The 57,671-nt window shown below is 35.8% G+C and carries 49 protein-coding genes, 5 tRNA genes and 3 pseudogenes (2 of these 57 cut by a window edge); 22 read left to right on the forward strand and 35 right to left on the reverse strand.

The window, feature by feature from the left end; translation table 11 throughout:
- The 3 genes from AAGD66_RS06615 to AAGD66_RS06625 form a co-directional block, all read right to left on the reverse strand.
- On the reverse strand, nt 1-1,102 hold the 5' portion of the coding sequence (locus AAGD66_RS06615) for a DNA modification methylase (protein WP_264724220.1). It extends 137 nt beyond the left edge of the window; 1,102 of the gene's 1,239 nt are visible here — the first part of the coding sequence; its start codon is at nt 1,100-1,102; its stop codon lies beyond the left edge, outside the window.
- Nucleotides 1,103-1,233: 131 nt separating this feature from the next.
- A complete protein-coding gene (locus AAGD66_RS06620) occupies nt 1,234-1,710 on the reverse strand; it encodes a Holliday junction resolvase (RefSeq protein ID WP_341814462.1) in 477 nt (158 codons plus the stop codon).
- Between the two features lie 37 nt (nt 1,711-1,747).
- Entirely contained in the window at nt 1,748-2,767 is a 1,020-nt protein-coding gene (locus AAGD66_RS06625) for a virulence RhuM family protein (RefSeq protein ID WP_265024618.1), read from the reverse strand.
- A 287-nt stretch (nt 2,768-3,054) separates the two neighbouring features.
- On the opposite strand from AAGD66_RS06625, the gene AAGD66_RS06630 reads away from it, so the two are divergent.
- Together AAGD66_RS06630 and AAGD66_RS06635 are read left to right on the forward strand one after the other, a co-directional pair.
- Nucleotides 3,055-4,287, forward strand: coding sequence for a hypothetical protein (locus AAGD66_RS06630; RefSeq protein ID WP_264724223.1), 1,233 nt, complete (start codon nt 3,055-3,057; stop codon nt 4,285-4,287).
- A complete protein-coding gene (locus AAGD66_RS06635; RefSeq protein ID WP_264724224.1) occupies nt 4,253-5,359 on the forward strand; it encodes a hypothetical protein in 1,107 nt (368 codons plus the stop codon). The genes AAGD66_RS06630 and AAGD66_RS06635 overlap by 35 nt, the downstream gene beginning before the upstream one ends.
- Nucleotides 5,360-5,880: 521 nt before the next feature.
- Here the strand turns inward: AAGD66_RS06635 and AAGD66_RS06640 are convergent.
- Complete coding sequence (locus AAGD66_RS06640; protein WP_213862822.1) at nt 5,881-6,732, reverse strand: Bro-N domain-containing protein; 852 nt, start codon at nt 6,730-6,732, stop codon at nt 5,881-5,883.
- A gap of 1,439 nt (nt 6,733-8,171) precedes the next feature.
- Complete coding sequence (locus AAGD66_RS06645; RefSeq protein WP_410529791.1) at nt 8,172-9,959, reverse strand: AAA family ATPase; 1,788 nt, start codon at nt 9,957-9,959, stop codon at nt 8,172-8,174.
- Between the two features lie 166 nt (nt 9,960-10,125).
- Between AAGD66_RS06645 and AAGD66_RS06650 the strand changes: the two genes are divergently transcribed.
- Nucleotides 10,126-11,451 carry an IS4 family transposase gene (locus AAGD66_RS06650; protein WP_264339118.1) on the forward strand — a complete coding sequence of 442 codons (1,326 nt, stop codon included), beginning with the start codon at nt 10,126-10,128 and terminating at the stop codon, nt 11,449-11,451.
- A gap of 676 nt (nt 11,452-12,127) precedes the next feature.
- Here AAGD66_RS06650 and AAGD66_RS06655 read toward each other — a convergent pair.
- The 3 genes from AAGD66_RS06655 to mnmE all read right to left on the reverse strand — a co-directional run bounded on the left by AAGD66_RS06655 (nt 12,128) and on the right by mnmE (nt 14,776).
- Nucleotides 12,128-13,144: an NAD(P)/FAD-dependent oxidoreductase gene (locus AAGD66_RS06655; protein WP_341814463.1), complete on the reverse strand. Its 1,017-nt coding sequence runs from the start codon at nt 13,142-13,144 to the stop codon at nt 12,128-12,130.
- A gap of 168 nt (nt 13,145-13,312) precedes the next feature.
- Nucleotides 13,313-13,400: transfer RNA gene (locus tag AAGD66_RS06660), tRNA-Ser, on the reverse strand.
- 47 nt (nt 13,401-13,447) lie between these two features.
- Entirely contained in the window at nt 13,448-14,776 is a 1,329-nt protein-coding gene (mnmE, locus tag AAGD66_RS06665) for a tRNA uridine-5-carboxymethylaminomethyl(34) synthesis GTPase MnmE (RefSeq protein ID WP_155969046.1), read from the reverse strand.
- A gap of 131 nt (nt 14,777-14,907) precedes the next feature.
- Here mnmE and nuoI point away from each other — a divergent pair, with 131 nt between their 5' ends.
- From nuoI to infC, 4 genes are all read left to right on the forward strand, one after another.
- Nucleotides 14,908-15,390 (forward strand): NADH-quinone oxidoreductase subunit NuoI, encoded by a 483-nt coding sequence (nuoI, locus tag AAGD66_RS06670; protein ID WP_174515692.1) that lies wholly within the window; start codon nt 14,908-14,910, stop codon nt 15,388-15,390.
- Nucleotides 15,391-15,505: 115 nt separating this feature from the next.
- Nucleotides 15,506-15,793, forward strand: coding sequence for a hypothetical protein (locus AAGD66_RS06675; RefSeq protein WP_264723880.1), 288 nt, complete (start codon nt 15,506-15,508; stop codon nt 15,791-15,793).
- Nucleotides 15,786-17,687 carry a threonine--tRNA ligase gene (gene thrS, locus AAGD66_RS06680; protein WP_265024481.1) on the forward strand — a complete coding sequence of 634 codons (1,902 nt, stop codon included), beginning with the start codon at nt 15,786-15,788 and terminating at the stop codon, nt 17,685-17,687. The genes AAGD66_RS06675 and thrS overlap by 8 nt, the downstream gene beginning before the upstream one ends.
- 12 nt (nt 17,688-17,699) lie before the next feature.
- On the forward strand, nt 17,700-18,218 hold the full coding sequence (infC, locus tag AAGD66_RS06685; protein ID WP_065094376.1) for a translation initiation factor IF-3: 519 nt from the start codon (nt 17,700-17,702) through the stop codon (nt 18,216-18,218).
- Nucleotides 18,219-18,246: 28 nt separating this feature from the next.
- On the opposite strand, the gene nuoF is transcribed toward infC, so the two are convergent.
- Both nuoF and AAGD66_RS06695 read right to left on the reverse strand, forming a co-directional pair.
- The gene (gene nuoF, locus AAGD66_RS06690; protein ID WP_155969053.1) at nt 18,247-19,500 is read right to left on the reverse strand and encodes an NADH-quinone oxidoreductase subunit NuoF; all 1,254 of its coding nucleotides are present in this window, start codon (nt 19,498-19,500) and stop codon (nt 18,247-18,249) included.
- Nucleotides 19,501-19,519: 19 nt separating this feature from the next.
- Nucleotides 19,520-19,592, reverse strand: a tRNA-Lys gene (locus tag AAGD66_RS06695).
- A gap of 320 nt (nt 19,593-19,912) precedes the next feature.
- Between AAGD66_RS06695 and AAGD66_RS06700 the strand changes: the two genes are divergently transcribed.
- A tRNA-Ala gene (locus AAGD66_RS06700) sits at nt 19,913-19,988 on the forward strand.
- 424 nt (nt 19,989-20,412) lie between these two features.
- Here AAGD66_RS06700 and AAGD66_RS06705 read toward each other — a convergent pair.
- The 5 genes and pseudogenes from AAGD66_RS06705 to rpmF all read right to left on the reverse strand — a co-directional run bounded on the left by AAGD66_RS06705 (nt 20,413) and on the right by rpmF (nt 24,908).
- Nucleotides 20,413-21,139 (reverse strand): annotated as a pseudogene (locus AAGD66_RS06705) (IS5 family transposase).
- 15 nt (nt 21,140-21,154) lie between these two features.
- Nucleotides 21,155-22,480, reverse strand: a complete 1,326-nt coding sequence (locus AAGD66_RS06710; RefSeq protein WP_264339118.1) for an IS4 family transposase — start codon at nt 22,478-22,480, stop codon at nt 21,155-21,157.
- Nucleotides 22,481-22,674: 194 nt separating this feature from the next.
- The gene (locus AAGD66_RS06715; RefSeq protein WP_182321005.1) at nt 22,675-23,685 is read right to left on the reverse strand and encodes a beta-ketoacyl-ACP synthase III; all 1,011 of its coding nucleotides are present in this window, start codon (nt 23,683-23,685) and stop codon (nt 22,675-22,677) included.
- Nucleotides 23,678-24,715 carry a phosphate acyltransferase PlsX gene (plsX, locus tag AAGD66_RS06720; protein WP_182367437.1) on the reverse strand — a complete coding sequence of 346 codons (1,038 nt, stop codon included), beginning with the start codon at nt 24,713-24,715 and terminating at the stop codon, nt 23,678-23,680. Before plsX ends, AAGD66_RS06715 begins: the two co-directional genes overlap by 8 nt.
- A gap of 10 nt (nt 24,716-24,725) precedes the next feature.
- On the reverse strand, nt 24,726-24,908 hold the full coding sequence (rpmF, locus tag AAGD66_RS06725; protein ID WP_041573607.1) for a 50S ribosomal protein L32: 183 nt from the start codon (nt 24,906-24,908) through the stop codon (nt 24,726-24,728).
- Nucleotides 24,909-25,240: 332 nt separating this feature from the next.
- Between rpmF and AAGD66_RS06730 the strand changes: the two genes are divergently transcribed.
- From AAGD66_RS06730 to AAGD66_RS06750, 5 genes are all read left to right on the forward strand, one after another.
- Nucleotides 25,241-26,023, forward strand: coding sequence for an MlaE family ABC transporter permease (locus AAGD66_RS06730; RefSeq protein ID WP_015589313.1), 783 nt, complete (start codon nt 25,241-25,243; stop codon nt 26,021-26,023).
- The gene (locus AAGD66_RS06735) at nt 26,016-26,717 is read left to right on the forward strand and encodes an ABC transporter ATP-binding protein (protein ID WP_264723889.1); all 702 of its coding nucleotides are present in this window, start codon (nt 26,016-26,018) and stop codon (nt 26,715-26,717) included. The genes AAGD66_RS06730 and AAGD66_RS06735 overlap by 8 nt, the downstream gene beginning before the upstream one ends.
- A gap of 320 nt (nt 26,718-27,037) precedes the next feature.
- Nucleotides 27,038-27,535: a hypothetical protein gene (locus tag AAGD66_RS06740; RefSeq protein WP_007548965.1), complete on the forward strand. Its 498-nt coding sequence runs from the start codon at nt 27,038-27,040 to the stop codon at nt 27,533-27,535.
- An 82-nt stretch (nt 27,536-27,617) separates the two neighbouring features.
- Nucleotides 27,618-28,781, forward strand: coding sequence for a 1-deoxy-D-xylulose-5-phosphate reductoisomerase (gene dxr / locus AAGD66_RS06745; RefSeq protein WP_264723891.1), 1,164 nt, complete (start codon nt 27,618-27,620; stop codon nt 28,779-28,781).
- Between the two features lie 262 nt (nt 28,782-29,043).
- Complete coding sequence (locus tag AAGD66_RS06750) at nt 29,044-29,955, forward strand: Rpn family recombination-promoting nuclease/putative transposase (protein WP_264723892.1); 912 nt, start codon at nt 29,044-29,046, stop codon at nt 29,953-29,955.
- Nucleotides 29,956-29,989: 34 nt separating this feature from the next.
- Here the strand turns inward: AAGD66_RS06750 and AAGD66_RS06755 are convergent, their stop codons facing one another.
- The 3 genes from AAGD66_RS06755 to tldD all read right to left on the reverse strand — a co-directional run bounded on the left by AAGD66_RS06755 (nt 29,990) and on the right by tldD (nt 32,942).
- Nucleotides 29,990-31,237 (reverse strand): IscS subfamily cysteine desulfurase, encoded by a 1,248-nt coding sequence (locus tag AAGD66_RS06755; RefSeq protein ID WP_151807811.1) that lies wholly within the window; start codon nt 31,235-31,237, stop codon nt 29,990-29,992.
- A gap of 90 nt (nt 31,238-31,327) precedes the next feature.
- Nucleotides 31,328-31,468 carry a hypothetical protein gene (locus AAGD66_RS06760; protein ID WP_153296798.1) on the reverse strand — a complete coding sequence of 47 codons (141 nt, stop codon included), beginning with the start codon at nt 31,466-31,468 and terminating at the stop codon, nt 31,328-31,330.
- A 55-nt stretch (nt 31,469-31,523) separates the two neighbouring features.
- On the reverse strand, nt 31,524-32,942 hold the full coding sequence (gene tldD / locus AAGD66_RS06765) for a metalloprotease TldD (protein WP_265024478.1): 1,419 nt from the start codon (nt 32,940-32,942) through the stop codon (nt 31,524-31,526).
- A 62-nt stretch (nt 32,943-33,004) separates the two neighbouring features.
- Between tldD and AAGD66_RS06770 the strand changes: the two genes are divergently transcribed.
- The 4 genes from AAGD66_RS06770 (at nt 33,005) to AAGD66_RS06785 (ending at nt 35,397) form a co-directional block, all read left to right on the forward strand.
- Nucleotides 33,005-33,089, forward strand: a tRNA-Leu gene (locus AAGD66_RS06770).
- Between the two features lie 70 nt (nt 33,090-33,159).
- The gene (locus tag AAGD66_RS06775) at nt 33,160-33,657 is read left to right on the forward strand and encodes a hypothetical protein (RefSeq protein ID WP_010962975.1); all 498 of its coding nucleotides are present in this window, start codon (nt 33,160-33,162) and stop codon (nt 33,655-33,657) included.
- A gap of 253 nt (nt 33,658-33,910) precedes the next feature.
- On the forward strand, nt 33,911-34,618 hold the full coding sequence (locus tag AAGD66_RS06780) for a uroporphyrinogen-III synthase (protein WP_264723894.1): 708 nt from the start codon (nt 33,911-33,913) through the stop codon (nt 34,616-34,618).
- Nucleotides 34,618-35,397 (forward strand): exodeoxyribonuclease III, encoded by a 780-nt coding sequence (locus AAGD66_RS06785; protein WP_264339010.1) that lies wholly within the window; start codon nt 34,618-34,620, stop codon nt 35,395-35,397. The genes AAGD66_RS06780 and AAGD66_RS06785 overlap by 1 nt, the downstream gene beginning before the upstream one ends.
- Before the next feature lie 35 nt (nt 35,398-35,432).
- On the opposite strand, the gene AAGD66_RS06790 is transcribed toward AAGD66_RS06785, so the two are convergent.
- The 8 genes from AAGD66_RS06790 to AAGD66_RS06825 all read right to left on the reverse strand — a co-directional run bounded on the left by AAGD66_RS06790 (nt 35,433) and on the right by AAGD66_RS06825 (nt 42,161).
- Complete coding sequence (locus AAGD66_RS06790) at nt 35,433-36,464, reverse strand: hypothetical protein (RefSeq protein ID WP_264723895.1); 1,032 nt, start codon at nt 36,462-36,464, stop codon at nt 35,433-35,435.
- Nucleotides 36,465-36,513: 49 nt separating this feature from the next.
- Nucleotides 36,514-39,090 (reverse strand): DNA polymerase I, encoded by a 2,577-nt coding sequence (gene polA / locus AAGD66_RS06795; RefSeq protein ID WP_341814465.1) that lies wholly within the window; start codon nt 39,088-39,090, stop codon nt 36,514-36,516.
- Nucleotides 39,091-39,333: 243 nt separating this feature from the next.
- Nucleotides 39,334-39,498 carry an IS3 family transposase gene (locus AAGD66_RS06800; protein WP_141456809.1) on the reverse strand — a complete coding sequence of 55 codons (165 nt, stop codon included), beginning with the start codon at nt 39,496-39,498 and terminating at the stop codon, nt 39,334-39,336.
- Entirely contained in the window at nt 39,491-39,652 is a 162-nt protein-coding gene (locus tag AAGD66_RS06805; RefSeq protein ID WP_010082071.1) for a DDE-type integrase/transposase/recombinase, read from the reverse strand. The genes AAGD66_RS06800 and AAGD66_RS06805 overlap by 8 nt, the downstream gene beginning before the upstream one ends.
- Before the next feature lie 3 nt (nt 39,653-39,655).
- Nucleotides 39,656-40,090 carry an IS3 family transposase gene (locus tag AAGD66_RS06810; RefSeq protein WP_319606382.1) on the reverse strand — a complete coding sequence of 145 codons (435 nt, stop codon included), beginning with the start codon at nt 40,088-40,090 and terminating at the stop codon, nt 39,656-39,658.
- Nucleotides 40,075-40,368, reverse strand: coding sequence for a transposase (locus AAGD66_RS06815; RefSeq protein ID WP_007548709.1), 294 nt, complete (start codon nt 40,366-40,368; stop codon nt 40,075-40,077). Before AAGD66_RS06815 ends, AAGD66_RS06810 begins: the two co-directional genes overlap by 16 nt.
- 336 nt (nt 40,369-40,704) lie before the next feature.
- The gene (locus AAGD66_RS06820) at nt 40,705-41,511 is read right to left on the reverse strand and encodes an SDR family oxidoreductase (protein ID WP_174515871.1); all 807 of its coding nucleotides are present in this window, start codon (nt 41,509-41,511) and stop codon (nt 40,705-40,707) included.
- A gap of 5 nt (nt 41,512-41,516) precedes the next feature.
- Complete coding sequence (locus tag AAGD66_RS06825; RefSeq protein WP_174515870.1) at nt 41,517-42,161, reverse strand: alpha/beta hydrolase; 645 nt, start codon at nt 42,159-42,161, stop codon at nt 41,517-41,519.
- Nucleotides 42,162-42,371: 210 nt separating this feature from the next.
- Here AAGD66_RS06825 and AAGD66_RS06830 point away from each other — a divergent pair, with 210 nt between their 5' ends.
- Complete coding sequence (locus tag AAGD66_RS06830; protein WP_264723899.1) at nt 42,372-42,533, forward strand: hypothetical protein; 162 nt, start codon at nt 42,372-42,374, stop codon at nt 42,531-42,533.
- 37 nt (nt 42,534-42,570) lie between these two features.
- Here the strand turns inward: AAGD66_RS06830 and AAGD66_RS06835 are convergent, their stop codons facing one another.
- The 4 genes from AAGD66_RS06835 to AAGD66_RS06850 all read right to left on the reverse strand — a co-directional run bounded on the left by AAGD66_RS06835 (nt 42,571) and on the right by AAGD66_RS06850 (nt 46,919).
- On the reverse strand, nt 42,571-42,936 hold the full coding sequence (locus AAGD66_RS06835) for a hypothetical protein (protein ID WP_064125381.1): 366 nt from the start codon (nt 42,934-42,936) through the stop codon (nt 42,571-42,573).
- Between the two features lie 121 nt (nt 42,937-43,057).
- Complete coding sequence (locus AAGD66_RS06840) at nt 43,058-44,725, reverse strand: aminopeptidase P family protein (RefSeq protein ID WP_264723900.1); 1,668 nt, start codon at nt 44,723-44,725, stop codon at nt 43,058-43,060.
- Between the two features lie 8 nt (nt 44,726-44,733).
- Nucleotides 44,734-46,656 carry a tRNA uridine-5-carboxymethylaminomethyl(34) synthesis enzyme MnmG gene (gene mnmG / locus AAGD66_RS06845; protein WP_265024476.1) on the reverse strand — a complete coding sequence of 641 codons (1,923 nt, stop codon included), beginning with the start codon at nt 46,654-46,656 and terminating at the stop codon, nt 44,734-44,736.
- Nucleotides 46,657-46,843: 187 nt separating this feature from the next.
- Nucleotides 46,844-46,919 (reverse strand) — tRNA-His (locus tag AAGD66_RS06850).
- A 150-nt stretch (nt 46,920-47,069) separates the two neighbouring features.
- Here AAGD66_RS06850 and murJ point away from each other — a divergent pair.
- Nucleotides 47,070-48,557: a murein biosynthesis integral membrane protein MurJ gene (murJ, locus tag AAGD66_RS06855; RefSeq protein WP_010962984.1), complete on the forward strand. Its 1,488-nt coding sequence runs from the start codon at nt 47,070-47,072 to the stop codon at nt 48,555-48,557.
- A gap of 3 nt (nt 48,558-48,560) precedes the next feature.
- Entirely contained in the window at nt 48,561-51,104 is a 2,544-nt protein-coding gene (locus AAGD66_RS06860; protein ID WP_264723902.1) for an AsmA-like C-terminal region-containing protein, read from the forward strand.
- Between the two features lie 54 nt (nt 51,105-51,158).
- On the opposite strand, the pseudogene AAGD66_RS06865 reads toward AAGD66_RS06860, so the two are convergent.
- From AAGD66_RS06865 to AAGD66_RS06875, 3 genes and pseudogenes are all read right to left on the reverse strand, one after another.
- Nucleotides 51,159-52,049, reverse strand: a pseudogene (locus AAGD66_RS06865) (phage portal protein); the annotation flags it as partial.
- Between the two features lie 27 nt (nt 52,050-52,076).
- Nucleotides 52,077-52,936, reverse strand: a protein-coding gene (locus tag AAGD66_RS06870; RefSeq protein WP_264705388.1) for an IS630 family transposase whose coding sequence is annotated in 2 segments (ribosomal slippage) — nt 52,077-52,612 and nt 52,612-52,936 — 861 coding nt in all. Because the reading frame shifts where the segments join, the coding sequence is not laid out codon by codon here.
- A gap of 62 nt (nt 52,937-52,998) precedes the next feature.
- Nucleotides 52,999-53,304: pseudogene (locus tag AAGD66_RS06875) on the reverse strand (phage portal protein); the annotation flags it as partial.
- A gap of 158 nt (nt 53,305-53,462) precedes the next feature.
- On the opposite strand from AAGD66_RS06875, the gene lipB reads away from it, so the two are divergent.
- Both lipB and AAGD66_RS06885 read left to right on the forward strand, forming a co-directional pair.
- Nucleotides 53,463-54,080 (forward strand): lipoyl(octanoyl) transferase LipB, encoded by a 618-nt coding sequence (gene lipB, locus AAGD66_RS06880; RefSeq protein WP_264723903.1) that lies wholly within the window; start codon nt 53,463-53,465, stop codon nt 54,078-54,080.
- A complete protein-coding gene (locus tag AAGD66_RS06885; RefSeq protein ID WP_213863201.1) occupies nt 54,080-55,105 on the forward strand; it encodes an LD-carboxypeptidase in 1,026 nt (341 codons plus the stop codon). The genes lipB and AAGD66_RS06885 overlap by 1 nt, the downstream gene beginning before the upstream one ends.
- Before the next feature lie 343 nt (nt 55,106-55,448).
- On the opposite strand, the gene terL is transcribed toward AAGD66_RS06885, so the two are convergent.
- Both terL and AAGD66_RS06895 read right to left on the reverse strand, forming a co-directional pair.
- The gene (gene terL, locus AAGD66_RS06890; protein WP_265024474.1) at nt 55,449-56,912 is read right to left on the reverse strand and encodes a phage terminase large subunit; all 1,464 of its coding nucleotides are present in this window, start codon (nt 56,910-56,912) and stop codon (nt 55,449-55,451) included.
- A gap of 755 nt (nt 56,913-57,667) precedes the next feature.
- Nucleotides 57,668-57,671, reverse strand: partial view of a phosphoribosylformylglycinamidine synthase subunit PurQ gene (locus tag AAGD66_RS06895; protein WP_264723930.1) — the 3' portion only. The gene runs 794 nt beyond the window's last position; only the last 4 of its 798 coding nucleotides appear in the window; the start codon falls outside the window, past its right edge — the gene reads right to left on this strand; it ends in the stop codon at nt 57,668-57,670.

Genomic DNA, 57,671 nt, shown 5'->3' on the forward strand with positions numbered 1-57,671 from the left:
TTCCTGTCCTCTCACATGCAATTAATGTACTTCCAGAACCACTAAATGGATCAAGAACTATGTCCCCTGGTCTACTGCTGTTTACTATCGCTCTCTCCATTAACTCCACTGGTTTCATCGTTGGGTGCAGTGAGTTGTACGTTGGCTTATCGTAAAACCAGAGATCACTCTGATTGCGTCCCCCATGCCACTCACGTTTATTGCCGTTTTTCCACCCGTAGAGTATTGTTTCGTATTGTCTTTGATAATCAGATCTTCCTAGCGTAAAATGATTCTTTGCCCAAATGATGAATGTCGACCATCTTCCCCCTGCTTCTTCAAATACTTTTTGCAAGGTCGAAAGCTCTGATGATGATGCACAGATGTAAATTGCCCCTTTGGTGTATGCTAAAACATGAGTACAAATGTCATAAAGGAACAATTCGTAATTTTCACCTTGATCATCGTTTAGTATTTTTTTGTCTTCTCTTTCCTGACTGTCACCATATGCTACGTTATACGGAGGGTCACACACGGTAATATCTGCCATTTTATCGTCCAGTACCGCTTTAAATGATTCAACCAGACAACTATCACCACAGTAGATTCGATGACCACCTAAAATCCACAGATCCCCTGGTTTTGTTATTTCCACTTTTTTGTCATCACCAGCTAAATCAGAAAATTTTTCTCCCTTTTCCCCTTGTTCTTCCCTTCCATCAAGATTATCAAGAAAGCGTTGGACTTTTTCTAGCTCAAATCCGGTCATTTTAAGGTCAAACTGCAAATCTTCTAACTCTTGAATTTCCACTTTTAAAAGATCATCGTCCCACTTTGCCCAGTTAGCTGATTGATTGGCAAGTAACCGAAAAGCTTTGGTTTGGGCTTCACTTAAGTTATCACTGAGCACTACGGGAATACTCTCCATACCCAGTTTTCTTGCTGCTTTGAGGCGTAAATGACCATCAACCACAGTGCCATCGCTTTTTGCAACTATTGGGATACGAAAACCAAATTCCCGAATAGAGGCACACATTCTGTTTACTACATCGTCATTCTTGCGAGGGTTACGATCGTATTCGACAAGATTTTCAATAGGATAGTAGTGGATTGCTAAGTTCATATTCCTAATAGTTGTTATGTTTAAATTCTTAATAACTTGTTAAAAAGTTAATAATCAAAATACGTCTGACGCTAGAGAGGACCCGGGGTTTCGCTCCTAAGTCCGCCAGTCTGGCCGAAAGGACCCACTTCCTATGTGTTATCTAGCATATTAAAATCTTTACTAAAATTATTAACATAGAACATCAACGCCAAAGCATCCCCCTCATTGTCATCTTGAGGAATAAACCCTTTTCCCTTCACAGCTTCAATAACTTCACTTTTACTTGCATTACCCTTACCGGTGATAAAGCGTTTTATGGTCTTGACAGGTACACCTTGATAAGGTATATTGTTTTCCTCGCACCAAGCTGTTAAATGAGCTAGAAAGCCTCCGTAGCAATGTGCAGAGTCAGTACCTAAATGTCTTCTTACTTCTTCAAAATACACTGCTTCAATATCTGAAAATCTTTCCCTCATCTCATTGAGCCACCTACGAAAATTTAAGAAGTGCATGCCACCTCCGCTGAAACGGCTACCATGAAAGTTTTCACTACCACTTTGAATTACTCCATCTGTAAGCATTGCCCAGCCTGTTTGTTTGCCGAGGTCTAGTGTTAGGATTGACATATTTTATTTTTTATATACTTATAGACCTTTAGTTTTTCTACTTATAAGGAGATTTCTTAATTAGAGTTTTCTTTCTATTTTCTTCTACCAATTTATCAAAGTCTGACTTGTATGATTTATCTTGTGTTTTTCTGAATTCTTTATATTCTTCTGCAGCTAAGGCAATTGCTATCTCATGAGAAACTTTACCGCAGTTCTTTAATATCTCTTGCTCATTAAATCTTAAAAATGCATCAAGCTTTTCCTTCCAATCTTTCATATACATTACCTTACCTCGAGCAGCTTGAAACTCTGCGTGGTCTATATACATATTCACTATCTTATTCAGTTGAGCAATTTCATTTCTATCTAAGTAGTTTCTTGCTATATGTGTATCAGAAAGAAATATTTTCCCTTTAGGTGCTTTTCGCCAATTTGTTAGGCCCATATTTGGTTTATTTCTATTTGCTCTATTTGTTATAATTTCCGCTGCTGTATTCCCGGTAATGGCAAAATGCAATTTGTTCTGTACTACAGCAAAGAAATTTTTCGTTTCAATTGCGCAATTTGAATAATCTACTGAAGTTGCATAAATATCTGTAATTTTCTGGTAAGCCATACGATCACTAGCTCGAATTTCTCTTATTTCTTCAACTAGCTCGTCAAAAAACCTGGCATCAAATTTTGTACCATTTTTAAACCTGTTACTATCTATTGCAAAGCCTTTAAAAATGTACTTCTTTAGTTTATCGGTTGCCCATGTACGAAAAGCTATGCCACTAACACGATAGCCTACTGATATAACAGCTTCTAAATTGTAGAACACTACATTACGTTTTACCTCTCTTTCTCCCTCTTTTTGAATTATCGAAAATTCTTCGGTAGTTGAACTTTTATCTAACTCTTTACTTAGATAAATATTCTTTAGGTGCAATGAAATATTATCACTTGAACAACCAAATAGCTCAGCTATATGTTTTTGTGTAAGCCACAGATTGTCATTTTCAAACCTGACCTCTATATGTACCTTTCCATCTTCTGTCTCATAAAATAAGATTTCATTGTTATCTGGTTTCATACATCTTTTCAAATTGTTATCTGCTTTAAGTAGCAATTTTATTTGAAAGAGATTTCCATACTCTGTTCTTGGATTGCTTTTATCATAAAGTTTTAAGCTTATATAATATATATTCAGGATTTGGAAAATTTTTGTCCAAAAAATCTTCTTCTTAAATAAACTTTTTAGAAAAAAACTTGGTTAAAAATCAGTAAACAAGCATTGTATAATTATTGGTCAAGACTTTCAGATTTCTATCTTAACAATGTAATTAATCTATTATGCTAACGTAGCTTAGCTAATTTCTTATGAACGTTTACCCAAACCGTAAATTCTGGGAAGATGATTTAGAAGTACCAGTTAACTACTTACTTGAGCGTTTTCACAATACAGAAGTCCGTCATTCCTGGATGAATTCACTTTCTGGTAGGCAGTTAAGTGTTATCTTTCAACACTGCTTTAAAGACAAGCTAAATGGTCAACTCTTTGATGATCAAGACTACGATAACACATCCATACAATATAAACGTAAAGTGATTGCTAAACATTTAGACTCTCTAGTTATTTATTATCTGATTAGCTGTTTTGAACGTGCAAAGCTTGAAGCTACTGTCAGTGAAATTGCAAGATCTGCATTGACTGACGAACTCATGAAATCCTACCTTCTAAAAGGTAACAATAAATACGACAAGAAGTCTTTGTTATTTCTATTGTTTCATGTAGATCACAACCTTTTAAAGTCTGTCTATCACTTTGAAAAAATACAAAGAAAAGGTTCTGTATCATTTGCTCTTCAAAAGACACCACGACAGCCAAATGTTCCATTTAAAGACTTCATCTCTCAGGAAACCATAGTGCAGATACTGAAAGAAGACGACATTAAACGCAATGACGGTTTTGAAAATCAATTACAAGGTTTCTTCTACCATCAAAATCGTTTATATGTATTAGTTCGTAGAGCTAGTGGTATAGATTTACTACTAAACTCAAATAAGGTTATTCATGGTCATAAGCCAGATTGGATGATTTTGGATTTTCTAGTTAATGGTACTCAGGTAGATCTTACTGCCAAAAATATTGATCAAGCTACAGAGATAGCAAATAGCATTGCAAGTCGTTATTTTAGCTCTGAATGTGTTTTTGTAAACGCGCAGGATAAAAACTTTGCAGAGCAAGTATATAAATTCATTAAAGTTTGTGTTGATGGCTCTGATTCAAATATATTCACTTTTGAGTTAAAATTTCAGTCAAATCGTTTTAAATATAGCAACACTTGCATTACTTTAACCGTTATACCACATGATCCTATTGCATCTGAGCTCTATATTTTACACCCTTCTATTGGTGATATACTAAAATCTATTGAATTGATGAAGATAATATTTCAAGACAAAAAGATAGGATTATTTTTTAAGCGAAGTGATGAGTACATAGCAATTTATTATTCCGAACATCCATTGAATAAAAAGGAAAGAGAAGATTTTAAAGCATATATGAAACAGTCTTATGGTCTTACAATCTTGCCAAGAGCAAATCTCTGACCTTTTTAATTCTGGTAGCTCTTGGGTTAATCCAAATCAAAACTACATTAAAGCAGCAAAGTATTTGTCAGATCTTGAATTAATTAAGATGCAAGAGAGGGCCTATATTATCTGCTCTCATAGACAAGATAAATTAGATTGGCCAAATATAGTTGATCCATACTGTAACAATGAGATTTTCATTGATGAGGATTTTGATGAAGTATGCGATAATATAATTTGTGAAAATTGCAACCGTGATATTTTGCCTAACACCTACAAGAAGCAAAGATTTCATCGCTTATCTGTATATTTAAACCCAGAGAAAATCATGCATTGGTTTGAAGGTCAGCTAAGTAATACGCATTTCATGTGGCAAAAGGTGGAAAGAGGAGTTTATCATGTTGGTGGCCAAGGTAAATTTGTAAATCTCATTGTTCTTGATTTTTGCACCAATCCAACATTCTTAACCATAGATAGGCTAAGAGTCAATCCAACCGTATTAGTAATACTGAGAAAAAACATACCAGACATACCTCTTGATTTGCCTATAGTAGAAATGGTTGACCTTTTCTGTCAGCGTAGGACTTTAATTGAAATATTTCAAGAAGCAGTACAAAGAGGAGTACCAGAGTTAATACCAAATACTTCAATGCAAATTTTACATACTTCACTTGAGCAAATTGAACCTGCTAGAGAGAAAGAATTACTAGAGTTACAATTGGTAGAAGGCTCACTTTACGTAAACAATATAGAGATTCTGAATAAGAAAGCTGTAGCATGTATGAAAGTTTTTCGCATATTATTTGAACAATTTTTGAATGACTGTAAAAAAGAATTGCCTCCTGAAAAACACACGTTGCTTAGCATAGCTCAAATAGAAAAACATCTAAATCTTGATCAAGAAGCAGATCCAGAACATCACATCAGAAAACCACTAAACACAATCCAAAGGACAATAAAAACCACCTTAGCTAAAAAGTTAGGACTAAACATCGAACGTAATGATGTGATTCAAACAGTTGGTTGGCCTGGATCATCGCGTAGAGATTATGGTTACCGTATTAACCCTTTTACTGTGGTAGTTCGTTAACTGTGTTGACGAGAAGTAAAAGATGTTATAATGGAAAAAGTAAAATTCATGTAATTGAGTTTTAAGCTTTGGTTGACTCTAAAGTCGCATCTAGCTTTAAAACACAGTTTTTGCCTTATCTAAAAAAATACAAATTCTCAATTACGTAAAAGCCTAAATTTCTTTTGCTTTCTTCAATCTTTTTGTTTGCCGACTTTTGTGTTTGAAGCACATCTACACTCAATGTCTCTATACTAATATATACCGGATTTCTTACTACTTTTTCCGGGATTTTCTGAAAAAAAGTTAAAATAATTTTAAGACAGCTAAGAAATTAAAAAGAGCATTATGTCTTTTACAACAGAAATCTTCACTATTTGAGTTCTTTCCATTTTGGAAACAACTTTTTACTTGATCTGAGAAGAGATTACATGAGTTTTTGGTAAAAACATACAAAACCTATCTAAATCATCAATAACGCTATAATAGCCTTCTAAAACGTTTTAAACCATAAAATTCAGAGGTTTCTCATAGTGAGAACTTTAATCTTTAATCCTCTTTAAAAAGTTATCTGAAGAAACGACTTTCACACCTCTCGCTTTTTCAAATGCCTCTCTTGCTGTGCCTGCGTTCTTGCCTCCTTCCTTTGCCGCTTCTAAATTTTTATTATAGCCCTGTGCATCTTTATCTTTTATTTCATCAATGGTAGCCTGTTCTCCTAGCATGTTAAAAATTAATTCAATTGGTGTCATATGGTCTCTTAGTGGTTGTTTCCTCAAGCCTTTTATTTCCTTATGATGCTTTGTTTTTACTCCAAACGTTCCCTCAGAAATTACGTCTGTCAATATTGCGTATTCCCTACCTTCAATATACTTATTATTGTGGTCAGATATATTTCTGTTACCCCATTCTTTTGTTAGTTGATTTCTGACAGCTATCGATTCTATTCTCTTTTGTATCCATTCCTGAGGGTACCCTTTTGCAGCATAATCGGCATAGATTCGTTTGAGTGCAAGCTCAGGGTTTTCATATTCTTGTAGCCTTTCATACCCGACTTTTGCAAGCCAACGTTTAAATTGTTCAACTCTTTTGGAAGGAATAGACTGCAAAATACGAAACAACCCCTCAACATTTGTACAATTAACATTCTGTTTACCACCTTTTGTTTTAATTTCAAGGGGGGTGACAAATTGTCCCCATCCTTCAGAAAGCCCTATATCTCTGCTTTTTATCTTTTTTAGATAGTCAGATGGGTTCTTACTACCTGTCAGAAAAGCTATTACTTCTGTTATTACGTACCACCATTCTCCATCGTGTAATACTCTAGTAAAATTGCTATTATCAAAAGCAGTAGTTTCAATATCTCCTTCTTTTAAAGTTAAAGTGTCAATCATATTGAAAATAAGTTTATTCTAAAAACCAAATATAAACTAAGTTGCTTTTTATTACTAATAAATAGTGGAAGTTTTATCTCCATTATACGTGATAAAATTAGAGACGTAAATAAATTTCGATCTTTGTCTCCATTTTGAACTATTAAGCGGGTTAAGAGTTCTGTAGCTTCTGTTTCTTCTTCTATGGCAGTAACTTTTTTCCTTGAGCTTCATCTACAATTTGCTGATTTCATTACTGAGAATTTTGCAATCAATTGCTCAGAGGTTTGCAATAAAAGTTGTTGTATTTTCATAAAGTCTCCATTAACCCATTCACAAGTCGTTCAATCTTTTTTGAAGAATTTTCTTTGCAAAGTGTAAAAAATGTGTTAAACTTACTGGTAAGTTTACTTTGCAATAGTTGGGTTACTAAAGATGCCTTTTATTCGAGTTTTTAGGGAGGCTACACGCGTTAATTTAAAAAAGACGAACTTTTATATCTAAATTACAAATAGTGTTGTAAGGACCTCCTAAAGCGTTTTAAAGGGTAGGAGTATTTTGTTACCCTCTCTATGATAGAAGTGACATAAGTTGGCTGTTGCAAAAATAACGTTTCAAAAAGTCTACTAACCATTTGTTCTTTAGGTTTGAAAAATTTTCTTTGCAACCAACAAAAAAACATGATAGACTGGTTTTAGGCTTTCTTGTAGTAAATAAAAGTTTGGGGTAAAAAATAGTTTAGAAATGCCTCGTAATCGAGTTTTAAGCTACCCTACATGAGTAATTTAGGTCTTGGTGGTATAATTGTACCCTGAAGTCACAGGATCGTCTTAAAACGCAATTATGAGCCATTTGTTCTTTCTTATTCAATTTAAATATCCTAATAAGTTTTGTAGTGGTCTTTTTGCTCTTCTTTCTTTTTGATAAGTTTTATTTATTTGTAGTTTATATATTTATTAATTTATATTTATTACTATTGTTATTATATATATATAATATATAAGGGTTTTAGGAATAGCAAAATCAGCCATATTGGCTAACTTTAGGTGCGTAGTTGCTAGGAATACTTTTAGGAATGTAGGTCAAAAAGCCTAGGTTTTATGCAGAGTCTAGCTTCCTTGATTTCTAACTATTTAGCTGATAACCTAGGAATTAGGAATATAATGCTACCTATAATAGATATCAATTTTTAAGAGATTAATGTCTGTTTGTAAAAATATTCTTGCATAGCTGTTGAAAAACCAATAGCCCATCTGGTATGGTTTTAGCTATTTCTGGTTGTTTCTCCATTCTACTATATATCTATCTATTGTAGCATTCAACGTAAACTAGCAACTGAATATTGTATATATCCATATATAGAAAAGTATGGTTAGGAGCAATGCAACAAAGCCTACAGAACAAGTATTTGAATAAGAGATCTATTAAAAATAGCTGTAAAGAATTTACCTACAGAAGTTTTATTTGCAGTTAAGATCTTCAGCTCCAGGGGTGAATTTTCCTATACCACAAGCAAAGGGTCCTGTTGTAACGTCAAGCCACTTATCCTCTCTTGAACCTTTAGACATTCCTTTTACTAACTGTTTTACCTGTAAAAGTTCCTGTATCATACGTTCTAATTTATCTCTTCCCATATTGTGAAAAATTTCAGGCAGTCTATGCCGTTGTTTATATACTCCTGCACTTCCTGTATGAGTAAATGGATGCCCTGCAATAGCAGATCGTTTAATTGCATCGATAAGATATATCTTAAGACTTTTATCGCTAATGTTTTTAACTTTCAATTGTGCTGTTATATCTTCTAGTAGCCCTGTTTCTTGATTTCTTAGGTAAGTACGTACAGTGCGATCAGCTAACCCATTTGCCTTAACAACCGCCCCATAAAATAAAGCATTTTGTCTTGGAATCTCCCCCATTGACCTAAAGATCTCTGGCTTAGCTGTATCTTCCACTGTCCAAAAAGCATAGGAACATCTAACACCATTAACAAGAGCAGAGGTACCTCTAATTGCATCGCGTGCTTGTTCAGCAGTTAATATTGGTTTTTCTCCTTTTGGCTTTCTCATGTGATGAGCAGTAATTATCGAAGCTCCAGTACTACATGCTAAATCAGATAATAAGCACATTAGATAATCCCCTACAGCAGGATCAGCATTTATATCTGCATGGATAAATGAAGCAAGTGGATCAAATACTATCAATTTCAGATCTTTAATTTCCTCGAGCTGTTTCATTATGGATTCGAATTCAGGAGAAACTTCGACGATTTTACCACGAACATTTCTGAGTATTGTAAGTGATCCTCTAACGTTTGGCAGTGGTACAATAAATAATTTATCTTTATGTTTCAACCTTTCACACTTAGGGTCAAGTCGTTTCAAGCGGCGGTGTATCTCACCTGCATCATCCTCTGCTGAAAAAATTACTACTGTTCCGTGTTCAGTAACAAGTGAACCAAAGCCACACATCTGATCCTTATCACTTGCAACCTTAAGCGCTAGGTCAAGAAGAAGCATACCTTTGCCTGTATCTCCCATTGCTGCTATTATTGAAGTAACACCTAAAGGAAATAGACCTTCAACAAGAAACTTTTGCTCTGGTACCGGACCTACAAAGCGCTCTGCACTCCAATCTAAAATGTTAAGTGGCTGTTTTGTAGATCTTTCTAAACTTTTCATATTTGAAGTATCAGTAGCTGGAGTATCAATAGTAAGTAACGGAGTTGAAGCTAAAAACTCTTTGACATCTATACCTTCCTCTACACAATCAGCAGCATCCCATTTCTCAGGTTTACCTTGCGGAATCTCAAGCACAGCAAGTGATGCAACTCCAACATCCAAAAGCTTTTTTGTAGCATTTTCAGCATACTTCTTACCTGATTCATCATTATCTGGCCAAATAATAATATGTTTACCTTTTAGTTGTGACCAATCAGTCTTTTTGACATCTGCGTTTGCTCCAGACATTGTTGTTGTGGCTGCAATCCCTTGTTCTATCAGCGCTTCTGCACATTTTTCTCCTTCAACCAGAACAACTTTATCAGACTTTAAAATTCCTGGAATGTTGTAGAGTGGCCTTATTTCTGGTGCAGCATAATTCAATGTTTTAACATCAAATGGGCGATATTCTTTTCCTTCAGGTGGATCATAACGATAAACCTTAACAATAATCTGATTGTCTTCATCGTAGTAATTCCAACTGCAAGTCAAAAATTGTTCTAGGTCTTGTCGACATAAAAAAATAGTGATATAGAGTACTCTTTATTAATAGGTAAAGAGAATGCTATATGATTTAAAAGATGAGCAATGGGAGAGAATAAAAAACCATACGCGTCAAGTTAAGGAAATAAAGGTATGAAAGAGATAGAATAATAAGGTATAAGTTCTCCCAGATATACTTTTAGTGAGAGAACCAATGAATAAAATAACTTGCTTATCAAAAAAGCTCAAAGAATTTTTTAATGAAAAAGCAGAGAAAATCTCAATTACAACAAGGTTTATAAAAAGAAAGAGAAAGCTAAAAGGTTCATCATTCGTAAAAGCCATGGTCTTGGGTAATATAGGAGTTGATAATTGTAGCGTAGAAACAATGTGTCAATTACTAAACGAGGACTCGATAGATATAACAAAACAAGGTTTGGATTTTAGATTTACTGAAGAAGCAGTGGAATTTATGAAAAGGATGTATAATGAATCTGTGATTCTCTTTAAAAATATCTTGCAAGTTGATTGCAAAATCTTACAGCAATTTAATAGTGTTAAATTATTGGACAGTAGCTATATTACTCTACCTAACAGTATGGAAGAGATGTATAAAGGTTATGGTACTAGCTACAGTGGCTATGAAAGCAATACTAAGTCTGGAATAAAGTTACAATTAGTTTTCGACTACATGAATCAGATAATAGACCAACTTAATTTAACGGAGGGGGTAAGATCAGACCAGGGATATAGGAAACATTTAAGTAATATATTAAGCAATGATTTGCTAATATCTGATCTCGGTTATTTTGTGCCAAGTTCTTTTAAACAAATCAATGAAATAGGAGCTTATTTCATAAGTCGTTATAAATCCGATACCAACATATATGATGTAGAAACAAATCAAAAAATGGAGTTATTAGAATGTTTAGAGGATAAGTTATTTTTAGAAAACGAGGTATTGTTAGGAAAAGAAGCAAAAATTAGAGTAAGAATTATATGTCAGAAACTAACTGAAGAACAGTCTATGGCCAGAAGAAGGAAAGCTAATAGATTAGCAAGATCGCAGGGATATACATCCTCTAAAAGAAATCAAAAATTGTTGAACTGGTCAATATTTATAACTAATGTTCCAGAAAATAAAATTAGTGCTGAGCAAGTATTAACGATTTACAGAGTAAGGTGGCAAATTGAGTTATTATTTAAATTGTATAAAAGCCATATCAGGCTTGATAAGCTAAAAGGAAAGCCATGCAGAGTATTATGTGAACTATATGCTAAATTGTGCGCAATTCTTATATTTCACGGCATAGTTGGTTGCACAGAAGTGAAAAAGAATACAGAACTTAGCTTAACAAAGGCATTTATTGAGCTAAAAAGGCGGGTTAGAGAGTTATTTTTAGTATTAACCAAAATTAATAGTTTAAAAGCATTTCTTAAAAAACTCACTATAACTTGGTCGCGATTTTCATTAAAAGACAAACGTAGAAGGGCTAGAGTATCCACTTTAACCTCTCTAAATTTGCTCACAATCTCTTAACTTGACGCGTATGGTAGCCCCTTCGGTGTCATTCCAGTCTGGAATCCAGTTCTTATTGTACATTCACCTGGTGTAAAGTTAAGTTTCCTGGATCCCAGTGTCAGCTACTCGGATGACAAAAAAAGGAGCACTGGAATGACAGCAGTCCTACGTCATACCGCGATTCATTCGCGGTATCTCTAGATCCCGCTAACAAGCAGCGGGATGACGGTTGTCGTTTAGCCACAAATATTTAAGAAATTTACCAAATGAAAAAAAAGGCAAAAGAAGCCCTGGGGTTATTATCCGCTTTAAAATATTGGCGTTTTTTATGTTTTAAACGCTTGACAAGCGAGATTAAGCTGCTTTTAATTGCAACTAACTTACGCTGCAAACGTTTAAGAAATTTACTAAGCAGAAAAAAAGACAAAGAATCCCCGAGTTAGCTAGTCTTTTACTATCTCTGTCGAGTATTGGCATTTTTTGATGTCTTGTAACGCTTTGTAAGCGCGTTCAGCTTATTTAGATAAAAATCTAGATGTAGATGAAGTTTTGTAAAGACATACAGTATCTATATACTGCAAAAAATTGAACATAAGACGCCGATACATTAAGTAATCCTTACCTTTTAATCTGCAGATTGGCGAAAGCAAATACAATAGCTTCAGTTTCATGATAAGGGAGCTGGCGAGGTTTGTCAAGGAAGTTTTTCTTTCCCGTGAATTCCCTTTGAAGTTGAATATTGAAAATTGACTGGAGAGTTGTAGATTACTTTGTATATGTCATAACAAGCCATGGCGCTCTCAGCAAAACCATTTAGTATTAATTTTAGTTTGCCTGAATAAATAGCTATATCTCCGATTGCATATATCCTATCTCTACTGGTTTTAAGTGTAGCTGGGTCGACAACTATGCGGCTATGTTCTAACTGTATACCCCAATTGTTTATTGGACCAAGATTCATTGACAATCCAAAAAATGGCAGCAAAAAATCAGCGGATATTTCTTTTTCTTCCTTAGAGGCAATGTTTTTTACTATCACTGTGCTCAATTGCCCATTACCTCCTGCTAGTTCGTGTAATTGATATGGCACTACCAGTTCTATTTTTCCATCAATTTCAAGTGATTCTAATTTATTTCTAGTTTCAGGAGTGCAGCGAAATTCCTTTCTTCTATGTATCACATAAATTTTCTTCACAACTTTAGAAAGTTCTACAGTCCAATCAGCTGCAGAATCACCCCCCCCTGCAATAACTACAGTTTTATCCTGAAAATCAGAAATTTTATTTACACTGTAAAATACAGATTTATTTTCATATTCTAATATACCACTTAAGGGTGGACGGTTAGGTTCAAACATTCCATTACCTGCAGCAACAATAACAGCCTTACATTTTACCTCTGTACCTATGCTCGTTATGATAGTAAAGTTTTCACCTTCGTTATTTGAAATCTTTTCTACTTTTTGACTTAAATGGTAAATAGGCTTAAATGGCGAAGCTTGCTCTATTAGCTGCTCAATTAATTTTTGGGCAGTAATTACAGGATAACCAGGTATATCGTATATTGGCTTTTCTGGGTAAAGAGCTGTGCATTGTCCTCCTGCTTGATCCAAAACATCTATTATATGACATCTCATATCAAGCATTCCCGCTTGAAAAGCAGTGAATATTCCAACAGGTCCTGCACCTATTATTACTATATCGGTTTTCATATTCAGATGGTGATCTATTTATAGATATTAGCTTTCTTTGCTAACAAGGTCAATTTACAAAGGGATGTATTTTTAAAAGATGTGGCTAGATTAGACAAGATTTCCAGCGTTATGAACCACATAGTCCAAATAAGCTCTAAAAATCAGCTAGCATAGCGAGATGCTGTGCGGACGGAATGGGATTCGAACCCATGGTACGCTCATCACGTACGTCAGTTTTCAAGACTGGTGCCTTAAACCGCTCGGCCATCCGTCCATTTCTTTTCTATCACAACATTTGATTTTAAGCAATCTATAAAAGCTTTACTTGCCCACGCAAAAGTTGCTAAATATACTGTCCAATATTTCCTCAACATCAATAATTCCAATCACCGCACCAAGTTCAAATGCAGCAAGCCTCAAATCTTCAGATATCAACTCAATTGGATTATCGATATTAAAACGTTGTAAATGTTCCAGTGCTTTCTTCATGTGATTCCTATGTCTTTGCCGAGTGATTACAGGAGTGTCTCTATCATGCCCAAATTTTTCCTCTGCCTTCTCTTTTATGAGAGAGATCAATTTGTTTGTACCTATTCCCTTTAAAATAGAAATAGGTAGAAAATCTATGCCATTAATTTTTATATTGTGATTATTGATAACATCGTCAGCTTTGCTCAATACATAAATAGTATCGCTATTTACAACGTTGCAATTGATATTATGACGCTGTTCAAAAGGAAATAGTTCTATTCTTAAATCAGCTTCAAAAGACCTCTTTTTCGCTCGACTTATACCTTCTGATTCTATTGGATCTGAACTCTCACGAATTCCAGCAGTATCAGAGAGAATGATTGGGTATTCGCCAATGTCAATATGAGCTTCAAGTATATCTCTTGTTGTGCCTGCATATTCAGAAACAATAGCAATATCACGCTTGGCTAAGAAATTAAACAGAGTTGATTTACCGACATTTGGTTCACCAGTTATTACAATATGTAAACCCTCACGCAACCTTTCGCCCCGTCTATTATCATTTAAATGCTCTTGTATCAATCGCACGAGAGATTGCACTTCATTATTAATTTTTTCCAACTCACTTTTTTCTGCCCAAATGTCCTCTGGAAAGTCTATATATGCTTCGATTTTGGATTGTATCGTTATCAATCTTTGCCTCCAATTGCTGTATAGTCTCTCCAATTCTCCTGATATCTGCTTAATCGCTTGTTTAGCTTGCATTTTCGTCTCAGCGTCAATTAAGTCTGCAATTCCTTCTATTTGAGTTAAGTCAAATTTACCATTTAGAAAAGCCCTAAGTGAGAATTCTCCAGGCCTGGCCATAACGAAAATTTTTGATAATTCCTCCAAGATGATTTTTATGACTGCCTTACTTCCATGCACTTGTAACTCTATAACATTCTCGCCAGTGAAACTGTTTGGAGCAGGGAAATAGATGATTATTCCATTATCTATCAATTGATTGAAATCATCATATAGATCAACTAAAGTAGCAAATCTTGGTTTAATTTCTTTCTTAATATGAAAATGATTTAAAGCTTTAAGCGCATAGTTGCCTGAAATTCTAATTACTGCAACTCCTGACTTACCAAATACGGTCGATAAAGCGAAAATAGTTTCATTTGTGTTTGTCATTATTTATATAAACTACTTAGCAATATTACACTTAAGAAACCAAAATACCTAAAAAGTCACCCAGGTGAAAATATTTATTTTGAAAACTGATAATATGATTTATAATGACTGACACAAGTTTTAAATATTTTATGCTCAAGAAATTAGCTTGGTACTGGTCTTTTGTAGAGTTAATTAAAGGGTTTGTTATTACATTAAAATATATGTTTAAGCCAAAGGTTACTTTGAGGTATCCTATGGAGAAGGGCCCTTTAAGTCCAAGGTTTCGTGGTGAGCATGCGTTGCGTAGGTATCCAAACGGTGAAGAACGATGCATAGCTTGTAAATTATGCGAAGTTATCTGCCCTGCTCAAGCAATAGTTATTGAAGCAGAGGAAAGAGAAGACGGTAGTCGCCGCACTACGCGCTATGATATTGATATGACAAAATGCATATACTGCGGACTTTGCCAAGAGGCATGTCCAGTTGATGCAATTGTGGAGGGTCCTAACTTTGAATTTGCTACTGAAACGAGAGAGGAGCTAATGTACAATAAAGAAAAGTTATTGCGTAATGGTGAAATTTGGGAAGACGCAATTGCACTCAGGTTAAAAAAGAATAGACCTTATTATTAATGTTCAGAGCTTATAACCCTGTTATCCATTATGATTTAGGGGCAGTGCCCACTAGGGGTGGTGTCATCCAAGTAGCTGATACACAACTGTACGAACATTTGTTTGCGAGGGCAGTATGTTAAATGTTATGGCCTGTTTTGCCTCAAACACAAAGGTGTCATCCCAGTGCTTGACACTGGGATCCAGTAAAATTGATTGTGAACAAGCACACTATACAACATTTTCAATGAAATTACAAAAAAGCTGGATTCCAGTGTCAAGCACTGGAATGACACCATTTGCTGTGCAATTTACCTTCGAAAATGAATGTTCGTATGGCTATGTGCGTGACACTGGGATGACACCGTTGGAAGAAGCAAACCGCCTTCAAGCTACATGTCCGTATAGGTTTATTTATGGTTAGGATTACTTTCTCAACCGAACAAAAAGTAAAAGAATACAGTGGTAAAATTACTGGTTTTGATATACTACAGCCGAATGTTTTAAAGGAAGCAGTTGCATTGAAAGTAAATGGTGAGTTATATGATCTCTCACGTGAAATTGAATCTGATACAGAGATAGAGGTAATACAACTGAGTGACGAAGCGGGTTTAGATATAATAAGGCATGATGCTGCTCATATAATGGCGCAGGCAGTGAAAGAGCTATTTCCTAATACTCAGATTACTATCGGCCCAACAATTCAGGACGGTTTTTACTATGATTTTGCTACAGATCGTACCTTCACTACGGACGATCTTACCGCAATAGAAAAGAAAATGAAAGAGATTGTAAAAAGTAACCACAGATTTGTTCGAGAAGTTTGGACTCGCAAGCAGTCAGTTGATTTCTTTAGTGGTATAGGCGAAAAATATAAGGTTGATATTATCTCATCCATACCAGAGGGTGAAAACCTAACTGTTTATAGGCAAGGTGATTTTGTTGACCTATGCCGTGGTCCGCACTCACCATCAACCGGTAGAGTTAAAGCGTTTAAACTTATGAAAGTAGCGGGTGCATACTGGCGAGGTGATGCAAAGGGCCCAATGTTGCAGCGAATATATGGCACAGCATGGAGAAATAAGGATGAATTAAACGCTTATCTTGAGTGCCTCAAAGAAGCAGAGAAACGTGATCACCGCAAAATTGCCAAGGATATGGATTTATTTCACATCCAAGAGGAAGCTGTTGGGCAGGTTTTTTGGCATGAACAAGGATATATTCTATATAATGTTCTTGAGTCTTACATCAGAAAGAAGCTAATAAATAATGGCTATTTTGAGGTAAAAACTCCTATTTTAGTAAGTAAAGAGCTGTGGGAAAGATCTGGACATTGGGATAAGTTTCGTGAAAATATGTTTATTGTTGACGAATCTGAGAATAAAAAGTTAGCAATAAAACCCATGAATTGTCCTTGTCATGTGCAGATTTTTAATTCTCACACCAGGAGCTACCGTGATTTACCAATACGTATGGCAGAGTTTGGCACATGCCATAGAAATGAAAGCTCAGGCTCATTGCACGGACTGATGCGAGTGCGTGGTTTTACGCAAGACGATGCACACATTTTTTGTATGGAAGAACAAGTGAATTCTGAAACTATAAAGTTTTGTGACCTTTTAAAAGAAGTATATTCAGAGCTTGGATTTAATGAAATTTCTGTGAAATTTTCAGACCGTCCAGATATTAGAGCAGGTAATGATGAAGTGTGGGATAGAGCTGAAAAAGCGCTGCTTGAAGCCGTTAAAGAAGCGGGCTTGAGTTATGAACTGAGCCCTGGTGAAGGTGCATTTTATGGTCCAAAGCTAGAGTTTGTTTTGAAAGATGCAATAGGCAGAAGCTGGCAATGTGGAACATTGCAAGTTGATTTCATTTTACCAGAACGTCTGGGAGCTTTTTATATAGGGGCAGATGGGCACAAGCATCACCCTGTCATGTTACATAGGGCAATTCTTGGGACTTTTGAGCGTTTTATTGGAATTTTGATAGAAAATTACGCAGGAAAATTTCCAGTTTGGCTTGCTCCAACGCAACTTGCTATTCTAACCATTACAAATGAGGCTGACGGTTATGCCACAGAAATCAGCAATGTCTTAAAAGAACAAGGTGTGAGAGTCAAGACTGATTTGACCAATGAAAAAATTAGTTATAAGATACGTTTGCATAGTCTAAACAAGGTTCTTATATTGTGGATTGTAGGCAAAAATGAAGTTACAAGTAAAACTGTGTCAGTGAGAAATTTAGGATCGGAAAGACAGGAGTCTTTTTCTTTGGAGAAGGCTATTGAATTGTTGTTAAAAAGTATTAATTTGAATTAAGGGAGTTAAAGTTTGCAAGTTAAAAAGAACAATAAAAACAGAATTAATGGATTCATCACAGCTAAGGAGGTACGCTTAGTTGATCATAGTGGTGAAATGGTCGGAATCGTGCTAATAGAACGAGCTTTGGAGCTTGCACAGGGTGTTGGTTTAGACTTGGTAGAAATTGCACCTGATTCAACCCCTCCAGTATGTAAAATTCTGGATTATAGCAAACAAAAGTATGATATAAAAAAGAAAGCAAGTGAAGCAAAAAAGAAACAAAAAACATTAACTATAAAAGAAATTAAACTGGGTCCCAATATTGGTGATCACGATTACGGAACAAAATTGCGTCAAGCAAGAGACTTACTTGCCCACGGACATAAAATTAAAGTCACAATGAGATTTAGAGGGAGAGAGCTTATAAACACTGAAGTTGGACTGGAAAAATTAGAACGGCTAATTCGAGACACTGAAGATATCGCAAAGGTAGAATTGGCACCTAAAAGAGAAGGGAATCAATATTTTTTAGCTCTGGTTGCTAAGTAGCAAAACGGCTTAAGAAGTATAAGTAAAGTTAAATTATCGCTCTCTCTTTGATAACATGGCGAAAATGTCTTATTAATCCTTGAATCGGCCAAGCTGCAGCATCGCCAAGTGCGCAAATTGTATGTCCTTCTATTTGAGTTGTAAGGTCAAGCAGCTTATCTATTTCATCAGGCTTAATATCTCCTGCCACCATCCTCTTCATAATCCTCCACATCCATCCAGTACCTTCACGGCATGGTGTGCATTGTCCACAGGACTCATGCATATAAAAGTGTGATAACCTCTCTATTGCAGCTATTATATCAGTTGATTTATTCATCACTATTACAGCAGCAGTACCAAGCCCTGATTGTGCAGTTCTTAATGAATCAAAATCCATTTCAATAGTATCACATATAGATTTTGGAATTAATGGCACTGAAGACCCACCAGGTATTACAGCAAGTAAATTATCCCAACCTCCTCGCACTCCACCTGCGTATTTTTCAATTAATTCACGTAATGGAATTCCGAGCTCTTCTTCAACATTACACGGGTTGTTTACGTGCCCTGAAATACAAAAGACCTTGGTACCAGTATTATTTGGTTTACCAAGAGATGCAAACCATTCTCCTCCGCGATTCAGAATATCTGGAACCATGGCTATAGTTTCAACGTTGTTTATTGTAGTTGGGCAGCCAAAAAGTCCAACACCTGCAGGAAATGGAGGTTTCATGCGAGGAAAGCCCTTTTTTCCTTCAATTGATTCAAGTTGAGCTGTTTCTTCTCCACATATGTAAGCTCCTGCACCCCTATGGATAAACACATCAAGATCATAACCTGATTTGCAGGCATTTTTTCCAATTAAGTTTTCTTTATAGGCTTCCTCAAGTGCCTTTTTTAGAACTAAATATTCATTATAAAATTCACCCCTGATATAAATATATGCAACTGATGCGCTGATCGCTCTGCTGGCCAGGAGAATTCCCTCAAGTAACTTATGTGGCTCATATCGCAATATATCTCTATCTTTACATGTACCAGGTTCTGACTCATCTGCATTGACTACTAAATATGCTTTTGGGAGATTTTTGGGCATAAAGCTCCACTTAAGGCCGGTGGAAAATCCTGCACCCCCTCGACCTCTCAAACCAGATTTCTTTACTTCATCAATGATTTTTTCTGATCCTAAATCCAGTAATTCCTTTGTTTTTTGCCAGCTACCACGTTTTTTTGCACCCTCAAGTAGTGGAGTTTCTTTACCATTTAGGTTGGTGAATATTTTGTCTTGTTCTTTTAGCATGTTTTTCAAAATTTGTGAGTGATCCCGACGCGATTCGAACGCGTGACCCACTGATTAAAAGTCAGTTGCTCTACCGGCTGAGCTACGGGATCATTTCATTTTTCAGCTATACTCAATAGTAATATAGTTTTTATCCGTTTTAATCAAACTAAAATTTTCATGTGTGGTTAAATAAATTATATAATATACTGTGTTAGTGATAATTTAGTTAAAAAATTTTTAAAGGAAAACTTCTTGTTAATTTTCAGTTCACAGATTTATTTGGATGGTGTGACGTATAACGCTAAGGAGACAAAAAAATAGAGAAGTGTGTACACCCTGCAGAATTTGTACACTATTTAGCAATAGCCTAATAGATAAATATTTCTTGCATTTCAGCCTGAGTGATTTATGCTTTAAGCAAGAATTACCTGGGGGTATAGCTCAGCTGGTAGAGCATCTGTTTTGCACGCAGAAGGTCAGCGGTTCGATCCCGCTTGCCTCCACCAGTCTATACAGCTCTAGCCGCCACAAAACCTGTCAAAGCAGCTTATTTTAATCTATGAGGATTTTATACTATTTCCCTGAAAATCTCTATTTCTTTTCGTAACTTTTCTCTACACAAGTAATGTTGGTTATTACAATTGTAATATATACTAACTTAACAATAAATTAATCAATAAATGTTAGAATACTAACAATTAATTTATTGGTAACGCCTATGAGTGGAAAAAAGCATGTTTTTAAGATGATACCTGGAAAAGAGGTGTTTAGAAAAACCCCGACTACAAGGATAAAGTGGCCTGAAGGTAATGATCCTACAATGCCTATTAAAAAAGTTGAGCTTGTATCGCTGGATGATAAAAACGATGTAGTACTAGGCTTATTGCCTATAAAACTTTGCAGCAGTTCTTGCCTAGGCAGTGTCGACATTTATTTTAACCAAAGATAAATGCCAGCAATGTGAACAAAAGACAGAAAAGCTATGGCCAATTTGTCGTAGCGTGTAGCAACTCTGCGGAAGTGCTTGATTTTGTTGAACATCCTTTCGATTAAGTTTCTCTCTTTATACAATTCTTTGTCATATTCTCTTGGTGTTTTTCTGTTGGAACGCGGTGGGATTACTGGCTCAGCATTTACAGCTTCTGCAGCCTCAATCATATAATTTGCGTCATACCCTTTATCGGCAATAAGTGCCTCCATGTTCTTGCCTTCTATCAGGTCTAAAGCTTTTACGTAATCCGATCTTTGCCCTGCAGTAACAAAGAATCTCAGTGGGTTGCCCAAAGCATCACAAGCAGCGTGTAATTTGCTTGAAAATCCTCCTTTGCACCGTCCCAGCTCTTGTTCTTGTCTACCAGTTTCCACATTTTTTTCTTGCACCAGCAGCATGTTGATGTGCCCTGATTATTGTTGAGTCTATCATGAGCCACTCTGTGTCTCCATTAACAGCTAATGTGTTGAAAATCATCTGCCAAACACCAGATTTTGCCCACCTTATAAAACGTTTATGTACACTTGACCATTTTCCATACTCAGCCGGCAATGCTCTCCATGTTGCTCCTGTTCTACCTATCCACATTATTGCAGCTACGAATCTCCTGTTATCTTTTGCGCTTCTTCCTCTATCTCCTTCCTTACCTGGCAGACTGTTTTTTATTCCATACGCGTCAAGTTAAGAGATTGTGAGCAAATTTAGAGAGGTTAAAGTGGATACTCTAGCCCTTCTACGTTTGTCTTTTAATGAAAATCGCGACCAAGTTATAGTGAGTTTTTTAAGAAATGCTTTTAAACTATTAATTTTGGTTAATACTAAAAATAACTCTCTAACCCGCCTTTTTAGCTCAATAAATGCCTTTGTTAAGCTAAGTTCTGTATTCTTTTTCACTTCTGTGCAACCAACTATGCCGTGAAATATAAGAATTGCGCACAATTTAGCATATAGTTCACATAATACTCTGCATGGCTTTCCTTTTAGCTTATCAAGCCTGATATGGCTTTTATACAATTTAAATAATAACTCAATTTGCCACCTTACTCTGTAAATCGTTAATACTTGCTCAGCACTAATTTTATTTTCTGGAACATTAGTTATAAATATTGACCAGTTCAACAATTTTTGATTTCTTTTAGAGGATGTATATCCCTGCGATCTTGCTAATCTATTAGCTTTCCTTCTTCTGGCCATAGACTGTTCTTCAGTTAGTTTCTGACATATAATTCTTACTCTAATTTTTGCTTCTTTTCCTAACAATACCTCGTTTTCTAAAAATAACTTATCCTCTAAACATTCTAATAACTCCATTTTTTGATTTGTTTCTACATCATATATGTTGGTATCGGATTTATAACGACTTATGAAATAAGCTCCTATTTCATTGATTTGTTTAAAAGAACTTGGCACAAAATAACCGAGATCAGATATTAGCAAATCATTGCTTAATATATTACTTAAATGTTTCCTATATCCCTGGTCTGATCTTACCCCCTCCGTTAAATTAAGTTGGTCTATTATCTGATTCATGTAGTCGAAAACTAATTGTAACTTTATTCCAGACTTAGTATTGCTTTCATAGCCACTGTAGCTAGTACCATAACCTTTATACATCTCTTCCATACTGTTAGGTAGAGTAATATAGCTACTGTCCAATAATTTAACACTATTAAATTGCTGTAAGATTTTGCAATCAACTTGCAAGATATTTTTAAAGAGAATCACAGATTCATTATACATCCTTTTCATAAATTCCACTGCTTCTTCAGTAAATCTAAAATCCAAACCTTGTTTTGTTATATCTATCGAGTCCTCGTTTAGTAATTGACACATTGTTTCTACGCTACAATTATCAACTCCTATATTACCCAAGACCATGGCTTTTACGAATGATGAACCTTTTAGCTTTCTCTTTCTTTTTATAAACCTTGTTGTAATTGAGATTTTCTCTGCTTTTTCATTAAAAAATTCTTTGAGCTTTTTTGATAAGCAAGTTATTTTATTCATTGGTTCTCTCACTAAAAGTATATCTGGGAGAACTTATACCTTATTATTCTATCTCTTTCATACCTTTATTTCCTTAACTTGACGCGTATGGAAGGGGCTACTGGGATGACAAAAGGGGGCACTGGGATGACAGGAGAAAGAGGCACTGGAATGACAAAGAGGGTACTTGGATGACAGGAGGTAATGCAGGAAGTCTAATAGTGCAGCAACACGGAACCCCAGGTCAGGCCTGCACCTATTGAAATCAGCAGTACCAGATTTCCTGATTTTATTTTTGATTCTTGTATTGCATAGTCTAAGGCCAGTGGAATTGATGCCGCTGAGGTGTTTGCATGCTTATCAACGGTATTAATCACTTTCTCTATAGGAAAATCTAATTTCTTTACTACTGCTTCAATAATACGAATGTTTGCTTGATGGGGAATTAACCAGTCAATATCAGTGATTTTCAAATTATTGCATTTCAGAGTTTCCTCTACTGAGGCTGTTAACTTATCCACTGCATGTTTAAACACTTCTCTTCCATTCATGCATATTTTTCCAGAATCACCAGTTGAGGATATCCCTCCGTTCGTACATAGTATGTCCACATTGCCATCAGAATATAGGCTAGTTGAAATTATACCTTTTGTAACCCCCTTCTCTGCCACCCAAGTATCAGCATCATTTGTTGGAATGACGTTAAAATGACATGCTGATTTCATTATTACTGCACCAGCACCATCACCAAAGAGTACACAAGTTGACCTATTTTCCCAATCAACAATCCTAGACATTATTTCAGCACCTATAACCAATGCATATTTAATTCTATTGTTAGATTTTATGAGCGAATCAGCAACTGTAACTGCATATATAAAACCAGAGCATGCTGCTTGTACATCAAAAGCAAATGCGTTTTTACATTTTAACTTACTTTGTACAATCGTTGCACAGCTAGGAAAAGTTTTATCAGGAGTTGTTGTAGCAACTATAATCAAGTCAATTTCATCTACTGAAATTTTAGCTTTTTCTATAGCACTTTTTGCTGCATTTACAGCTAGATCTGACGTTAGTTCTCCTTCATCTGCTATATGCCTTTGAACTATTCCTGTTCTCTGCCTTATCCATTCATCGCTCGTCTCAACTATCGATGCAATTTCGTTGTTACTCAACATTTTTCTTGGTAGGTAAGATCCAGTGCTTAATATGAAACTTTTATTCAATATGACTTACCCCGTTAATTATCTTTTGATTTAAATTTTCACTAATTGCATTTACTGCAAATTTTATGGCATGGGCAAAAGAAATAGCATCAGAATTTCCATGACTTTTAATGATGATACCATTCAGCCCTAAAAACATAGCTCCACTTCTAATTTTGGGATTAAAACGCGTTAAAGCTTTATTTAGTTTGGATTTTAACAATATACCAACAAGCATTTTCGCTATCCACGAATTGAATACTTCCTGCTTTATTAGATTGATAAAGGTACTAGCGGTTGCCTCAGCCGTTTTGAGCATTACATTGCCAACAAAACCATCAGCAACAATCACATCTATATTACCCTCTAAAAATTCACTTGCCTCTATATACCCTTTGAAATTAATGCCTGGAGCGTTTTTAAGCAACTCAAAAGCGCCGCGCACTGAGTCATTACCTTTAACTTCTTCTGTGCCGATATTTAGCAAAGCAACTTCAGGATTGTCAATTTTTAATGCTATTTTTGCAAATATACTACCCATTAACGCAAATTGAAATAATGAGTCGGCATTACAATCAACATTTGCACCAAGGTCAAGCAAAGCGAAGCTTTTTGTCTTAGTTGGACAGATAGAGGCAATAGCAGGACGATAAATGTTTGGTAATGTTCCTAAAATAAATCTGGAAATTGCCATCAATGCTCCGGTGTTGCCTGAAGACACCACTCCGAAAGCTTTACCTTTTTTTACTGCCTCAATGGCAGCTTTCATACTTGAGTCTTTACGATGTCTCAGCGCAAAAGATGGCTTATCATTTGCAAGGACATTGTCAGAACAATGAGTAAACTCAGAATTGTTACTTACTTTTTTATATTTCAAAAGCAAAGGAGATACTTCTTCCTTATCTCCATAAATATGAAAAAAAACTTTAATGCCTGGGTCAACAAGGTTGTCTAAAAAAAAACCAGCACCATGAATTACGGAAAGAGGCGCAAAATCGCCCCCCATAGCGTCAAGTGCAATAACTATATTATTATTGACCGTAGATAACATATCATAATAGTCACTCTGCCTGTTGCTTGATGAAAACCCGTTTTCCTTTGTAACTGCCATCAACTGCTACGTTATGAGGCAACATGAATTCCCCAGTTGTTGAACACACCACAATATTCTTAGGCTCAATAGCATGATGAGAACGATGCATATTACGCCTTGACTTTGACTTTTTTCTTTTTGGAACTGCCAAAATTTCCTCCATTCTACTACAAAATACAATACATTAGTAACATGTTTTTTACAGGAAGTAAACAGGGATAGTAAAATAAGTAAGGTTTGCTTATGTAATTGAGTTCTATAGCTAAAGTGGCTCTACAATTTGAAAAACCGTCATTCCGCTACTCGTTAGCGGAATCTATACCGCGAATGAATTGCGGTATGACGTAGGGAAACCTTTCTTGGGTTAAGCTTTAAATTAAAACATCAAGTATATTGAACTTAAAACATATCTCAGCTATACTTTGCGATAAAGTTAATAAAAATTTTAATAAAGTCAGTAACTCTAGCTAAAATGAATACAAAGTGAGCTTTTTTGATATAAATAGTGTTAGAATAATTGGTAGGTACTTTATCAATTTTTTGTTAAGGCTTGGTAGTGCATTCATATTTTTTATTCAATCTCTATACCACTGCCTTGTGCCACCATATTATTTTAGCAACATAGCAAGACAAATTATAGAGATAGGCTTTTTCTCTCTGCCAATTGTTGGGCTCACTGGAGTTTTTATAGGAGCGGCAATAGTTTTACAAAGTAGCTTGAGTGACCCATTAATTAACCAAGAACAGATAATACCCAAACTTGTTACGATCACTATCATTAAAGAGTTAGGACCAGTTTTGATCAGCTTAATAATGGTAGGAAAGGTTGGATCATCAGTTGCAGCAGAAATTGGTACAATGCGCATCACCGAGCAAATAGATGCACTTACAACCTTGAACATCAACCCTTTTAAATATTTAATTGCACCAAGGATTTTAGCGTCAATCATAGTATTTCCCATACTTACAGTATGTGCAGATTTAATAGGAATATTTGGAGGATGTATCACTGCAGTCTTCGAATTTAACCACAATTTAAATATATACATTAAACACACAGCTCAGTTCTTTAATACGTATGATTTTATAACTGGGCTAATAAAAGCAACTGTATTTGGCGCCATAATTTCTGTCTCAAGCTGCTATTACGGTTACCATTGCAAAGAAGGTGCACGAGGAGTAGGTGTTGCTACAACATCAACTGTTGTTTTATCGTCCATACTGATCATTTTAGCAAACTACATGATTACTTTGATACATGCGTAACCCCATAATATCAATATCGAACTTAAGCTTATCTTTTGATGACAGGACAGTACTAAAAGATCTAAATTTTGATATATTAAAAGGGGAATCATTAGTCATACTTGGTGGCTCAGGAAGCGGCAAATCTGTATTAACAAAAACAATTATCGGCTTGCTTGCTCCAGACTCAGGGTCTGTTAAAATAAATAGTAAAAGCAAAAATAAATTTGGGGTTTTATTTCAAAATTCCGCTTTATTTGACTACGTTACAGTGTGGGAAAATATATCTTTTAATTATAAAAAGCGCTTTAATATCAGCAAAAAAGAGGCAAAACAGCTAGCAATCGAGAAGTTAAATGATGTTGGACTGGAGGAAAGCATAGCAGATATGTTTCCAATAGAGCTATCAGGTGGAATGAAAAAAAGAGTGGCACTTGCAAGGGCGATTGCACACAATCCAGAAATCATTATTTTGGATGAACCAACTTCAGGATTGGACCCAATTATGTCAGATATAGTAAACGAGATAATAATAAAATTATCTAAAGACTTTAACCCTACAATTATCACGATTACACATGATATTCATAGCGCATTTAAAATAGCTGATAAAATAGCAGTATTATATGAAGGGGAGATCATTTCCCATGGAACTGTTCAGGAAATACAAAATACTAATAACGAATATATAAAAAAATTCATTCATTATATATAGCTAAAGATATATACACTATTGCTAACAGTCATATTTTTAAGTTTTAACTTTGTAAAAGGTAGTGGACATTGGAATTCAGATTTTTTTCAAACTGGATCCTATAGCTAACACGTCATACCGCGATTCATTCGCGGTATCTCGGCATAGATTCCGCTAACTATTAGCGGAATGACGAATTTGTCGTTTTTCAAATTGTCGTAAGTCAGTTTAGCTATATATAGGATGACAGAAATTGTTTGTATTAGCTATATTCAAAAGCTCTATTGATATTTTGCAATATTTGTGATAAAATAATAGCTTAAGGTTGAGAGTAAAAATTTATGAGTGAAGCTCAAGGTCCAAATATTGCAGAATGGCAAGCGCAGCAGCAACACCAAGAGGCTGCTGGTGAGAAAAGTGGTTTTGGTCTTGGTCATAGTGACTCTGTTTCAACAGTTGTCGATGGAATGAAATGGTTGTTCAACTTTCATGAAGGAGCAATTGCTGCTTATAGTAACGTGTTTGAAGGTTTGGTGAGTGGCAGTAGTTTAGTAACATTGTTTGGAAAGTCAGGTAATATGTTTGGCATAAAATTTCTTGAAGGCCTTGCAGAATATTTTTCAGGTGGAGGTGGGGAAGATATGCCATCAGAAGGAATGGATATGGCTCATGGTGATGATGGACATCACTCAGATGATTACCCTCATGCCAATAACGAAATAGCTCATAATGCTGATGGTTTGCAAGACATGCATGATGCAGGTGATCACCATGGTCAATCTTTTTCACCTGGTCCTTCACCATCTGTTGGCGATGACCACGGGCATGAACTTGGTTAAACGCTTAAAAACTGCTGAATAGTATGCGAGAAGGCCTAATAAGAAAAGTTGCTGTTGTTATAATTAACATGAGTTTGTCTTAGTGAAAAAGGTTTCAGTTTTAGGGTCAACAGGAAGTGTTGGAAAAAAGACTGTAGATTTGCTCTCAAAGAGAAGAGAAGGATACCAAGTGGAAGCACTAAGTGCCCATTCGAACTTTGCTCTACTGGCACACCAAGCAAAACTGCTGAATGCAAAATACGTTGCTATCTCCGATGAAAGGTTTTACAAAGATTTAAAAGAAAATCTACTTGGTACAGATGTAAAAATAGCAATTGGTGCTACAAATATTGCTACCATACCTGTTGATCTCTCAGTTGTTGCAATAGTTGGCATTGCAGGCCTTGAGCCAGTTATGGAGGTTATAGAAAGCGGTACCAAAGTCATTGCATTGGCAAACAAAGAAAGCATTGTTTGTGGTGGAAAGTTATTACTCAAAAAAGCTAAAGAAAAAAATGTACAAATAATCCCTATTGACTCTGAGCACAATGCAATTTTTCAAATTTTGCAAAATGACGACAAATGCGTAGAAAAGATCATACTTACTGCTTCTGGTGGACCATTCTTAAATTATAGCCTTGAGCAATTAAAAAATGTTATGGTAGATAAGGCGCTTAGTCACCCCACTTGGAATATGGGAAAGAAAATCTCGGTTGATAGCGCAACAATGATGAATAAGGCACTAGAGATAATAGAAGCACATAACTTGTTTAATATCAGCCCGGATAAAATTGAAGCAGTAGTGCATCCTGAGTCAATAGTACATGGAATTGTAACTTATAAGGATGGGTTCAACTTTGCTGTGCTTGCAGAAACTGACATGGCAATTCCTATTTCATATGCTCTATCTTGGCCGGAAAGATCAGCTTTAAATTGTAGACTAGATTTAACAGAGCAAGGAAAATTGACCTTTCAAGAGCCAGACCATAAGCGTTTTCCTGCGCTAAAGCTTAGCATGGCAGTGTTAAACTCTTCTGCTCCACAAACAAACAGTATTGTGCTCAATGCTGCAAATGAAATAGCTGTTAATGAATTTTTGAAGTCACGAATCGGCTTTTTAAAAATAGTAGAGGTAGTGGAATCAACAATGGAAAGTTTTGGTAGTTATACTGATATTAATTCACTATCTGATATAATAAATATTGATTATGAAAGTCGTATTATTGCTAATAAAGTTGTTGAAAGTAAAGTTGTTGCGTATAGCTAGAGTAATGTAACCAGACTGTATTCTGTGATTTTTTTTAGCAAAGCACGATGCACAATCGTCATTCCGCTACTAGTTAGCGGAATCTATGCCGAGATACCGCGGCGGTATGACGGTTCGCGGTGGTATGACGGTTAAGTAATTCGTCATCCCGCTACGTGTTAGCGGCTAAGAGATACCGCGGCGGCATAGCTATCTTCAAAAATATGGTTGAATAATTGTTAATAATAGTGTATAATTATTAATATTTTTAAGCACTTTGGCTATGGCTTTATCTAAGTTTCTCGACCCTAAGCTGGATTTAACCTTTAAAAGAATCTTTGGCACTGAAAAAAATAAGAATATTCTCATACATTTTTTGAATGATATTTTAGGGTTTACCGAGATAAATACTATACAAGAAGTGGAATTCCTCAGTACTATAATGGATCCTGAAATTGCATCTGATAAACAAAGTATAGTTGATGTTCTTTGCAGGGATTCTAGTGGGGCCAGGTATGTGATTGAAATGCAGCTTACTCGCGATAAAGGCTTCGAAAAACGAGCTCAACTATATGCTGCTAAGGCTTACTCAAGGCAAGCTGATAAATCTGGTAAGTACATTGATTTAAAGAAGGTTTTCTTTATTGCTATCTCTAATTGTAATTTATTTCCTGATAAGCTTGATTATATATCCAGCCACACTATAAGAGATGAGAAAACCAATGAGCATGACTTAAAAGATTTTCAATTTGTATTTATTGAACTACCTAAATTTCCTAAGAATAAGGAAGAACAGCTAGAAAGCATAGTGGATCGTTGGTTATTTTTCTTCAAATATGCAGATGAAACTACGGAAGAAGACTTAAGGAAAATAGCAGAAAAAGCACCAATAATAAAGTTAGCCTACGATGAATTAGACAGGTTTAGCTGGAATGAAAAAGATTTAGTAGCTTACGAAGAAAGAATAATGGATCTACGCAAAGAAGAAGCCATTCTTGAATACAGACTTGACCTTGCTACTGAAAAAGGCATCCAAATTGGCGAAGAAAGAGGCATCAAAATTGGTAAAGAGGAAGGGAAAATTGAAGTCGCAAAAGCAATGCTGGCTAATAATGTTGATGTCAACACTATTGTCAAGTTTACTGGCCTTTCTATTAGTGAGATTGAAGAATTAAGTGTGAACGGTACAGAGTAATTTCAAAGTGCATTTGCAGTTGGAACGGATACATTTAATGAGAGTCCCATTTCACGGTGTTCAAATCTACTCCTTCTTGTACCATCTCCCAAAGTGGGCTCATTTCTCTCAGTCGGCCAACATTTTTAGCAACAAGATCTGCTGCATACAAAACTTCTTCTTTAGTTGTAAATCGGCCTAGGCCAAATCTAATTGATGAATGCTCAAGGTCATGGCCATTATTTAGCGACCGTACGACATAGGAAGGCTCAAGAGACGCAGACGTGCACGCAGAACCAGAACTTACTGCTAAATCCTTGATTGCCATGATGAGAGACTCACCCTCAACATAAGGAAAGCTCAAGTTTAGGTTGCCAGGAATTCTATTTTCATAATCACCATTTAAAACGATATCAGGAAACGCTTCTTTTATCTTGTTATACAAAATATCCCTTAATTCTTCCACTCTAGTTGTTTCTTTTTTCATTTCTTCTCTAGCAATACGTGCCGCTTCACCAAAACCAACTGCAAGAGGTGTTGGAACTGTTCCAGAACGCATGCCTCTTTCCTGTCCACCACCACTAATTAGTGGTATCAGCCTAACACGAGGATTCTTTCTACGTACATATAATGCGCCTATTCCCATAGGTCCATAAATTTTGTGGCTAGAGAGACTCATAAGATCAATGCACATCTCATTAACATCAATTGGAACTTTTCCAAAGCTTTGAGCTGCATCTGTGTGGAAAAATATATTATGCTTTCTACATATTACACCAATTTCTTTGACAGGCTGAATTACTCCGATTTCATTATTTACCATCATCACTGAAACCAGGATTGTTTGATCAGTAATTGCTTCCTCAAGCTTTGATAAATCTATAATTCCGTTTTGCTTAACAGGCAAATATGTAACTTTAAAGCCTTCATTTTCCAGATGCCGACAAGAATCCAGAACACACTTATGCTCCGTGCAGACAGTGATTATATGATTTCCTTTATTTTTATAAAAGTGAGCAACGCCCTTGATTGCTGTATTATTTGACTCAGTTGCACCTGAGGTAAAGATAATTTCTTTGCTATCTGCGTTCACCAGATCAGCGATGTGTTTCCTTGCTTTTTCCACTGCTTCTTCAGCAGTCCAACCAAATGAATGGCTGCGAGAGTGTGCATTGCTGAACTCACCAAAGTAAGGTATCATCACCTCTAAAACACGGGGATCTACTTTAGTAGTAGATTGATAATCAAGAAATATTGGTAATTTTATTTTAGCATCGTGTATTTTTTTACTTTCAACATTCATAAAGCTACCACGGAGACAAAATTTACAATTATTTTATAGCATTAAAACTTAATTTTTTCAAGATATAATCTTGCATCAAGTACAAAAGTGTCATCCAAGTAGCTGACACATAACTGTACGAACATTTATTTGCGAAAGCAGTGTGTTAAATGTTATAGCCAGTTTTGCCTCAAACACAAAGGCAGTGCCCAGACACTGGGATGACACCCTATTGGTGGCAATTGCTTCCAAATCATAATGTTTGTACAGCTGTGCGCCGTGCGCTGGAATCCGTTTTAGCCCTTATCTATATCTCAGTTCCACCAACAGTTATTGCGTCGACTTTGAGTGTCGGCTGACCAACTCCAACGGGCACATTTTGTCCATCTTTCGAGCATGTGCCAACACCAGGATCTAACTTTAAGTCATTACCAACCATAGATACTTTTTTCAACACTGTTGGACCGTCACCAATTAGTGTTGCTCCTTTTACTGGCTGTGTAATTTTGCCATCTTCTATTAGGTAAGCTTCCGAAGATGAAAAAACAAATTTTCCTGACGTTATATCAACCTGCCCACCACCGAAATTTACTGCATATAGACCTTTCTTTACGCTAGATATTATTTCCTTCGGTGTATACTTTCCGGGCAACATATAGGTGTTTGTCATGCGCGGCATAATAACTTCTTTATAACTTTCTCTTCTACCATTACCAGTTGGGCTTACACCCATGAGTTTAGCGTTCATATGATCCTGCATGTATCCTTTTAGGATCCCATCCTCTATCAATATATTATAACTGGGTGGAGTGCCTTCATCGTCTACGCTGATAGAGCCGCGCAAATTGGGCAGAGTTCCGTCATCAACTACTGTGATGTCACTAGCTGCTACTTGTTTACCCACAGAATTTGAAAATGCTGAGACTTTTTTGCGATTGAAGTCGCCCTCAAGTCCATGACCCACGGCTTCGTGTAACAATATTCCTGGCCAGCCTGGACCTAAAACGACTGTCATTTCTCCGGCTGGAGTTGGAATTGCTTCAAGATTTACCAGTGCTTGTTCTAACGCTTGGTTTGCAACTTCTTTCCACTTTTTCTCAGAAATAAACTTACTATAAGAGTCCCTTCCACCATGCCCTGCAGAACCTCTTTCGGTACGGCCATCTTTTTCTACAATGACTAGCACATTAAAACGTACCAGAGGCCTGATATCGCTTAATCTGTGATCACCCTTTATTATTTGTACAACTTGCCATTCTCCACTTAGAGTTATTTTTACTTGCTTCACGCAGTTATTTTTGGACCTTACATACTCATTAACCTCATTGAGTAGCTTAATCTTTGAATTCAGATCCATTTCATTTATAGGGTTAATCCTCGAATATAGGCTTTTTGTCTCTTCGTTTAAATTTATTGAATTTGTCTTGTTTAAAGACACTGAGCTTTTTACCATAGAAGCAGCATTACTAATTTCTTTTTCGCTGATCTCAGAAGAACAAACGAAAGATGTACTATCTTCACAAAAAGACCTTAAACCAAATCCCCTTCTAGTATTCAAGTCCATGTGTTTTAATATGTTATCCTCAAAAACCAGGGACTCCGACTGGCAAAATTCTAGAAACAGCTCACCACCATCGCTATTGCTCAAAGCGTTATTGACTATTTTATATACGTTATTAATATTAACATTGTTTTGAGCAAAAAATATTTGATCTAGATTTGGCATTACCTTTGAACTAAAAATTGTTTAAGTATATTATTTAACTTTAACATAGTAAACTATAAAAAGCCCGGGTGGCGGAATTGGTAGACGCGCTAGCTTCAGGTGCTAGTAACTTTTTAAGTTGTGGAAGTTCAAGTCTTCTCTCGGGCACTCTTAGCTTCCATATTGCTTATTGAATTAATTAATGTTATAATATAACATATTAGGTAATATTTATGCTATGTATGGTGAAAAAGATAAGTTAGCCTACAGAAAGAAGGTACGAACTTACTCGAAACGCTTAGTTACTACACTATCTACTATCTCTTTCATTGGATACATAGCGGCATTGGTCTTGAATATTCCTGTCTTAAGTCTGTATTTTAGTATTGCCGGCACTATATTCAGTGCACTTTCGTTTGCTTTAAATATATGGTCACTAAATGATCATTCCCGACAACAGAATCTTAATAAGAAATCTGGCATAAAAAACACTCCAGGACAAAAAAAGTTAACAAAGATCTATCTTGATATAGCATCCAGTGCTTCATTTCTAATAGGAGGTATTGCATCTATGTCGCTTTTTGAGTCTTCTGTTATTTATTTTGTTTCTACGCCTTTTTTTATTCTAGGCTGTGTTATTATGGCAGCTAATATCGTTCAAACTATGATTAGTGAACCACAGACAAAAAACGTCCTTGAGAATCTCTCTTCAAATACTGCAAGAGTACAAGCTTAAGTATTAACTTATTTAACTTATACAGGAATATTAGCTATATAATTCCACTGAAGGAAGCCATTCAAAAGAGTTCGATGTAATTAGCGTCAAAAAAGTGTAAGCAGAAATTGTGGGCTTATTGGGGTAGGAGCGCTTAGTACTCCTACTTCCACATCAATTACTTGAATAATTGCTCAAGCTATCAAAATAAAAGTTTTTATTCAGTAATTTGTGTATAAAGGGTACTATTTTACTAGTAGTGAAATAAATCAGAATGAAGTCTATTTTATTAACGAGGCCTTTATTGGATTCGTTCAATACAAGAAATATATTGAGAAAGTATGGATACAAAGTTTTTATAGAACCAGTATTCGCAATAAAGTACTTAAATCCTGATATATCTGCGCACGAATTTGACGTTGTAATATCCACAAGTAAAAACAGTGTAAAGGCTTTTAGTCAAATATGCAAAGTGGATGACTTTCCGATTATTACAGTTGGTAATTCAACCATGCAGGCTGCAAAAAATTTGGGATTTTCTGATATAATCTCAGCAGACAGCAACGTTGATGGTCTGATATCATTCATAAAAGCTCATTATTCAAACGCAATAAAGTTCTTATATATAAGGGGACAAGAAGTATCATGTGACCTAAAAAAGAGATTATCTGAAGAAGATTTCAACGTAAGAGAAGTTGTACTCTATAAAACAATTATAAAAAGGAATCTAACTAATAGGTGTAAAAATTTACTATTGGATGGTAAAATTGATAGTGTTGCTTTTTTTTCCTCACAGACAGCAAGGATATTTTGTTCATTAGTTCTAAAAAGTGGGCTATCTCATGTGATGAATAATGCAGTTGCATATACCATGAGTAAAAACATTGCTGATAGTTTAAAGTTAATCAAATGGAAAAAAATTATAACATCGAGGTTGCCTACTGGGGAGAGTTTAATTGATATAATTAATAAGGATTGTTGATGCTAAAGATTGCAACTTGGAATGTAAACTCCATACGTAAAAGAGTTAACCAACTTTGTAGTTTTATAGTTGATAGTCAGATAGATATAATTTTGCTGCAAGAGATAAAATGTACGGAAGAGCAATTTCCTTATGCAGAGATAGAGAAGCTGGGATATGAATGTGCTGTCTATGGACAAGTTGCAAGAAATGGCGTTTGTGTTTTATCTAAATATCCGATACTGGAGAAGTTTAAGATTGATATCGTAGAAGGTTATCAAGAAGCGCGTTATATAGAGTGCATAATAAAGCACAATAATCAGAAAGTAAGGGTGGGAAGTGTATACGTTCCAAACGGTCAAAGCCCGGACTCTCAAGCATTTGAATATAAACTCAAGTTTTTTGATAATCTATATGAAAGGATGAGCACTTTGTTAAAGAACGAAGAGTTAACTATTATAGCTGGCGATTATAATGTTGCACCGGATGAAATTGATGTCTTTGATTCAAACTTATTGAATGGCCAAGTGTGCTTTCATATAAGAGAACGTGAGAAGTTAAGAGCGATCTTGAATCTTGGGTTTAAAGATGCGTTTAGAATATCTCACCCAAATTTGCAACAATTCACTTGGTGGCATTATCAAGGCAATTCACTCAGAAATAATCAAGGAATGCGAATAGATTATATGCTGTTATCACCACAAGCTGTAGATAAATTGGAAACATGCTACATAGATGATAGATTGCGTAAGCTAGAAAATCCGTCTGATCATACTCCTGTTGTATGTGCTATAGAATAATAGTAGACCTCTTACACAACTCACTTTTGGCAAACCTAGGTCTTACTTGGTTGCTGCTCTATGGTCTCTTCCCTTCGTTTGTTTTCCTTTCCTGCCCAAGATCGATCTTGCTGCTCACTCTTTTCGTTTCCCCTGTTGTTTTCCTGGGAAATTTGCTCAGGAACAGGTTGTTGTTCACTCTTTTCTTTTCCTACCGAAGTAACTTGCTCAGGAACAGGGGTGCCTTTCTCAACTCCTGTAACTGGGGTTTTTAAAATATCATCAATGCCCTCGAGAATTTTTCCATTCAGTTTTGCTCTCTTTTCTGTATCATCTTTATCTTGTGAGCTAGGGTCATACAAAGTACCTTTTTTGTTATTTGAAAAAAGACTTTTGATTGTACTTACTTCAGTCCATACAAGGAGACCACCACTAATTGCTAGTGCAATTGGGCCAGTGCCAAATATTAATGCTGAAAAAGCAAAAAGAGTAATAGGAAGTAAAGATTTACTTAAGAACGTTTTTACCATCTCTTCATCACTGAGCGGTGGTTCATCCTCTTCTTTCTTGTCTTTACCTAAGAATGGTATTTTTTCTTTCATCCCATCCATAAAGGAGCCAGAAATATTTTTCGGGTCTATTTTGATCCCTCCAATTAGCAGCAGCAGCATTTCCAATACAAACTTTATGGATGAATCTTTAGCTTCTGTACCGCGTATATCAGCTACACAGTCATCTACTACTTCTTTTATTTTACCATTCTTGAGATTCTCCTCATTAGCTAATTTTTTCTCTCTAATTTTCTCAAATACGGAAAGTAAAAACTGAGAAAAATTCTCTTCACTGAGTGGTTCTACATCTTCTAGCTTGACATTATTGAATATAATTTGATTCTGACTTAGCATGAAAGCGAGTACTGCCTCGTCATCTTCCTTTAATTCTTTAGGTTGTACTTTGTTTTTTAGCAATTGTATAAAGGCATCATGGATTACCTGATGTTCCTCTTTTTCAAAAATTTTCTCATCTTCGTTAGTTACCTGAGTAGGTAACTTTGGAGGTTTTGAACTTTTTACTTGTGGGCCTGTCATGGCTGACCTATTTGCATTTGCTATGTTTTATTCTAACATATTTTTCGTATTAGTTCAAATGATTTATACTCTTAGAATCCACGATGTTTAAGTCATAATTAAGAGCCCAGTTGTCGCCAATTTTTATTTCTACTTCAAGTGGTATAGAAATTTCTATTGCATTTTCCATTATATCTTTTATAAGTTTTGCTGTTTCTTGCACCTTTTCGTCTTCTACTTCAACCAGTAGTTCATCGTGAACCTGGAGGATTATTTTACCTACTTTCAATTGGTCAAAAAGCTGAATTGTCGCACGTTTTATTATATCAGCAGCGGTTCCTTGCAGTGGTGCGTTTATTGCTGCCCTTTCTGCAAATTGTCTTATATAAGGAATTGTATTGTTTATGTCTCTTACAAAGCATCTCCTGCCAAACAAAGTTTCTACATAACCATGCAATCTTGCGATAGACACTGCTTTTTCCATATAGGCCTTTATTTCTGGGTAACAGGAAAAATAGTAATTAATGTATTCAGCAGCTTCCGCAATGGTAATTCCAAGCCGCTTTGCAAGACCAAATGGGCTAATGCCATATATAATTCCAAAATTGATGGATTTTGCTTTGCGTCTTAATTGCTCATCTATTTCTTGCACTCCAAAAACTTGCCTAGCGGTGATCTCATGAATATCTTGTCCGTTTGCAAAAGCTTCTTTAAATGCTGCAACGTTTGCAACGTGTGCCAGGAGTCTTAACTCTATTTGTGAATAGTCAGCAGAAATTATCTTATGCCCTTTTGGCGCAATAAATGCTTGTCTGATAAGATTTCCCTCTTCGCTTCTGATAGGAATATTCTGTAAATTAGGATTGCTGGAGCTCAGCCTTCCAGTTGCAGTTGCAGTCGTTGAAAAGCTTGTGTGTATTCTACCATCAAGTGGATCAACTTGCTTTATTAATGCATCAGTGTAGGTGCCTTTTAATTTACTTAAATGTCGCCAATTTAAGATTTTACTTGCGATTTCTACCCCTTCTTCTTCGAGTGCCTCTAGAACTTCATAATTGGTGCTATACGATCCAGATTTTTTTGACTTTTTCTTTTTATTAAGCCCCATTTTGTTAAACAAAACATCACTTAATTGTTTTGGCGAAGCAATATTAAATCTTTCTCCTGCCAAATTATATATCTCATCTTCAAGCACGGCAATTACCTGCTGAAATTTATCGGACAGCTCCTGTAATTTTTGTATGTTCAGTAATATCCCATTTTTCTCCATATCAAATATTACTTTCATAAGTGGCTTATCGAAGCGCTCGTAAATTGTGAACAAATTTTCCTGAAATAACCTTTGCTTTAGCTTTTCATGAATTGCTATTAAAGTTTTTGCCGAGAAAATTTCTGCATTTTCACTCAAATTATGCGCAACTATGTTTGGAATACTGTGATCGTGTTTTCCTGTATCCAAGCTATACGACATTATCATCAAATCATCAACTGAATCTAGCATCTTCTCTACTGTAGGGAAGATTTTCCTGATTTCTTTAATGTTATGTATTATTTTAAGCGCCCCATTTGAGAGTAAAGTTGAGTTAATTATAATGAGTGCATCTTGTATGCTGTCTTGCTCTATATAAAAAATATTACTTTCGCTATAAGATAAGGAAATTTTATTTAATAAGTTGTCTTCAAAGTGGCAATGAATTGCAATTCTGCCTTCATATCTACAATGCTCCAAAAATTTCTCTAACTCTTCACTACTATATTCTATTTTCTCTTTTGTGCTAGACCCATTATAGGAAAAAAGCTTTTCCATTTTACCTATTAAGGAATTGAATTCATACTTCTTTAAAAAGGATAATAGTTTCTCCATATTTGGAGAATGGACTTCATATTTTGCAATATCATGTTGAAGGTCTACTTTTTCGCATAGTGATAAAAGTTCTCTTGAAATTAGTGCTTTTTCCTTATGTTCGGTAAGAATATTACGAATCCTCGTTTGCTCGATATTATCAATGTTCTCTATAATATTATTCAATGAATCAAATTCATCCAGTAATTTAGCTGCAGTCTTCGGACCTATTCCCGGAACGCCTGGAATGTTGTCAGATGCATCACCAGTTAGAGAAAATAAATCAAGAAGCTTGTGTGAGTTTACACCAAATTTTTCTATTACTTGTTTTTCATCTATGTATATATTTTTAATAGGATCAAATATTAGAATGTTGTAATTCAAAAGCTGGAACAAATCTTTATCTGATGAAACGACTACCACTTTAAAGTCTTGGTGGTTGGCGTATTTTGCAGCTAGTGTTGCGATTATATCATCTGCTTCATAACCTTCAATCTCTTCATAGCTGAGGTTAAAAGCTTCTACCGCTTCCCTCAGTATGGTGAACTGTGGAGTTAGATCCTCAGGAGGCGTTACTCTGTTTGCTTTGTATTCAGAATATAAATTGTGCCTAAAATTCTTTTTCCCTGCATCAAGTGCTATAGTTAAGTAGTCCGAATGGGCAATGTACTTAAGAACCATATTCAGAAAGCCATATACACCACCTATTGGCATTCCTGTTGTGGTAATTAAGTGAGGTAGTACATAGTAAGCTCTGAAAAGAAAACCATAGCCATCGATGATTGTGAAAGTTTTTTCTTTCATTGTAGATATTTATGCGTGCTTTTGATGGTCCACTATTTAGCTGAGAAAATCAAGTTTTTGTTTTTCTGCTTTTGAGCGTTGTAAGAGATTTTACCGAAAATAGCATTCATGATGGGGATGTACACATATGTAATATCAAAACCTAGTAGAAGAAATTTGACCTTACCCAGAAAAAGTGGAGAGAAAGTTTGGAATGTTTTTTACAAAAAGAATGATGCATCAAATTGTTCTGGAATGCAATAGTTAATAGTGACGTTGTTTGTTATAAAAAATTTCTATATATTCAAATATAGCAGTTTTGATATGCTGTTTAGAGTGCCGAGAGGTGTCTATTGGTAACTCCCTTTTTAGAGAACTGAAGAAGCTTTCCACAACAGAATTGTCGTAACAACAGCCTTTATTACTCATCTATATTCTTTACAGCTAAGAGATATTGATACCCTTGCGCAGTATATTGTGAACCTTGGTCACTGTGCAGCAGTAGATTTTTAACAGGTTTACGCCTATTAATGGCCATTAATAAAGAGTTCATAACCAATTGTTTATTTATTGCACTACTCATTAACTACCATACGTGAGAATTATTGCTGCCAAATATAGCCATCCCTCCTTGGTTTTGATGTAAGTAATCCCATACTTTATTTGGTTGATCAACAATAAAGTTTTGATCTAGTATATTGGGAGCTACAGCTCTATTATCTGTTTGTTGTTTTTTAATTTTAAACTTTCTTTTCAGTATAGCCCTGATGTCATTTTTCTGCATAATACTTTGCACCGTTTTCAAATTGCAACTTTTACCCAAAGCCTTCAATTCAGCATGAATTTTAGGAGCTCCATATCTACATTTAGAAACTTGATATATTTTTTGAATAGCTTCGAGTAGCTCTTTATTTGCTGATTCTCTACTGCTTATTTTTCTTGTGGTCCACTTATAGTAGCCACTAGCAGAAAATCCTACATAATTCCTGTACTTTATAGCAGTTACTATATAAAAAAATATTTTACTCTTTTTGACTGGCCAGGGCTTTTTTTTAAATGTCTCTTTCCCTTGTTACTCTTGCTTTGTAAATCAAACCTCTCTTTGTCATAAGGTGCTACATCTGGAAATGCATTTGCCGCTGACTTTTTTTCGTTATATTTCTTCATCCATTTTCCTAATACACTATCCCTTATTCCTAGATCTCTTGCTACTTTTGCAACTGGTTGACCTACCTTTCTTTGTTCATTTGCCAGCTTAACAGCTTCCAATTTGAATTCTGCCGTATATTCTCTTACCATTTCTAATCCTCCAAAATTTTATTTTACCCGAAAAAACTCCTTTCTTTCTCTCCACTTTTTCTGGGTAAGGTCACTATTTCTTAAGTATAGCACTTCTCGCAATAGTCCGAATAGGATAAGATATGTGCTTATGGCTATGGTAGAGCAGTAGCATATTATGATCTGTTCGGATTATTGTAAAAAGAGCTATAATTTACACTTCAGAGTTTATCTGCTTTAAAGTTTACTCTATTCTGTTTCAGCATTTGTCATAAATCCTTAATTATTTCTGACTTTTTAGTTCATTTTTTAACCATTCTTTCCTTAACTTAATGGCAGTGACAATAAGCCTATCTATCATTCTGATGTGATTTCAGTTTTGTTTACGTGCAAACTCTCTAATCCCACCTTGTAGTTAGGATAAATTAGAGAGACATTAAGATCTTTTTTAATTTTAACATTACTTACTCTCTTTGATCCTAAATAAAAACTCTGTGCATAATCTGGTAACTCAATTGGTTCTGGAGGGCTAACATTGAGAAGTTTGGTCGCATATATTACCACTTCAGATTGTGTAGTGGGTAAATCGTCTGCACAATTGTATATTTCACCAGGTTTTATGTTTTGCATGGAAGAAAATAAAATATTTGATATATCTTCAACGTGAATACGAGAAAAAAAATGCCCTTCTTTTTTCACATTTCTTGCTTTGCCAAGCTGCAAGTCAATTAACACGTTCCTACTAGGGCCGTATATTCCAGCTAAACGAAAAATATGTACAGGCAGTTTGCTATTTAGCCACTTCCTTTCAGATTTAAGGCGTTTTTCTCCTCTGATTTCTATAGGTTTTGTTTCAGATTCCTCATTCACCCAATTACCAGAGTGATCACCATAGACGCTAGTTGCAGACAAATAACCAAGCCATTTTACATTTTGCAGGCAATCACCGTATCTCTCCACAACATCATCACCATCTGGAGGAATAGAAATTAAAACGTGCGTTGCGCTTTTAAGCAGATCTTGGCTAACCTTCTCATAATTAAAGAGGATTACATTTTGTATATCTTTACTTCTTGATGTGCCACTGACTTTCCAACCTAAGTTCAGTAATTTTTTCGATAAAAATTTAGCTACATATCCATAACCAAAGCAAAACAAGTGCATGAAAATTAATTTTTAAAATTCTTCTTGATAAATTCTACTCCTAATTTTATTCCCTCTTCATTAATAATATGCCCTAATGCATGAATTGGGTGTCCTTCAACATTTACTCCATTTTCTTTCAGAGCTTTAACCGCTAAGTCGAGGGACGAAAAAGGTACCACGTCGTCAGCATCACCATGGATAACACATATGTTAGGTTTTGATTTGATCTCTGGTGCAGTTTTTGAAGGTAAAAGAAACCTACCAGAGTATGCAACAACTGATGCACAGGATTGAGAGCGGGTGAGAGCTGTATGTATTGCAAGCATTGCTCCTTGAGAAAATCCAACTAAAGAAAGTTGCGTATCTTTTAAATTAAGCTCCTTTAATTTTGTATCAATGAAATGATTTACAATTGATGTAGCATTTTTTACTCCATTATATAGCGCTTCCTCACTACGATCTTCCAAGCTAAACCACTGATAACCATCACCTATTTCTCTCTTAAACGGAGCATTGGGTACTGCAAAATATGAACCCAGTAAAAACTTGCTCATAACTTTAGCAAGGTGAACAAAATTATCACCACTTGAGCCCCAACCATGTAAAAAAATAATCAAATTTTTCTTATTTCCGCCTGCACAAATTTCTGGGCCTTTAAGTTCAATCATTTTTTTTCCTTTTGCGTTTATATTTTTATCTAACACTAATTTTCAAATTTGTAAAACCAATGTGCAATTACGTTCCCGATACTATAGCTAAAGTGACTTAGGTTCATCGACGATTTGAAAAACCGTCATTCCGCTACTTGTTAGCGGAATCTATACTAAGATACCGCGAATGAATCGCGGTATGACGTAGGATTGCTGTCATTCCAGTGCTTGACACTGGAATCCAGGAAACTTAACTTTACACCAGGTAATAAGAACTGGATCCCAGTGTCAAGCACTGGGATGACACCTCTGGGCACTGCCGTCATAAAGGAACCAGTGTCAGCTACTTTCATGGCATCAATAATTGACCTCGACTTACCGTCCAACTAGAAAGTTGTATATAGAATGACAGAAATCCAGATGTTATTTACTTACTTTCGATCTTTTCTATCAATTTTTTAACTAAGCCTCTTAGCTTTTTACTGGATTCATCAAGCTCTTGAATCTGCGAGCTGTGCTCTTTCATTAGTTCCTTATAGTTACCTCTTATGTAGTCAATCATTTCCTTCATCTGAGCAATCATCTTGTTAACATCCATACTGCCCAAATCAGGTATCATGCCAGGCATAGCCCCTTCTAACATACCGCCAGCCATAAGCTGCTGAGACATTTGCATAAATGGTTTTAAAGTCTGATTAAGCAATTCAGGATCCTTGGCTAATTTTTCTATTTGCTCTTTGCAAGTATCCATATACTGCTTCATAAATTCATCTTCTTGCCCTTTGTCTATCATAATTATAACCTACCTAAAAATACGTGTTCTTTATTATATATTATTTTAAAATTAAAAACAATACAAAATACCTGTCACAATTGCATTAATACTTTTTAAATAATAAAAAATGCTCCTTTGCTTATAAAGGGTCACATACCTTCTTTAACCATTTCTTATCTTTTACGCTATTTTCTAAGTTTTTATAGACAAATTGATGGTAGCCATTTATCCATTCAATTTCATCCTTAGTAAGCATTTGCACATTTATTAGTCTTCTATCATATGGAATAGAGGTCAGTTGTTTAAAGTTTAAGAAGCCGTTTTCTTGTCTGTTGACATACATCAGATTTTCAATCCTTATTCCATACTCTCCCGGAATGTAATAGCCAGGTTCGTTGGAAAGTATCATCCCTGGCGTGAGTTTCACTTTATTACTTTTTGATATTGCTTGTGGTCCTTCGTGTACTGATAGGTAACTTCCTACTCCATGCCCTGTACCATGCATATAGTCCATTCCAAATTTCCATAAATGCGTACGTGCTAATATATCCAATTCTCCACCAGTAGTGCCAGGAGGAAAGATGACACTTGCTATAGCAATGTGAGCTTTGAGTACTATTGTATAGTGGGTTATTTGTTCATCAGTTGGATTGCCAATTGCTACAGTTCTTGTCACATCAGTTGTGCCGTCAAGGTACTGGCCACCAGAGTCAATCAAATACAGTCCATCTTTCTGAATTACTTTATTCGTCTTACTGCTTGCACGATAGTGAATTATTGCCCCATTCTCATTAAATGCTGAAATTATTGGAAAACTTAGTTGCTTAAACAAATTCTGCTCTTTTCTGTATTCTAAAATCTTTTCTTCAGCTTCAAGTTCTGTACCAACATTATTTTCAAGCCAATATAGAAAATTTGTAACTGCCACTCCATCTCTGATATGCGCATTTATAGCCCCAGCTATTTCAGTTTGGTTTTTTGCTGCTTTATAAATTAGACAAGGATCTTCTCTCTCAGCTACCTGTTTATCTTTTATTACAGCCATGATACTCATTGGAGTTGTGCTTGGATCCATGACTATTGAATTTAGCTTGTGCAGCGAATTTTCTAGCTCACTAATATCAAAAATATTTACATGATTGCCTAAATTTGCTTCTATAGTTGAATGTTCTTTATCTTGAATAAACAAATCAACATTACCGCTTTTATACAATATAGCACGACCCAATATACATGGAGTATATTTAGCATTTTCGTTTCTTAAATTTAATAACCATGAAATTGAATTTGGATCAGTTAAAAGCACTGCTTCAGCTCCTTTATCTACGCTTCTAGCTATTTTTTCACATTTGTCCTTACTACTTTTACCAGCATATTTAATAGAATGTAAAACCACTGCTTGTTTTCGATAGTCACTTTTTTTTCCAGCTAAACAGGGTATGAATTTACAGATATTCTCATACTTTCTTATATCTTCGATGGTAAAATATTGCAAATAATAACCTAGTGAGGCAGTCGATGTTAAGTTTGCTTTTATCCATTCGCGTGGATCCTCTTCTTGTATATTATATACTTGAAAATTGCCCCGATCGAGCTGATTGCGAGCTTGTGTAATATAGCGTCCATCCGTAAAAAATGGGCACTTGTTGTCTTTTGTAACGATAAGTAGCCCATTTGTTCCTGTAAAGCCACACAGCTTTGTTAGCTCCTCTGAATACTCATTTAAATATTCATCTTTAGTATGCAACATAAATGCATCAACGTTTATCTCGTGCATAAAAGAACGAAATTCTTCGATTTTTGACATAGAACACCTCATACAAAATTAGCAGCCACTTTCGTTTTCCTGTTTCTCAAATACACTAATATGCTCACTATCGCTGCAGGAGTGATGCCTTGTATTTGCTTTGCAATGCCAATCGTTGCTGGTTTTATCGTCTGCAACTTTTCTATTACTTCACTTGACAGGCCTTTAACTTGTGAATAGTTGAAGTTGATTGGAATTTGAGTATTGATTTCCTCTCGTAAAAACTTCATATCTGCTTCTTGTCTTATTAGATAAGGTTTGTATTTTGCTTCAATTTCAACCGCTTCGCATATTTCATTCTTAGTTATGCTACCCACTGCGGTGTCATCCCAGCGCGTGACGCTGCTTAACTCCGGCCATATTTCTTGTAATTTATTCCAGTCGATATTTGGATAGCTAAGTAGATCTAGTGCCGTTTTTCTTATCCCATCATAAGATATTTTGATACCATAAGACCTAAGCTGCTCAGGAGTAATCGTCAAACTCTCTAGTTTTTCTTCAAGTTGCTTAATAGATTTAAGTTTATTCTGTAAAACAGAGTATCTCTCATGCGACACAAGGGAAATATCATAACCTTTTTGTGTTAATCTTCTATCTGCATTGTCTGACCTGATAGCTAGCCTATATTCTGCACGTGAGGTAAATAATCTATAAGGTTCGATCACCCCTTTGGTGACTAGATCATCTATCATTACGCCGATATATGAGTCTGTGCGATGAAGAACAAAGCTTTCTTTTTTTTCAGATGCAGAGAGTGCTGCATTAATTCCGGCAATAATTCCTTGCCCTGCTGCTTCTTCATATCCAGTAGTGCCATTAATTTGGCCAGCAAAATATAGGCCTTTAATTTTCTTAGTTTCAAGAGTATGGCTTAGTTCTCGTGGATCAATATAGTCATACTCAACTGCATATCCAGGTCTTAGTATTTCTGCATTTTCAAGTCCCTTGATACTCTTTATCATTTCACACTGCACTTCAATAGGCAATGAATTTGAAATTCCGTTCGGGTATATAGTATCATCATTCAAGCCCTCTGGTTCTAAAAATATTTGATGACTACTTTTTTCTGCGAATTTTTTAACCTTAGTTTCAATGGATGGGCAGTATCTTGGTGCTATAATATCATCCAAATACGAAGAAGCTGACCTGTGCAGATTCTCTCTAATTATTTTATGCGTGTTTTCATTAGTATGGGTAATAAAGCATGATACCTGAGGTTGGTTAATTTTTTCTGTGAGATAAGAAAACGGCACAGGTGGATTATCACCCACTTGTTCTTGCAATATTGACCAGTTTATAGTGCCACGATCAAGCCTTGGCGGAGTTCCGGTACGCAATCTACCTAATTTAAAATTATATTTCTTCAACGTATTTGCAAGTTCTACGGCAGGCTTATCTCCCATTCTCCCTGAAGGAGTTACCTGCTCTCCTATATGAATCACACCCCGCAGAAAAGTCCCTGTAGTTAGAACGACTTTACTTGTCAGTATATGCTCCCCTGAGCTTGTTATTACAGCTTTAATGCACAATTCTCCATTGTTATTACTCTCTATAAGAAAATCGTCAACCGACTCTTCTTTTACCGTCAAATTATTATAATTTAGAATAATTTCCTGTATTGCTTGCTTGTATAATTTTCGGTCTGCCTGTGCACGTGGCCCCCACACCGCCGCACCTCTGCTGCTATTTAAAATGACTGAGTGTATACTTGCTTGATCGATTGCTCTTCCCATTATTCCATCAAGAGCGTCAACTTCCCTGACTACAACGCCCTTTGCAACTCCTCCGATTGCTGGATTGCAGGACATTTCCCCTATAGTTGAAATTTTATGAGTTATAAGCAGCGTGTTTGCACCAAGGCGAGCTGCAGCAGCAGCAGCTTCGCACCCTGCATGACCACCACCTACTACTACTACATCATATTTATGCATGCCTTCTTGAGTAATTCTTACTCTACTAATATTCTAACTATTAGCGGTTAATGTCAAATTTTACAGTAATTAACTATTTCAATCATCAGTGGCCAATGTATAGCTAACTCACGTCATACCGTCACGGTATCTCTAGATCCCGCTAACAAGCAGCGGGATGACGGTTTTTCAAATTATCGGGTTTTAGTGGGGCGAGCGACCAGGATCGAACTGGCGACATTCAGTACCACAAACTGACGCTCTACCAACTGAGCTACGCCCGCCAAGATATAAAATTTCTAACATAAGAGCGCAAATAGTCAATTGATTATTTAACTCTCCTTTTGCAGAGGGTTTTAAGTTTAGCCAATAAATATTTTCATTGATACTTTTACCATTATAGTTAATTGTATTGACACTAATGAAGTAGTGGTATGTTTAAAAGTATTTTCACATTTAGTTTTTTTACGGCTATTTCAAGGATCTCAGGGTTAATAAGAGATGTATTGATTGCTACGGTTATTGGTGCGAACTCTCTTGCAGACATATTTTTTTCTTCGTTTCGTTTTGCCAATCTATTTCGAGCATTTTTTGCAGAAGGAGCGTTCACTACCTCATTCATACCATTATATTCGACAGAATCATATGATAATAAAAAGGCATTTAATTTTGCAAGTAGTGTAATATCCATTACGTTTATTATCTTAGTAATTTTTTGCCTTATCATGCAAACTTTCTCCCCTTATATGATTCAAATTTTTGCTCCTGGATTTGACCAAAGTAAGTTTACCCTTACTGTTACTTTATCAAGAATTATGATGCCCTACATAATCTTTGTTTCAATTGCATCACTTATTGGTGGAATGCTGCAAGTAAAGCAGCATTTTGCTTCAACAGCTATTGCACCAATCGTTTTGAATCTCTGTTTAATCATCAGTTTGTTTGTGCCTTACGTAAAAACTCCAGCGCACAACCTTTCTATAGCTGTCCTTATAGGAGGAATTTTCCAGCTACTTTTGATACTATTTAGTGCATACAAGTTAAAGGCAGCTTTTTCTTTTAGCCTTGAATTAAGCAATGAAGTAAGGTTATTTTTTAAGCGTGTGATACCTGCAATTATCAACAATTGTGTAACTCAAATAAGCTTATGGATTGATACAATCATGGCGAGTTTTATACCAAATGCGGTGTCCTATATATATTATGCCGATAGACTAAATCAACTACCGCAGGGAATAATCGGTACTGCAATTGGTACAGTGCTTCTTCCTTTAATTTCAAAACAGGTGGATAATACTGAAAATATAGTCAAAATACAGAACAAGGCTCTCAACATAGGATTAATGTTAATTATGCCAACAACTGCTGCCTTTATCATTATTCCCGACATAATTTTACTTACGCTTTTTTCTTACGGCCGGTTTGATCATTATGCAGTGCAGCAAACTGTTCCCACTTTAATAGCATTTTCTCTTTCTTTACCTGCATTTATTATAAATAAAGTATTGCTACCTACATTTTTTGCTAAAGGCAATCTGAAAATACCAACCATATTTTCGCTAATGTGTCTTGGAATTAATGTAGTGCTAAACCTTTTGTTAATGAACGAGTATCAGCATACGGGGATTGCTATTGCTACTTCCGTTTCCACTTGGATAAACTCTATTCTATTAATTAGTTATTTAACAATAAATAAAATGTATAAGGTTAGCCAAGCGTTATTGTTAAATGTCATGAAAATTTTTGTAGCAACGGCAGTCATGTCAATAGCCCTTTATATTTTTAATTCTTTGTTGGCAGGATTATTTTTTGATAAAATGTTGGCTCGTATTGTTTATTTAACGACTTTAATAGCTTTGAGTGTTATTGTTTATTTTGGTATTCTCTATTTAATATTTAAGGGAAACTTTAAGCATGTGTAAATTATGAGACTTTCTTTATATGCTATATTATCAATCTCACTGCTATTAATTCTCATGCATGTTGCTGCAACTTTTAAGGATTGGAGTGGCTACAGGAAATATATCATAAAAGAGTTAGAGAAGACGTATGATGCTAAAGTGCATATTGGGGGAAAAATTAAAGTTTCGTTGATTACCCCAAAGCTCACTATTTATAATGTATACGTACAATACAACGAAAATAAAGAGCAAAAGTTGTCAGATTTAATTAGTGTAAGAAAAATTGAAATAAGGCCATCGTTCCTATCGTTGTTTTTATTTTCGTTGCAACCAAAGTCAATCACATTGTTTGGCATGAAAAGCAACAAAGAAAATTTACTTAATATTATAAATACAAACGCCAGTGGTAACACAGTCAATATAGTAATAAAAGACAGCCAAGTAAGTTTCAAGAATGATTTCGCTGATATTGTTAACATAAAGGAAGTTGCTGTAAAAAAAAATAAGCAGTTTTTTGGTAAAGTAAAGGTAGGTGATAATAATTACGATTTTTCAGGAAAGGTTAATATCACAAAAAGGAATGTACACATTAGTGTTGAATCAAATTTTGTAAATTTGCTATTTACAGGTAATAGAAATCAAGAAGAACTCCAGGGTAATTTAACATTAACAATTAATAACAGTTCCGGTTCTGTGAGTGATTTAGCAAAAATCATTAATCTTAGCTTTCTCTCTTGTGTTATTCCTAGCGAAAATATCAAGATATCATCCAATATAAGTCTTAATGAAAGTGAGTTTACGGCAACTGACTTAAAAATTGATTCCAAAAGCATGCAAGCCAGCGGTACAATACAAAATGATAGAAAAGGCAATCACACTAATTTCAATATTAGCTTCAGTAAAGTTGATTTAGATTCCATACAAAATGATTCACAAAGAACAATGAATATGAAGGATCTTCTGGAATGTTTTAGAGCAGTTGTGCCAAAGAACTTGAGCTTAAATTTTAATATAGAAGCTTCTAACATTCAATATCAAAACAAAATATTGGACAATTTCCGTGCTGTACTAAAATCCACTGATGGCAAAGTAAAAGTTAATACGCTTCTTAAATTTCCTGGAATCAATAATATATCTTACTTATCAGGAGAGATCTCAAACAATAATGTCCTATCTGAATTCAACGGTGATTTATTAGTCGAAGGAAATGATTTTGGGTCATTCATTTCATGTTTTTTCCCTTCTATAAAGATGAAAGAAAACCAGAAAAATCAATTTACACTAAGTTCTAAACTGCACCTTGCACCAAGAATATTATCTATCTCAGACATTAGACTGCTAAATAATAAGGAATCCTTGCAAGGATCAATTAGAGTAAGCCACACAAAAAAACGCAGTGTGATCGATGGTGAATTTAGCATGCATAATCTTGATGCAGATAAATATGATCATTCATTATTTAGCAGTTTACCTAAAATGCAATGGCTGAAAAATTTTCAGTATGATGCAAATATAAAGGCCCGTGTTAATAACCTTACATTGAATGATACGAAAATTAAAAATTTGGATTTTTTGCTGAAAATGGAAAAAGGTAAGCTAGTTGCAGATAAAATAAAACTATCTGGAGAAGATTTCGATATTACCGGTAATGCAAAAATATTAGCAGATCAAAAATACGCCAAACCTTTATTAGATGTTAACCTTACGGGCAGTAAATTTAATGGAAAAATTATTACATTACCAAATTTAGTAGAGACGAAAAGAAATTCAAGAAATGAGATAGATCAAATTCAATGGTCAACAAAGCAGCTTGATTTTTTGGATGATAAAGAAGGCTTTGATGCAAATGTGCAAATCAATACTGCAGAATTTAAAACCGAGCATAATGTTTTGAAAGATTTTAATTTGGATGCGGTAATGAGAAACAACACTATCACTATCAGGCAGGCAAGTTACGTATTAGAACACGGGCAAGTGTTTTTTCAGGGTTATTTAAGATCAGACTCAATAAATACAAGGTTTTCTATTGTAAATTTGGACACTAAAAAGATTGGTAAGGTTATAGGAATTGACAATGTAAATGGTCAGGTAAGCTTAAATGGTGAAATCAAAACTCAAGGAAAAAGTTTTCATGATTGGGCTAGTAACTTATCAGGAGATGTAAACTTACAAGCGCAAGGAATAGAAGTTACTAATGTAGATTTCAATTCATTTATCACTAATTTGTTAAACAGTAAGAATAAATCTGAAATTTCCACACTTGCTTATGTTGATATATATAACGGTAAAACATCTTTTGAAAATATTAGCGGAAAAGCAAGTATTAAGAGTGGTATATGTTCAACTAGTTTACAATTCGGGATTGATCAAGCATCAGGGTCAATCTCTTCTAATTTAACCTTATCTAACTTCGCTTTAGCTTCTATATTCAGGTTCTTTTTCATACCGCCAAACCATAGTAATCCAATCTATATCGATATGCATTTGGATGGCCCTATTTGGCGTCCTAAGATGAGTTTTGATGTAGACCAAATCTTCACCGCTCTGGTTGGCAAGAAAAATAGTTGATTTACTTAGGCGTACGGTTTAGGGGACAATGAACTCATCTGAACGGATACAAACTTAACCTAACTCATCACCACCTGGCAGTGGTGGCAAGCCAAAAGCTTCTCTTTTTTCATTGAGTGTCATAAAGCTTGCATTTTCTACGTATTTCCACAACTTTTGTCTCTTTTCCATGAGAATTTCTATTGCATCTTTGTCATACGACAAGCACAGATCTTCACCAAATCTTGGTATCAGCCAAGAATTCAGGTGACAGATAATATTTTCTAGTGTTGGTAAAACCGTTTGTTCCCAGAGGGATAAGCGTGCTTCAACCAAATTGCTATAAGTGTTATCACCTGGTATGCCAAGCAACTGCGGCGGAACGCCAAAAGCCAGGGCAATATCGCGGGCTGAACTGTGTTTGGACTCAATGAAATCCATATCCCTTGGCGATAAGCTCATTTCCTTCCACTCCAAGCCTCCTTCAAGCAATATCGGTCTTCCAGCATTGACAGGACCTGAATAATGATCATTTATCTGCACCTTTAAGCGTTGGTACTGCTCTTGACTTAAACTTCCACCACTTCCATCTTTTGCTGATTTCACAACTATTGCACCACTTGGTCTTGCTCCGTTTTGCAACATCGCTTGATTCCAAGCACCCGCCTGATTATGCTGATCTATGCTATATGCAGCTGCCTCAATTGGTGATAGCCCATACCAATCATTCAAAGGGTTAAAGGTCTTTAGGTGCAACACTGCTGAACGTCCGGTTAGTTTATCAACTTTAAAGTCATAACTGTTGTTATTTATGGTATAACGATAGATATAAGGAACGTTATTTCTCCCTGGAACAATTTCAACCCTATCGGGGCGCAGAAGATAAAGCTCTGTTGGTGGTTTTCTACTATTCTGTGACTCAACCATCAATATATAAGAATTGCCGTTAACTAACCGATAAGTTATAGCATTTCTCATAATAGTCCGAACAGGTCATAGGAAGGCAGAATCAACAGCACGACGAAAGGATTCGAATAGAGGAATGTTTTTCCTGGCTCTGTTTTTTATAGCAAACCAATGATGCTCAATTTTGTTGAAATCTGGAGAATAAGGCGGCAGATACAAAATTTCTGCACCAACCCCTTTAGCAAGCTCGATAATCTTATCAGACTTATGAAAAGTAGCATTGTCAAGAATGACAGTCTGTCCAGGTTCCAAGATCGGTGTCAAAAATTGCTCAAACCATCCATTAAAAACATCCATATTACAGTGGCCTTCAAAGGTTAACGGAACAACTATCTTTCTTCCACTTAAGGCTGCAACCATACTGATTCGTTGAGTTTTCTTTCCAGATTTTAAGGCATAAAACCGCTGTCCTTTCTGGCAATATCCGTAGGGGTAGTCTTCGGTGTTATCAATGCCAGACTCATCTATATACACTAAGTTTTTAGGTTCTTTTGTCGCTATAATTTTCAAAAATTCAGCACGTTTTTCTTCGTTTCTTTCCTTGTATCCATATGTCTTTTTTTGCGCGTAAATCCAATTTTTTTAAGGGCTCGATAGATCGTTTGGATACTAACGTTGTTCCAAAGTTTAGCCATTTCCGATAGAGTCTTTCCTCCGTGTTCTCTGGCAAATTTGGCAAAGGTATCCCAGTCGGTAATTTTGTGATTGTAACCCCCATTTCCAAGTTTTTTTGATTGAAAGTCTCCTGTTTCTTTTCTTCTTTGCTGCCACTCCCATAAAGTAGTTCGTCCAATCTTAAATCTTGCTGCCACTGTTTCTCTGCTTTCTCCTTCGTCTAGCGCTTCCATTGCTTTTTTTCTTAAATCATAACTATATGCTGCTGGCATTCAACCTCCTTATCATCATCTACCCTTATCCTATCACATCCGGACTTTTATGGAAAGAGCTATACAATCCCCTCAATAAATTCCGATTTTGATGTCATTGGGTTAGGAGAATAAAGTAATTTCAGTAATGGATGGGCTTTTAGTTGCGATTTTCCCTGGTCAGTAAGCTGGCAGAGAGTAAGAGGTACCGAAGATGCAGCACTTGCAATCATATTGATTGCTCGAAAGGCAATAACATTTTTTATGTAACCTTCCTCAGCAAAACTTACATAATCACGCTTACTCCAACTTGGCTCCATCATTAGCTGCAAAGCAGAATATTTAGTAAATACTGCGCTTTTTTTTCTTTGAAAGATGTTGAAATTCATATGTGCCTCATGAAAGATGTTTAAAAGTTAAAAGTGTTTTAGATTCTGTAGTTAAACTAAGACATAGATCCCAGTGTCACGCACTGGGATGACGGAAGGAAAGCACTTGGGTGACAGGAAAAGAACGAACTGCTATACTAAAAAAAAAGAAATTGAACATGACAGAATGGCTAATATCTAATCAGCTTATTGATTATAACTGTGCCGTAAAATCTATGGAAGAAAAAATTCAACAAATTCACAATAATTCAGCAGACGAATTAGTATGGCTACTCCAGCACCCTCCACTTTATACTGCAGGAATCAGTGCAACAGATGACGACGTTGTTGAAAAATTATTTCCTATATATAAAACAGGCAGGGGTGGCAAACACACATATCATGGTCCAGGACAGCGCATTATATATTTAATGTTAAACCTTAAAAAAAGAAACAAATGCGATATAAAGCTATATATTAGAGATCTAAGTAAGTGGATCATAAATGTTTTAAAGCAATTTAATATACTTGGAGAATTTAAAGAGGATAGAATAGGTGTTTGGGTAAACCATAACGGAGTAGAAAAAAAAATTGCAGCTTTTGGTATCCGTTTAAGAAAATGGGTAACTTATCATGGCATAGCGCTTAACGTCTTTCCAGACCTCTCTCACTATAAGGGTATTATTCCTTGTGGACTGCAAGATTATGGCGTCACGTCAATGGAAGAACTAGGAGTGAAAGTTCCACTCTCTGAATTGGATGATATACTAAAAAAAGAGTTTTATAAGATATTTTAATGATTGTTTATCTTTTATATTTCATTCTCACTTTATGTGCTAACACAAGTATTCATGCAATCGACCAAGTTGATATTATTGCTCCTTCTTCGAAGGGAAAAGAATCAGATCTGACTACTATAAAAGAATATGTAGAAGCTTTGGATTTTAATCCTCATATTTCGGAGAAAATATATAGTAATGATAATCCATTTTATTCCAACTCTGATGAATTCAGAGCAAATGATTTGGTTAGTGCACTAACCGGTGATAGTAAAATAATTTGGTGTATCAGAGGAGGAGAAGGGGCTTCTCGGTTAATTCCCTATCTAGAAAAGTTACCCAATGATAAAAAAGAAAGGATTGCTCAAAACAAAAAAATCCTCATAGGCTATAGCGATATAACTGCCTTGCACATCTATCTACAAGCTAAATATGATTGGCAAACTCTTCACGGCACCATGTTGGAAATGATAGTAAATAACTCCGTTTCTGAAAGCTCTGTTGAAAAATTGAAAGAGTTAATTCTTAACAAGCGGGATTCTATCAGATTTGATAACCTAAAGACGATAAATAATGGCATTAGACTAAAAGATGGCAGATTAAAGTCTAAAATCATCGGTGGTAATATGACTTTAGTTGAAAACAGTATAGGAACTGTTTGGCAAATAAATGCGAAAGGTAAAATTCTATTTTTAGAGGACATAAGAGTCTACCCATACGCAATAGAGCGCAGTTTAGATCACCTAAAACAAGCTCACATCTTTGATGGAGTACATGCAGTAATCTTTGGGGATTTCGTTAACTGCTATAACGATAACCTTGTTGAAGTTGTAAAAGAAAGGTTTGCAAAAAGTGTTAACTTTCCTGTATTTACAATGAAAGGGGTAGGCCATGGACATACAAATGATCCTTTACCTTTTAACACTCACGCTATTATTAGCGTTCAAGACGAAAAAGAAGGTTTGTTTTTTATGGACGTGCAGAATTTAGCTAATCTTATAGCTAACGCGAGCTCTACGTCATACCGCCGCAGTATCTCTTAGCCGCTAACACGTACTTAACCGTCATACCGCGATTCATTCGCGGTATCTCATCCGCTAACAAGAGATCCCGCTAACATGTAGCGGGATGACGAATTGCTTAACCGTCATTCCGCCGCAGACCGTCATACCGCCGCGGTATCTCTTAGCCGCTAACACATAGCGGAATGACGAAGTTATCGTCATGCCACCGCGAACCGTCATACCGCCACGAACTGTCATACCACCACGAACCGTCATACCGCGATTCATTCGCGGTATCTCTAGATCCCGCTAACACGTAGCGGGATGACGGTTGTCAGGGTGTCATGCAAGTAGCTGACTACTTGGATCTGGTAGACTCAAATCACAATGCCCGTAAAGCTGCGACCCTAGAGCTACTATCTCTCACCCACTGCAAATATTGCACGGTACTATCCACTTGATCATCGTGTCGAGTTTCAGGAAACATTAAAATCTCATACTCAAAATCGTTCAGCCATACTGCTTGGTGCGGCAGAAAAACCTTGCCAGACTCTATAATCGGAACAATTTGATAAAATCGAGTGAGTTTGTCATCATGTGGTACTATTTCGATAATTGGTAAATCACTGTTTGTCTTTAGCTCTTGCACCAATTGCTGACCACTCGTTTTTGCTTCAATCAAAATTGCGTGTGGTGTCCATCTTGCTGCTAAGGACAAAACTTGCTCTTTAAGCTTTGAATACTCAAGCTTTGCACGATATACATCAAGTAAATAGAATTTGTTATCTATTTTTGCCCAGGTGGTGCAGACGCTAAAGTTGCTCATGTTGCTTGTTGAAACTGCAGTGTCCCAGCTTTGAGTTACATGCGAGAGATTGTCAGGAAAATTTCTATAGCGCTTCAGCCACTCTCGTTTAATTATACCACTTGAAAGTGGCAGAGGGTTTTGTTGATATTGTGCAGCAAAAACGTAACTTCCAAGTTCAACCTTTATCATCTCAACTTCTTCTTTTCCTCCATCGAGGGGATATAGCAACTGACCTTCTTCTCTTGAGTATAATATTACGGGTGGTGTCATTCTAGCACTTGATGCTGTAATCCAGCTTTTGTACTCATTTGTAGTTACTCGGGTGACAGGAACAAGAAAAGGAGGCGCTGGCTTTTTGATTGAATAGATAATCTCCTTATTTTCAGATATCATCGGTAAACAAGTATGGTTCCATATGTTTTTCGGTTTGGAGAGAAGGTGCCCGGTTAAATCTTCTTGATGTAGCCTATGCATCACAAGAACAATTACTCCTTTTTTTCTATTGTTGAGCCTGGCTACTAAAGTCTGGTCAAACCAATTTGTAGCACGCTTTCTAAACGTTTCACTCAAAGCTTGGGCGGGACTCAGTGGATCATCCACGATGATGAAATCACCACCTTCACCTGTTAACGTCCCTCCAACGGACGTTGCGATTCTGTATCCTCTCTGCACTGTTTGGAATTTGTATTTGGTATTTTGATCTTTGGATAGTTCTACCTCTGGAAACAGCTCTCTATACCAACTAGACTGCATTATACACCTTGTATCGAGCGAGTGCTTTTCGCTAAGCAGCCGAGAGTAGCTTGCAACTATTATTCTTGCAGTTGGCTGATTTCCCAGTATCCATGCGGGCCACGCAACACTAGCGCACAGGGACTTCATTGAACGCGGAGGCATATTGAATATTATTCGCCTCATTTTGCCAACATTTGCCGCTTCAAGTCTGTCTGCTATGACTTTTATATACTGATAATCATTATACTCACACCCCGGCACCACCGTTTGAAAGCACAGTTCAATGAATTTTAGAAAGTTCATGATATAATGTTGAAACCAACGCGTGACGGTGGGATGACAAAAAAAGGAGCACTGGAATGACAAGGCTATAGGTTGCAAGCGAGACGTCATACCGCCACGGTATCTCGGCAGATCCCGCTAACACGTAGCGGGATGACGAGGCTTATCGTCATGCCACCGCGAACCGTCATACCGCCGCAGACCGTCATACCGTCACGGTATCTCTAGATCCCGCTAACACGTAGCGGGATGACGGTTGTCGTTTAGCTATAAATATTAAGAAATTTACCAAATAAAAAAAAGGCAAAAGAAGCCCCGTGGTTGGCTAATTACTTACATTATACTTTCAAGTATGGCGTTTTTTTATTCTAAACGCTTAATAACCGCGATTTAGTTGCTTTTAAGCCGCAACTAATCTAAATTATAAACATTAAGAAATTTACTAAACAGAAAAAAAGGCAAAAGAAACCCTAGGGTAGCTAGTTATTCACTATCCATTTTTTAAATCGGCGTTTTTTGATGTTTTAAATGCTTTATAAGCGCATTTCAGCTTATATTAGGTAAAAACCTAGAAATTTTATAAAGACATAAGATGCACATAGTGCAAAAAATTAAACATGGGACGCCAGATACGTGAGTTTTTTTGTCATTTAATCTGTACAGAGAAGATAAATAAATAGCTTCAGTTTCATGATAAGGGGACTGGCAAGGCTTGTCAAGCAAGTTTTTTGCAATATCAGGGGATAATTTCGACCATAAATCCCTATCAATAAATTTTAA

Origin of the sequence: Wolbachia endosymbiont (group A) of Dendrolimus pini, assembly GCF_964026835.1 — a bacterium.
GTDB classification, from domain to species: Bacteria; Pseudomonadota; Alphaproteobacteria; order Rickettsiales; family Anaplasmataceae; genus Wolbachia; species Wolbachia pipientis.

What these genes read in the sequence shown, in the direction of transcription:
- AAGD66_RS06620 (WP_341814462.1), bottom strand. Translation starts at nt 1,710, where the DNA reads ATGTCAATCCTAACACTAGACCTCGGCAAACAAACAGGCTGGGCAATG.
- AAGD66_RS06625 (WP_265024618.1), bottom strand. Translation starts at nt 2,767, where the DNA reads ATGAAACCAGATAACAATGAAATCTTATTTTATGAGACAGAAGATGGA.
- AAGD66_RS06630 (WP_264724223.1), top strand. Translation starts at nt 3,055, where the DNA reads ATGAACGTTTACCCAAACCGTAAATTCTGGGAAGATGATTTAGAAGTA.
- AAGD66_RS06635 (WP_264724224.1), top strand. Translation starts at nt 4,253, where the DNA reads ATGGTCTTACAATCTTGCCAAGAGCAAATCTCTGACCTTTTTAATTCT.
- AAGD66_RS06640 (WP_213862822.1), bottom strand. Translation starts at nt 6,732, where the DNA reads ATGATTGACACTTTAACTTTAAAAGAAGGAGATATTGAAACTACTGCT.
- AAGD66_RS06650 (WP_264339118.1), top strand. Translation starts at nt 10,126, where the DNA reads ATGAATAAAATAACTTGCTTATCAAAAAAGCTCAAAGAATTTTTTAAT.
- AAGD66_RS06655 (WP_341814463.1), bottom strand. Translation starts at nt 13,144, where the DNA reads ATGAAAACCGATATAGTAATAATAGGTGCAGGACCTGTTGGAATATTC.
- mnmE (WP_155969046.1), bottom strand. Translation starts at nt 14,776, where the DNA reads ATGACAAACACAAATGAAACTATTTTCGCTTTATCGACCGTATTTGGT.
- nuoI (WP_174515692.1), top strand. Translation starts at nt 14,908, where the DNA reads ATGCTCAAGAAATTAGCTTGGTACTGGTCTTTTGTAGAGTTAATTAAA.
- AAGD66_RS06675 (WP_264723880.1), top strand. Translation starts at nt 15,506, where the DNA reads ATGTTAAATGTTATGGCCTGTTTTGCCTCAAACACAAAGGTGTCATCC.
- thrS (WP_265024481.1), top strand. Translation starts at nt 15,786, where the DNA reads ATGGTTAGGATTACTTTCTCAACCGAACAAAAAGTAAAAGAATACAGT.
- nuoF (WP_155969053.1), bottom strand. Translation starts at nt 19,500, where the DNA reads ATGCTAAAAGAACAAGACAAAATATTCACCAACCTAAATGGTAAAGAA.
- AAGD66_RS06710 (WP_264339118.1), bottom strand. Translation starts at nt 22,480, where the DNA reads ATGAATAAAATAACTTGCTTATCAAAAAAGCTCAAAGAATTTTTTAAT.
- plsX (WP_182367437.1), bottom strand. Translation starts at nt 24,715, where the DNA reads ATGTTATCTACGGTCAATAATAATATAGTTATTGCACTTGACGCTATG.
- AAGD66_RS06735 (WP_264723889.1), top strand. Translation starts at nt 26,016, where the DNA reads ATGCGTAACCCCATAATATCAATATCGAACTTAAGCTTATCTTTTGAT.
- AAGD66_RS06740 (WP_007548965.1), top strand. Translation starts at nt 27,038, where the DNA reads ATGAGTGAAGCTCAAGGTCCAAATATTGCAGAATGGCAAGCGCAGCAG.
- AAGD66_RS06750 (WP_264723892.1), top strand. Translation starts at nt 29,044, where the DNA reads ATGGCTTTATCTAAGTTTCTCGACCCTAAGCTGGATTTAACCTTTAAA.
- AAGD66_RS06755 (WP_151807811.1), bottom strand. Translation starts at nt 31,237, where the DNA reads ATGAATGTTGAAAGTAAAAAAATACACGATGCTAAAATAAAATTACCA.
- tldD (WP_265024478.1), bottom strand. Translation starts at nt 32,942, where the DNA reads ATGCCAAATCTAGATCAAATATTTTTTGCTCAAAACAATGTTAATATT.
- AAGD66_RS06775 (WP_010962975.1), top strand. Translation starts at nt 33,160, where the DNA reads ATGTATGGTGAAAAAGATAAGTTAGCCTACAGAAAGAAGGTACGAACT.
- AAGD66_RS06780 (WP_264723894.1), top strand. Translation starts at nt 33,911, where the DNA reads ATGAAGTCTATTTTATTAACGAGGCCTTTATTGGATTCGTTCAATACA.
- AAGD66_RS06785 (WP_264339010.1), top strand. Translation starts at nt 34,618, where the DNA reads ATGCTAAAGATTGCAACTTGGAATGTAAACTCCATACGTAAAAGAGTT.
- AAGD66_RS06790 (WP_264723895.1), bottom strand. Translation starts at nt 36,464, where the DNA reads ATGACAGGCCCACAAGTAAAAAGTTCAAAACCTCCAAAGTTACCTACT.
- polA (WP_341814465.1), bottom strand. Translation starts at nt 39,090, where the DNA reads ATGAAAGAAAAAACTTTCACAATCATCGATGGCTATGGTTTTCTTTTC.
- AAGD66_RS06800 (WP_141456809.1), bottom strand. Translation starts at nt 39,498, where the DNA reads ATGAGTAATAAAGGCTGTTGTTACGACAATTCTGTTGTGGAAAGCTTC.
- AAGD66_RS06805 (WP_010082071.1), bottom strand. Translation starts at nt 39,652, where the DNA reads ATGAGTAGTGCAATAAATAAACAATTGGTTATGAACTCTTTATTAATG.
- AAGD66_RS06815 (WP_007548709.1), bottom strand. Translation starts at nt 40,368, where the DNA reads ATGGTAAGAGAATATACGGCAGAATTCAAATTGGAAGCTGTTAAGCTG.
- AAGD66_RS06820 (WP_174515871.1), bottom strand. Translation starts at nt 41,511, where the DNA reads ATGCACTTGTTTTGCTTTGGTTATGGATATGTAGCTAAATTTTTATCG.
- AAGD66_RS06825 (WP_174515870.1), bottom strand. Translation starts at nt 42,161, where the DNA reads ATGATTGAACTTAAAGGCCCAGAAATTTGTGCAGGCGGAAATAAGAAA.
- AAGD66_RS06835 (WP_064125381.1), bottom strand. Translation starts at nt 42,936, where the DNA reads ATGATAGACAAAGGGCAAGAAGATGAATTTATGAAGCAGTATATGGAT.
- AAGD66_RS06840 (WP_264723900.1), bottom strand. Translation starts at nt 44,725, where the DNA reads ATGTCAAAAATCGAAGAATTTCGTTCTTTTATGCACGAGATAAACGTT.
- mnmG (WP_265024476.1), bottom strand. Translation starts at nt 46,656, where the DNA reads ATGCATAAATATGATGTAGTAGTAGTAGGTGGTGGTCATGCAGGGTGC.
- murJ (WP_010962984.1), top strand. Translation starts at nt 47,070, where the DNA reads ATGTTTAAAAGTATTTTCACATTTAGTTTTTTTACGGCTATTTCAAGG.
- AAGD66_RS06860 (WP_264723902.1), top strand. Translation starts at nt 48,561, where the DNA reads ATGAGACTTTCTTTATATGCTATATTATCAATCTCACTGCTATTAATT.
- lipB (WP_264723903.1), top strand. Translation starts at nt 53,463, where the DNA reads ATGACAGAATGGCTAATATCTAATCAGCTTATTGATTATAACTGTGCC.
- AAGD66_RS06885 (WP_213863201.1), top strand. Translation starts at nt 54,080, where the DNA reads ATGATTGTTTATCTTTTATATTTCATTCTCACTTTATGTGCTAACACA.
- terL (WP_265024474.1), bottom strand. Translation starts at nt 56,912, where the DNA reads ATGAACTTTCTAAAATTCATTGAACTGTGCTTTCAAACGGTGGTGCCG.